The sequence below is a fragment of the Mycetocola sp. Y442 genome (assembly GCF_056898615.1).
Genome location: NZ_JBXHBV010000002.1, coordinates 969,399 through 1,025,006 on the forward strand (window position 1 = coordinate 969,399; position 55,608 = coordinate 1,025,006).

General features: G+C 65.4%; 59 protein-coding genes (2 of these 59 running past the window's edge). 48 read left to right on the forward strand and 11 right to left on the reverse strand.

The features are described 5' to 3' along the window. Window positions 1-946, forward strand: the 3' portion of a protein-coding gene (locus AC1X6S_RS11075) for an ABC-F family ATP-binding cassette domain-containing protein (protein ID WP_483405788.1). The gene continues 701 nt to the left of window position 1, outside the view; only the last 946 of its 1,647 coding nucleotides appear in the window; the start codon falls outside the window, past its left edge; it ends in the stop codon at window positions 944-946. Window positions 947-968: 22 nt separating this feature from the next. Here AC1X6S_RS11075 and AC1X6S_RS11080 read toward each other — a convergent pair whose 3' ends face one another. The 3 genes from AC1X6S_RS11080 to AC1X6S_RS11090 form a co-directional block, all read right to left on the reverse strand. Beyond that, window positions 969-1,349, reverse strand: coding sequence for a hypothetical protein (locus AC1X6S_RS11080; protein WP_483405789.1), 381 nt, complete (start codon window positions 1,347-1,349; stop codon window positions 969-971). 14 nt (window positions 1,350-1,363) lie between these two features. Beyond that, a complete protein-coding gene (locus AC1X6S_RS11085; RefSeq protein WP_483405790.1) occupies window positions 1,364-2,074 on the reverse strand; it encodes a tetratricopeptide repeat protein in 711 nt (236 codons plus the stop codon). 139 nt (window positions 2,075-2,213) lie between these two features. Continuing rightward, entirely contained in the window at window positions 2,214-2,840 is a 627-nt protein-coding gene (locus AC1X6S_RS11090) for an SACE_7040 family transcriptional regulator (protein ID WP_483405791.1), read from the reverse strand. Between the two features lie 131 nt (window positions 2,841-2,971). Here AC1X6S_RS11090 and AC1X6S_RS11095 point away from each other — a divergent pair, with 131 nt between their 5' ends. From AC1X6S_RS11095 to AC1X6S_RS11130, 8 genes are all read left to right on the forward strand, one after another. Then, entirely contained in the window at window positions 2,972-4,585 is a 1,614-nt protein-coding gene (locus tag AC1X6S_RS11095) for a carboxyl transferase domain-containing protein (protein ID WP_483405792.1), read from the forward strand. Between the two features lie 4 nt (window positions 4,586-4,589). Continuing rightward, on the forward strand, window positions 4,590-6,656 hold the full coding sequence (locus tag AC1X6S_RS11100; RefSeq protein WP_483405793.1) for an acetyl/propionyl/methylcrotonyl-CoA carboxylase subunit alpha: 2,067 nt from the start codon (window positions 4,590-4,592) through the stop codon (window positions 6,654-6,656). Further along, window positions 6,653-7,819 carry an acyl-CoA dehydrogenase family protein gene (locus AC1X6S_RS11105; RefSeq protein ID WP_483405794.1) on the forward strand — a complete coding sequence of 389 codons (1,167 nt, stop codon included), beginning with the start codon at window positions 6,653-6,655 and terminating at the stop codon, window positions 7,817-7,819. The genes AC1X6S_RS11100 and AC1X6S_RS11105 overlap by 4 nt, the downstream gene beginning before the upstream one ends. A 9-nt stretch (window positions 7,820-7,828) precedes the next feature. Continuing rightward, complete coding sequence (locus tag AC1X6S_RS11110; RefSeq protein WP_483405795.1) at window positions 7,829-8,335, forward strand: MaoC family dehydratase; 507 nt, start codon at window positions 7,829-7,831, stop codon at window positions 8,333-8,335. Beyond that, on the forward strand, window positions 8,332-9,150 hold the full coding sequence (locus AC1X6S_RS11115) for an HpcH/HpaI aldolase/citrate lyase family protein (protein ID WP_483405796.1): 819 nt from the start codon (window positions 8,332-8,334) through the stop codon (window positions 9,148-9,150). The genes AC1X6S_RS11110 and AC1X6S_RS11115 overlap by 4 nt, the downstream gene beginning before the upstream one ends. Window positions 9,151-9,311: 161 nt before the next feature. After that, the gene (locus AC1X6S_RS11120; protein ID WP_483405797.1) at window positions 9,312-10,439 is read left to right on the forward strand and encodes an aldo/keto reductase; all 1,128 of its coding nucleotides are present in this window, start codon (window positions 9,312-9,314) and stop codon (window positions 10,437-10,439) included. Window positions 10,440-10,496: 57 nt separating this feature from the next. Continuing rightward, a complete protein-coding gene (locus tag AC1X6S_RS11125; RefSeq protein ID WP_483405798.1) occupies window positions 10,497-11,891 on the forward strand; it encodes a M16 family metallopeptidase in 1,395 nt (464 codons plus the stop codon). After that, window positions 11,888-12,490, forward strand: a complete 603-nt coding sequence (locus AC1X6S_RS11130; RefSeq protein ID WP_483405799.1) for a histidine phosphatase family protein — start codon at window positions 11,888-11,890, stop codon at window positions 12,488-12,490. Before AC1X6S_RS11125 ends, AC1X6S_RS11130 begins: the two co-directional genes overlap by 4 nt. 53 nt (window positions 12,491-12,543) lie before the next feature. On the opposite strand, the gene AC1X6S_RS11135 is transcribed toward AC1X6S_RS11130, so the two are convergent. Continuing rightward, on the reverse strand, window positions 12,544-13,002 hold the full coding sequence (locus tag AC1X6S_RS11135; RefSeq protein ID WP_483405800.1) for a GNAT family N-acetyltransferase: 459 nt from the start codon (window positions 13,000-13,002) through the stop codon (window positions 12,544-12,546). 82 nt (window positions 13,003-13,084) lie between these two features. Here AC1X6S_RS11135 and dapB point away from each other — a divergent pair, with 82 nt between their 5' ends. From dapB to AC1X6S_RS11150, 3 genes are all read left to right on the forward strand, one after another. Further along, the gene (gene dapB, locus AC1X6S_RS11140) at window positions 13,085-13,825 is read left to right on the forward strand and encodes a 4-hydroxy-tetrahydrodipicolinate reductase (RefSeq protein WP_483405801.1); all 741 of its coding nucleotides are present in this window, start codon (window positions 13,085-13,087) and stop codon (window positions 13,823-13,825) included. Beyond that, on the forward strand, window positions 13,822-14,259 hold the full coding sequence (locus AC1X6S_RS11145; RefSeq protein ID WP_483405802.1) for a tetratricopeptide repeat protein: 438 nt from the start codon (window positions 13,822-13,824) through the stop codon (window positions 14,257-14,259). Before dapB ends, AC1X6S_RS11145 begins: the two co-directional genes overlap by 4 nt. Before the next feature lie 428 nt (window positions 14,260-14,687). Further along, window positions 14,688-15,152, forward strand: a complete 465-nt coding sequence (locus AC1X6S_RS11150) for a hypothetical protein (RefSeq protein WP_483405803.1) — start codon at window positions 14,688-14,690, stop codon at window positions 15,150-15,152. Window positions 15,153-15,197: 45 nt separating this feature from the next. Here AC1X6S_RS11150 and AC1X6S_RS11155 read toward each other — a convergent pair whose 3' ends face one another. After that, the gene (locus tag AC1X6S_RS11155; RefSeq protein ID WP_483405804.1) at window positions 15,198-16,091 is read right to left on the reverse strand and encodes a TIGR01777 family oxidoreductase; all 894 of its coding nucleotides are present in this window, start codon (window positions 16,089-16,091) and stop codon (window positions 15,198-15,200) included. 10 nt (window positions 16,092-16,101) lie between these two features. Further along, on the reverse strand, window positions 16,102-16,527 hold the full coding sequence (locus AC1X6S_RS11160; protein ID WP_483405805.1) for an OsmC family peroxiredoxin: 426 nt from the start codon (window positions 16,525-16,527) through the stop codon (window positions 16,102-16,104). A 187-nt stretch (window positions 16,528-16,714) separates the two neighbouring features. Between AC1X6S_RS11160 and AC1X6S_RS11165 the strand changes: the two genes are divergently transcribed. The 19 genes from AC1X6S_RS11165 to dapF all read left to right on the forward strand — a co-directional run bounded on the left by AC1X6S_RS11165 (window position 16,715) and on the right by dapF (window position 35,949). Next, on the forward strand, window positions 16,715-17,524 hold the full coding sequence (locus AC1X6S_RS11165) for a thymidylate synthase (protein WP_483405806.1): 810 nt from the start codon (window positions 16,715-16,717) through the stop codon (window positions 17,522-17,524). After that, window positions 17,521-18,105, forward strand: a complete 585-nt coding sequence (locus AC1X6S_RS11170) for a dihydrofolate reductase (protein ID WP_483405807.1) — start codon at window positions 17,521-17,523, stop codon at window positions 18,103-18,105. The genes AC1X6S_RS11165 and AC1X6S_RS11170 overlap by 4 nt, the downstream gene beginning before the upstream one ends. Window positions 18,106-18,221: 116 nt before the next feature. Then, entirely contained in the window at window positions 18,222-19,199 is a 978-nt protein-coding gene (dapA, locus tag AC1X6S_RS11175; RefSeq protein ID WP_483405808.1) for a 4-hydroxy-tetrahydrodipicolinate synthase, read from the forward strand. A gap of 23 nt (window positions 19,200-19,222) precedes the next feature. After that, entirely contained in the window at window positions 19,223-20,899 is a 1,677-nt protein-coding gene (locus tag AC1X6S_RS11180) for a ribonuclease J (protein WP_483405809.1), read from the forward strand. A gap of 108 nt (window positions 20,900-21,007) precedes the next feature. After that, window positions 21,008-21,547, forward strand: coding sequence for a HEAT repeat domain-containing protein (locus tag AC1X6S_RS11185; protein WP_483405810.1), 540 nt, complete (start codon window positions 21,008-21,010; stop codon window positions 21,545-21,547). Window positions 21,548-21,632: 85 nt separating this feature from the next. Continuing rightward, window positions 21,633-22,682 (forward strand): efflux RND transporter periplasmic adaptor subunit, encoded by a 1,050-nt coding sequence (locus AC1X6S_RS11190; RefSeq protein ID WP_483405811.1) that lies wholly within the window; start codon window positions 21,633-21,635, stop codon window positions 22,680-22,682. Continuing rightward, window positions 22,679-23,383 (forward strand): ABC transporter ATP-binding protein, encoded by a 705-nt coding sequence (locus AC1X6S_RS11195; RefSeq protein ID WP_483405812.1) that lies wholly within the window; start codon window positions 22,679-22,681, stop codon window positions 23,381-23,383. The genes AC1X6S_RS11190 and AC1X6S_RS11195 overlap by 4 nt, the downstream gene beginning before the upstream one ends. Next, a complete protein-coding gene (locus tag AC1X6S_RS11200; protein ID WP_483405813.1) occupies window positions 23,383-24,600 on the forward strand; it encodes an ABC transporter permease in 1,218 nt (405 codons plus the stop codon). The genes AC1X6S_RS11195 and AC1X6S_RS11200 overlap by 1 nt, the downstream gene beginning before the upstream one ends. 102 nt (window positions 24,601-24,702) lie before the next feature. Further along, entirely contained in the window at window positions 24,703-25,194 is a 492-nt protein-coding gene (locus tag AC1X6S_RS11205; RefSeq protein ID WP_483405814.1) for a GNAT family N-acetyltransferase, read from the forward strand. A 70-nt stretch (window positions 25,195-25,264) separates the two neighbouring features. Further along, window positions 25,265-28,123: an FtsK/SpoIIIE family DNA translocase gene (locus AC1X6S_RS11210; protein ID WP_483405815.1), complete on the forward strand. Its 2,859-nt coding sequence runs from the start codon at window positions 25,265-25,267 to the stop codon at window positions 28,121-28,123. A gap of 3 nt (window positions 28,124-28,126) precedes the next feature. After that, window positions 28,127-28,732 (forward strand): CDP-diacylglycerol--glycerol-3-phosphate 3-phosphatidyltransferase, encoded by a 606-nt coding sequence (gene pgsA / locus AC1X6S_RS11215; RefSeq protein ID WP_483405816.1) that lies wholly within the window; start codon window positions 28,127-28,129, stop codon window positions 28,730-28,732. Beyond that, the gene (locus AC1X6S_RS11220) at window positions 28,729-29,259 is read left to right on the forward strand and encodes a CinA family protein (protein WP_483405817.1); all 531 of its coding nucleotides are present in this window, start codon (window positions 28,729-28,731) and stop codon (window positions 29,257-29,259) included. The genes pgsA and AC1X6S_RS11220 overlap by 4 nt, the downstream gene beginning before the upstream one ends. 187 nt (window positions 29,260-29,446) lie before the next feature. After that, window positions 29,447-29,755, forward strand: a complete 309-nt coding sequence (locus tag AC1X6S_RS11225) for a helix-turn-helix domain-containing protein (protein WP_108390619.1) — start codon at window positions 29,447-29,449, stop codon at window positions 29,753-29,755. A 105-nt stretch (window positions 29,756-29,860) separates the two neighbouring features. Next, a complete protein-coding gene (locus AC1X6S_RS11230; protein ID WP_483405818.1) occupies window positions 29,861-30,085 on the forward strand; it encodes a DUF3046 domain-containing protein in 225 nt (74 codons plus the stop codon). Between the two features lie 240 nt (window positions 30,086-30,325). Further along, window positions 30,326-31,411 (forward strand): recombinase RecA, encoded by a 1,086-nt coding sequence (recA, locus tag AC1X6S_RS11235; RefSeq protein ID WP_483405819.1) that lies wholly within the window; start codon window positions 30,326-30,328, stop codon window positions 31,409-31,411. 9 nt (window positions 31,412-31,420) lie between these two features. Then, window positions 31,421-32,299 (forward strand): regulatory protein RecX, encoded by an 879-nt coding sequence (locus tag AC1X6S_RS11240; protein ID WP_483405820.1) that lies wholly within the window; start codon window positions 31,421-31,423, stop codon window positions 32,297-32,299. A gap of 152 nt (window positions 32,300-32,451) precedes the next feature. After that, on the forward strand, window positions 32,452-34,101 hold the full coding sequence (gene miaB / locus AC1X6S_RS11245) for a tRNA (N6-isopentenyl adenosine(37)-C2)-methylthiotransferase MiaB (RefSeq protein ID WP_483405821.1): 1,650 nt from the start codon (window positions 32,452-32,454) through the stop codon (window positions 34,099-34,101). After that, entirely contained in the window at window positions 34,098-35,051 is a 954-nt protein-coding gene (gene miaA, locus AC1X6S_RS11250) for a tRNA (adenosine(37)-N6)-dimethylallyltransferase MiaA (protein WP_483405910.1), read from the forward strand. The genes miaB and miaA overlap by 4 nt, the downstream gene beginning before the upstream one ends. A gap of 16 nt (window positions 35,052-35,067) precedes the next feature. Beyond that, window positions 35,068-35,949 carry a diaminopimelate epimerase gene (dapF, locus tag AC1X6S_RS11255; RefSeq protein WP_483405822.1) on the forward strand — a complete coding sequence of 294 codons (882 nt, stop codon included), beginning with the start codon at window positions 35,068-35,070 and terminating at the stop codon, window positions 35,947-35,949. Between the two features lie 22 nt (window positions 35,950-35,971). Here the strand turns inward: dapF and AC1X6S_RS11260 are convergent, their stop codons facing one another. Beyond that, window positions 35,972-36,589: a class I SAM-dependent methyltransferase gene (locus AC1X6S_RS11260; RefSeq protein WP_483405823.1), complete on the reverse strand. Its 618-nt coding sequence runs from the start codon at window positions 36,587-36,589 to the stop codon at window positions 35,972-35,974. A gap of 36 nt (window positions 36,590-36,625) precedes the next feature. Here AC1X6S_RS11260 and hflX point away from each other — a divergent pair, with 36 nt between their 5' ends. After that, window positions 36,626-38,176 (forward strand): GTPase HflX, encoded by a 1,551-nt coding sequence (gene hflX, locus AC1X6S_RS11265; protein ID WP_483405824.1) that lies wholly within the window; start codon window positions 36,626-36,628, stop codon window positions 38,174-38,176. Between the two features lie 109 nt (window positions 38,177-38,285). On the opposite strand, the gene lexA is transcribed toward hflX, so the two are convergent. Further along, the gene (gene lexA, locus AC1X6S_RS11270) at window positions 38,286-39,089 is read right to left on the reverse strand and encodes a transcriptional repressor LexA (protein ID WP_483405825.1); all 804 of its coding nucleotides are present in this window, start codon (window positions 39,087-39,089) and stop codon (window positions 38,286-38,288) included. 234 nt (window positions 39,090-39,323) lie between these two features. Here lexA and AC1X6S_RS11275 point away from each other — a divergent pair, with 234 nt between their 5' ends. From AC1X6S_RS11275 to AC1X6S_RS11300, 6 genes are read left to right on the forward strand one after another with little or no spacing between them, the layout of a single operon-like run. Next, window positions 39,324-39,770 (forward strand): LysM peptidoglycan-binding domain-containing protein, encoded by a 447-nt coding sequence (locus tag AC1X6S_RS11275; RefSeq protein WP_483405826.1) that lies wholly within the window; start codon window positions 39,324-39,326, stop codon window positions 39,768-39,770. Between the two features lie 40 nt (window positions 39,771-39,810). Continuing rightward, window positions 39,811-40,893: a histidinol-phosphate transaminase gene (locus AC1X6S_RS11280; protein WP_483405827.1), complete on the forward strand. Its 1,083-nt coding sequence runs from the start codon at window positions 39,811-39,813 to the stop codon at window positions 40,891-40,893. Next, a complete protein-coding gene (gene hisB, locus AC1X6S_RS11285) occupies window positions 40,890-41,498 on the forward strand; it encodes an imidazoleglycerol-phosphate dehydratase HisB (protein WP_483405828.1) in 609 nt (202 codons plus the stop codon). The genes AC1X6S_RS11280 and hisB overlap by 4 nt, the downstream gene beginning before the upstream one ends. Beyond that, window positions 41,495-42,145, forward strand: a complete 651-nt coding sequence (hisH, locus tag AC1X6S_RS11290) for an imidazole glycerol phosphate synthase subunit HisH (RefSeq protein WP_483405829.1) — start codon at window positions 41,495-41,497, stop codon at window positions 42,143-42,145. Before hisB ends, hisH begins: the two co-directional genes overlap by 4 nt. Before the next feature lie 58 nt (window positions 42,146-42,203). After that, the gene (gene priA / locus AC1X6S_RS11295; protein WP_483405830.1) at window positions 42,204-42,950 is read left to right on the forward strand and encodes a bifunctional 1-(5-phosphoribosyl)-5-((5-phosphoribosylamino)methylideneamino)imidazole-4-carboxamide isomerase/phosphoribosylanthranilate isomerase PriA; all 747 of its coding nucleotides are present in this window, start codon (window positions 42,204-42,206) and stop codon (window positions 42,948-42,950) included. Further along, complete coding sequence (locus AC1X6S_RS11300) at window positions 42,934-43,701, forward strand: SseB family protein (protein ID WP_483405831.1); 768 nt, start codon at window positions 42,934-42,936, stop codon at window positions 43,699-43,701. The genes priA and AC1X6S_RS11300 overlap by 17 nt, the downstream gene beginning before the upstream one ends. Before the next feature lie 156 nt (window positions 43,702-43,857). Here AC1X6S_RS11300 and AC1X6S_RS11305 read toward each other — a convergent pair whose 3' ends face one another. Beyond that, complete coding sequence (locus AC1X6S_RS11305) at window positions 43,858-44,223, reverse strand: DUF1844 domain-containing protein (RefSeq protein WP_198410458.1); 366 nt, start codon at window positions 44,221-44,223, stop codon at window positions 43,858-43,860. Between the two features lie 269 nt (window positions 44,224-44,492). On the opposite strand from AC1X6S_RS11305, the gene infC reads away from it, so the two are divergent. From infC to pheT, 10 genes are all read left to right on the forward strand, one after another. Further along, window positions 44,493-45,077, forward strand: coding sequence for a translation initiation factor IF-3 (gene infC / locus AC1X6S_RS11310; RefSeq protein WP_108390633.1), 585 nt, complete (start codon window positions 44,493-44,495; stop codon window positions 45,075-45,077). After that, complete coding sequence (gene rpmI / locus AC1X6S_RS11315; RefSeq protein ID WP_108390634.1) at window positions 45,070-45,264, forward strand: 50S ribosomal protein L35; 195 nt, start codon at window positions 45,070-45,072, stop codon at window positions 45,262-45,264. The genes infC and rpmI overlap by 8 nt, the downstream gene beginning before the upstream one ends. Window positions 45,265-45,292: 28 nt before the next feature. Continuing rightward, the gene (gene rplT, locus AC1X6S_RS11320) at window positions 45,293-45,685 is read left to right on the forward strand and encodes a 50S ribosomal protein L20 (protein WP_108390635.1); all 393 of its coding nucleotides are present in this window, start codon (window positions 45,293-45,295) and stop codon (window positions 45,683-45,685) included. A gap of 102 nt (window positions 45,686-45,787) precedes the next feature. Then, window positions 45,788-46,597, forward strand: coding sequence for a TrmH family RNA methyltransferase (locus AC1X6S_RS11325; RefSeq protein WP_483405832.1), 810 nt, complete (start codon window positions 45,788-45,790; stop codon window positions 46,595-46,597). A gap of 140 nt (window positions 46,598-46,737) precedes the next feature. Continuing rightward, the gene (locus AC1X6S_RS11330; protein ID WP_483405911.1) at window positions 46,738-47,493 is read left to right on the forward strand and encodes an amino acid ABC transporter ATP-binding protein; all 756 of its coding nucleotides are present in this window, start codon (window positions 46,738-46,740) and stop codon (window positions 47,491-47,493) included. Between the two features lie 89 nt (window positions 47,494-47,582). Beyond that, complete coding sequence (locus AC1X6S_RS11335) at window positions 47,583-48,446, forward strand: glutamate ABC transporter substrate-binding protein (protein ID WP_483405833.1); 864 nt, start codon at window positions 47,583-47,585, stop codon at window positions 48,444-48,446. 78 nt (window positions 48,447-48,524) lie between these two features. Then, a complete protein-coding gene (locus AC1X6S_RS11340) occupies window positions 48,525-49,172 on the forward strand; it encodes an amino acid ABC transporter permease (protein WP_483405834.1) in 648 nt (215 codons plus the stop codon). Further along, complete coding sequence (locus AC1X6S_RS11345) at window positions 49,169-50,098, forward strand: amino acid ABC transporter permease (RefSeq protein WP_483405835.1); 930 nt, start codon at window positions 49,169-49,171, stop codon at window positions 50,096-50,098. Before AC1X6S_RS11340 ends, AC1X6S_RS11345 begins: the two co-directional genes overlap by 4 nt. A gap of 27 nt (window positions 50,099-50,125) precedes the next feature. Beyond that, a complete protein-coding gene (gene pheS, locus AC1X6S_RS11350) occupies window positions 50,126-51,166 on the forward strand; it encodes a phenylalanine--tRNA ligase subunit alpha (protein ID WP_483405836.1) in 1,041 nt (346 codons plus the stop codon). Window position 51,167: 1 nt separating this feature from the next. After that, the gene (gene pheT, locus AC1X6S_RS11355; protein ID WP_483405837.1) at window positions 51,168-53,693 is read left to right on the forward strand and encodes a phenylalanine--tRNA ligase subunit beta; all 2,526 of its coding nucleotides are present in this window, start codon (window positions 51,168-51,170) and stop codon (window positions 53,691-53,693) included. 87 nt (window positions 53,694-53,780) lie between these two features. Here pheT and AC1X6S_RS11360 read toward each other — a convergent pair whose 3' ends face one another. Further along, a complete protein-coding gene (locus AC1X6S_RS11360; RefSeq protein ID WP_483405838.1) occupies window positions 53,781-54,713 on the reverse strand; it encodes a glycoside hydrolase family 43 protein in 933 nt (310 codons plus the stop codon). Continuing rightward, window positions 54,694-55,608, reverse strand: the 3' portion of a protein-coding gene (locus AC1X6S_RS11365) for a multidrug effflux MFS transporter (RefSeq protein ID WP_483405839.1). 300 nt of this gene lie beyond the right edge of the window; only the last 915 of its 1,215 coding nucleotides appear in the window; its start codon lies off the right edge, out of view — the gene reads right to left on this strand; its stop codon occupies window positions 54,694-54,696. The genes AC1X6S_RS11360 and AC1X6S_RS11365 overlap by 20 nt, the downstream gene beginning before the upstream one ends.

Below are 55,608 nucleotides of genomic sequence, written 5' to 3' on the forward strand. Positions count from 1 at the left end.
GCAGGAGCAGTCCGCCGCCGTCCAGGCGGTGCGCTCAGCGGGGCAGGCGGTGAAGGTCGAGAAGAAACAACGCATCGAGGCCGAAACGAAGCTCGCGCGACGCGCGCAGATGGGTCAGAAGGCGTTCGAGAACAAGCGGATGCCGAAGATTGTCATGCACGGCCTGCGGTCACAGGCCCAGGTTTCCGCCGCAAAGCTCCGTGCCGGAATGGACCGCGACATCAGGTCTGCGCAGTCGGTGCTGGATGCCGCTGAGGCGCGTGTCCGCGAAGACGAACCCATCCTGCTCGACCTCCCGGATCCGGACGTGCCGGCGGCCCGGAAGATCGCCGAACTGCGCGCCGCAAACCGCACGGTCATCATCCAGGGTCCCGAGAGAGTAGCGATCACCGGTCCGAACGGCGTGGGGAAGACCACGCTGCTCGACAGTCTGGTTCTCGGCACTGCCCGTGGCCTCGGCAGCGCAGGCGGTTACGCCGGCGTGAATGAACCGGAGGGAGCGGGTGCGATCAGCGCGCGGCGACTCACCGACCGGGTGGGATATCTGCCGCAGCGACTCGACGGGCTCGACGAGAACGCCAGCATGCTCGACAACGTGCAGGCCGCCGCACCGACTGTTGCCCCGGGCATCCTGCGTAACCGGCTCGCCCGGTTCCTGCTCCGGGGCGACAGCGTGCACCGCGAGGTGCGCACGCTCTCGGGCGGTGAGCGGTTCCGGGTCTCGCTCGCGCGACTGTTGTTTGCGGATCCGCCCTCGCAGCTTCTGGTACTCGACGAGCCCACGAACAACCTGGACCTGCAGAGTATCGATCAGCTCGTCGATGCGCTCCGAAGTTACCGCGGTGCGGTACTCGTTGTGAGCCACGATGAGGCGTTCCTCGACAGGCTCGACCTCGACGCGACCTGGGAACTCGGCGCGGATGGATCGCTCACGGCGGCCCGGTGACGTCAGTATTCGGCAGCGTTTTTCAGTGCTCGTGGAGCTCGTCGGCCTCGTCGGCCCCGCCTCGTCCCGCCCGTCGAACCCGCTGTTCATCGCGGCGAATGAGCACGAGGCCGACCACCCCGACCACGAGAGCCGCGACGAATGCCCACACCAGTGCTGTGCCCAGATTCGCAAAGATCAGGTCACCGAAGATCACGAGAACGGTCGCCAGTGCTGCAATTGCAAGCAGCAATCCGAGAGCGATGTTTACGCGTCGTCGACTGATCGTCCCGCGTCGAAAAGTGGCAGAGGAGACCCTGTTCAGGTTGGGCACCAGAACCTCGATGGCCGGATTGACCGGTTCGGGCGATGGTGGGTTCGCCGGAAGCGCCGTGGGTGGGGGCTCATCGTCGTTGCTGGCCATGGGCCCATAGTAAGTCAGGCCGTCGTGAAGGTCAGCACTGCGAGCGTTGCCGCAATAGTCCCGACGATCGTCAGGACGCCGGCACCCAGCCTGCGGTTCTCGACCGCGCACGCCCCGGCCGAGACCCAGGAGGAAACCGCCGCTGGAGCGAGGAAGCATCCGGCGCTGATGCGTGCGACGGTACGGGCATCCGCCAGTTCGAAGAAGGCGACGATGAAGACGGCCACCACCGCGAGTATCCCGCCCACCACGGTCGTGATCCAGCAGAACGCGGCGAGCGGGAAGAGCAGCTCGCCCCAAGGTGACTCGTCGGTCGCGGCGGCCGCTCTGCGTTGCGCCACGTGCGCGGCGAGCGGCCCGTCCACCACTTCCTCGAGATCCGGGTAACTCTCGACAGGCCCAGTGAGCGCCAGGAACTCGACCAGATCGTCGCGCGGGGTGCCGACCGGTGCCAGCAGCCGCGCCAGCCGATCCCGTTCGACCGCGGTCGTCCAGCCCTCGATGGCGATGCCCCAGCGGCCCGCCTGATCCGGGGAGTTCATCTCGCGGTACAACTCGGCGAGGGCGAGTCGAAGCGGGGTGGCCTCCGGGTCTGACCGGACGGCAGCCTTGAGCAGCTCGAGTGCCGCGCGTCGTTTGCCCTCGCCCCACAGCGTGCGCGCCCGGTCCACCTTCTGTGTTACCTCGCCAGGCGCGGGGTTGGAGGCAGGGGGCTGCTGCGGCATGGGCCCATCAAAGCAGAGAGGTGGGCGCCGCGGCGTCACCCCGTTCGGGAGGACCCCGTTGTGTGGGTGTGGGTGTGGGTGTGGGTGTGGGTGTGACGTGTTTGGAGGGCAGCGTCGACTCGGGTCGCAGCGGCACCGCTCAGGAGAGCGCGGCGAACGCCATCCGCTCGAGGATGTCACGGAGATCGTTCTGGGGGAGCTGATCACCGCTATACGGGGTCGAGTTCATGAGCCCGAACGCGGCGTGCGCCCTGATCCTCAGGGCCGCCGCGTCTGTTGTGGGCTGCATTCGCTGCAGGATTGCCACCCACAGCTCGACGTACCGGCGCTGGAGGGTTCTCACCGTGCGGCGGTCCTCCTCCGAGAGGCTGTCGAGATCGCGATCCTGGACCCGGATGACATCGGGATTGGCGAGCGCGAAACGCACGTGGAATTCGACGAGAGCGCGAAGCGCGAGTTCTCCGTCCGGCGCCCTCGCCACGACATCCGTTCCACCCGACAGCAGCTCACGGCTCACATCGATGAGGAGCGCAGCGAGAAGCGCCTGCTTGCTCTCGAAGTGCCGGTAGACCGCCGGACCGCTCATGCCGACAGCGGCTCCCAGGTCTTCGATCGATACCCCGTTGAAGCCGCGTTCGGCGAACCGGGAGGCAGCCGCGGCGAGCAGGGCCTGCCGTCGTTGTGCCTTCGCCGCGCTGCGGCCGAGCCTGATGGATCCAGACTCCGTCGTGACTGGGTGATCATCGATGATGGTGTCGTCGGCCATTGCGCCCTCCGTTGGAAGCGATGCTGGACATTTGAGTTAATCCATACTAACATCGGGGTCAGTTAACGGGGACTAACCGAATGGCGGCGTCCTCTCCGGTACACATTCACTCCGGTACAAGGGAACTGTCAATGCAGACACTGATTTCCGCGGTCTCGCCGTCGAGCGACTCTTTCCTCCGGAACGACGCCGAGCAGCGAACCCTGGTTTCCGACCTGCGGCAGAGGCTCGCCACTGCCGCACTTGGTGGCACCGAAAAGTCCCGCGCACGCCACGTCGGCCGGGGCAAGTTACTGCCGCGCGAACGCATCGACGAGCTCCTTGACGACGGCAGCCCGTTCCTCGAGATCGCACCGCTCGCCGCAACGGGAATGTACGACGACCAGAGCCCGGGGGCCGGTGTCATCGCCGGCATCGGCCTGGTTCAGGGCCGCCACGTGCTCGTCATCTCCAACGACGCCACGGTGAAGGGTGGCACCTACTATCCAATGACCGTGAAGAAGCACCTTCGGGCACAGGAAATCGCGCTCGAGAACCGGCTCCCGTGCGTCTACCTCGTCGACTCGGGCGGCGCCTTCCTTCCGATGCAGGACGAGGTCTTCCCCGACCGCGATCACTTCGGCCGGATCTTCTATAACCAGGCCCGGTTGTCCGGGTCGAAGATTCCGCAGATTTCCGCCGTTCTCGGATCGTGCACCGCCGGTGGCGCGTATGTGCCCGCTATGAGCGATGAGACGGTCATCGTCCGGAACCAGGGCACCATCTTCCTCGGCGGTCCACCACTCGTGAAGGCCGCCATCGGTGAGATCGTCACGGCCGAGGAGCTCGGAGGGGGAGACCTTCATGCGAAAACCTCCGGCGTCGTCGACCACCTCGCCGAGGACGATTCGCACGCCCTCGAGATCGTGCGGGATATCGTCTCAACGCTGCCAACGGCATCCGTGTCGCCCTCGGGGTCTCCGACGAGAGAGAGCCTCGATCCGCTCTACCCGATCGAGGAGCTGTATGGAGTCGTTCCCGCCGACGTCCAGGCGCCCTACGACGTGCGGGAGGTCATCGCTCGGCTGGTCGATGCCAGTGAATTCGCGGAGTTCAAGAAGGAGTTCGGCACGACGCTCGTCACCGGGTTCGCTCGGCTGCACGGGCACTCGGTGGGCATCATCGCCAATAACGGTGTGCTGTTCTCCGAGAGCGCGCAGAAGGGCGCCCACTTCATCGAGCTGTGCGACCAGCGCGGCATCCCGCTGATCTTCCTGCAGAACATTTCAGGGTTCATGGTCGGCCGCGATTACGAGGCCGGTGGCATCGCCAAGCACGGCGCCAAGATGGTGACGGCTGTCGCGACGACGAGGGTGCCCAAACTCACGGTGATCATCGGCGGCTCGTTCGGGGCCGGCAACTACTCGATGTGCGGCCGCGCGTACTCGCCGCGCTTTCTCTGGACCTGGCCGGCGAGCCGGATCTCGGTGATGGGCGGTGCACAGGCCGCCGGTGTGCTCGCCACGGTCAAGCGCGACCAGCATGACGCGGCGGGTACTGAATGGTCTTCCGATGACGAGGAGCGGTTCAAAGCCCCCATTCGTTCCCAGTTCGAGGAGCAGGGCAGCCCCTATTACTCCACCGCCCGCCTGTGGGACGACGGCGTCATCGACCCCGCAGACACCCGCAGGGTTCTTGGCCTCGCCCTCGACGTGTGCGCCCTTGCACCGTTGCCAGACTCCGCCTTCGGGCTGTTCCGGATGTGACGCCGTGACCGCACTGTTCGATACAGTCCTCGTCGCCAACCGGGGCGAAATCGCGTCGAGGGTGATCCGTACCCTCCGGAGCCTCGGCATCCGCTCCGTCGCCATCTACAGCGACGCCGACCGGACGGCGAAGTACGTGACGGATGCCGATACCGCGGTGCGTATCGGCCCGGCCCCGGCGAGGGAGAGCTACCTCGACATCGAAGCGGTGATCGCCGCGGCGACAGCGACGGGTGCGAACGCAATCCACCCGGGCTATGGCTTCCTCTCCGAGAACGCTGACTTCGCGAGGGCGTGTGCCGAGGCCGGCATTGTCTTCATTGGACCGGGTGTCGACGCCCTCGAGGTGATGGGCGACAAGATCCGGTCCAAGAACCATGTGGCCGCGAGCGGAGTGCCCGTGATCCCCGGTGATTCCCGTCCCGGGCTCAGCGACGCGGACCTCAGCGAATCTGCCCAGGGCGTCGGTTATCCACTCCTGATCAAGCCGAGCGCCGGCGGTGGCGGCAAAGGAATGGAGATCGTCACGACGCCGAGCGAGCTTCCGGGCGCGCTCGCCACGGCCCGCCGTATCGCGGCCGCTGCCTTCGGTGACGACACGCTGTTTCTCGAGCGGCTCATCCCCGAGCCGCGACACATCGAGGTGCAGTTGCTCGCTGACACGCACGGCACAACGATCCACCTCGGCGAGCGCGAGTGCTCGCTGCAGCGCCGCCACCAGAAGGTCATCGAGGAGGCGCCGTCTCCTCTGCTCGACGCTGACACCCGACGACGCATTGGGGAGGCCGCCTGCCGGGTCGCGGAGAGCGTCGGCTATGTCGGGGCCGGCACCGTGGAGTTCCTCGTCTCGGCCGAGGCGCCTGACGAGTTCTATTTCATGGAGATGAACACCCGCCTGCAGGTGGAACACCCGGTCACCGAGGAGGTCACCGGAGTTGACCTCGTTGCGGAGCAGATCCGGATCGCGGCGGGTCACCGGCTTTCGCTTCGCCAGGACGCCGTGACGCTCACGGGGCACGCCATCGAAGCACGGGTCTACGCCGAGAATCCCGAGCGCGGATTTCTGCCGGCGACGGGACAGGTCATTGCGCTCGATGAACCGACCGGTGAGGGCGTGCGCGTGGATTCGGGCATCGCCGTCGGCAGCGAGATCGGCTCCTTCTACGACCCCATGCTCGCCAAGGTGATCGCTCGCGGTGCCAACCGCGCCGAAGCCCTCGCCAGACTCGACCGCGCGCTCGCCGAAACGGCGATTCTCGGCGTGCGCACCAACATCGAGTATCTGCGGCTGCTCCTCGCCGAACCGGAGGTGCAACGGGGCGACCTCGACACGTCGCTCATCGACCGCAGGCTGCCCTCGCTGAGCTTCGCTCGTCCCGATGCTGACCTTCCGGTTGCCGCCGCCCTCACCGTTCACGCCGAGCGCTCAGCGCCGTCCGCGGGCGCGGCGTGGGGCGCGCTCGACGGATGGCGGATGACCGAGGCCCGGCCGATCGACTACACCTTCACCATCGAGGAGGGTACGACGGCGACGGTGAGTGTCCTCGCCGCCGGTGACGCGGCATCCGTTCGCATCAACGGGGGCGAACCGCACACCGCCGCGCTGCGACCGCTGGAAGACGGCAGGAGCGCGTTGAGCCTGGACTCAGCAGTGCGGATGCTGTCGCTCGCGCGCACAGCGACCGGCGTGTGGGTGGGACGCGACGGGTTCAGCTGGGAACTGCCTCTTCTCTCGCGTGGGCAGCGGCTTGCGTTGCGACTCGCTGCGATTGCGCGGCCCGACGCGGCGCGCGCTCCCGAGGTGCGTTCGCCGATGCCCGGCACGGTGATCAGCGTTCCCGTCGCGCACGGCTCAACGGTCGACGCCGGGGCCACTGTCGTCGTTGTCGAGGCCATGAAGATGGAGCACAAGCTCACGGCGGCCGTCGCCGGGACCGTCTCGATCGCCGTTCAGCCCGGTGACCTCGTGAAGCTCGACCAGGTTGTCGCAACGCTGACTCCGCTGGTGCCCGACGCCGCGCCATCCGACGCGACACCGAACCATCCGACTGTCGAAGGGGACACCGCATGAACACCGAACTCACCGAGGAGCACCAGCGAATCGTCGACGAGGTGCGCGACTTCGCGACCACCGTCGTCGCTCCCGCCGCGTACGAGTACGACACCGCGCGCCGGCTGCCGATGGAGATCATCGCGCAGATGGGCGAGATGGGGCTGTTCGGGCTGCCGTTTCCCACGGAGCACGGGGGCCAGGGCAAGGATTACCTCTCGCTCTGTCTTGCCGTTGAGCAGCTCGCCCGGGTCGACCAGTCCATCGCCGTCACGCTCGAGGCCGGGGTCGGGCTCGGCGCGATGCCGGTGTACCGCTTCGGCACCGAGGCACAGAAAGACGAGTTCCTGCCGATGCTCGCCCGCGGTGAGGCGCTCGCCGGATTCGGCCTCACGGAAGCGGAGGCGGGGTCGGATGCCGGCGCAACACTCACGAACGCCCACGTCGAGAACGGGGAGTGGGTGATCAACGGCTCGAAACAGTTCATCACCAACTCGGGCACTCCGATCACCCGGCTGGTCACCATCACGGCGGTCACCGGCGAGAGCACCCGGGCTGACGGCAGGATCAAGAAGGAGCTGTCGACCATCCTGGTTCCGACACCGATCGACGGGTTCACGGTTGAGCCCGCATACGACAAGGTCGGCTGGCACACCTCGGACACCCACCCGCTCACCCTCGAGAACGTCCGGGTGCCGGAGGCAAACCTGCTCGGTGAACGCGGTCGCGGGTACGCCAACTTCCTCACCATCCTCGACGAGGGGCGGGTCGCGTTCGCCGCGCTCTGTACCGGTGCTGCACAGGGCTGCGTCGACGAGGCCGTCGCGTACGCAAAGAGCCGCAACGTCTTCGGGCGCAGCATCGGCTCGAACCAGTACATCGCGTTCAAGATCGCGCGGATGGAGGCACGGGCGATGAGCGCACGGATGGCGTACTACGCTGCGGCGTCGAAGCTCCTCGCCGGCAAGCCGTTCAAGAAGGAAGCATCGATCGCGAAGCTCCTCGGCAGTGAGGCGGCCATGGAGAACGCCAGGGACGCCACCCAGATCTGGGGCGGCTACGGGTTCCTCAACCAGAATGCCGTCGCCAGGCACTACCGTGACTCGAAGATCCTCGAGGTGGGTGAGGGCACCAGTGAGGTGCAGCTCATGATCATCGCCCGTGAACTTGGTTTCGGGGCGTAGGGGAACCCGATGAACGAGAACGAGAACGAGAACGAGAACGAGCGAACGCCCGTCGAGCAGCGGGGACTCTTCTTCGAGGAGTTCGACACGTCGGCCAGGTACCTCCACAGGCCCGGCCGCACGGTCACCGAGGCTGACAACGTGTTCTTCACGACGATGACGATGAACACCCAGGCGCTGCACCTCGACAGTGCGTGGTCCGAGAGGCAGGAGTTCGGGCAGCGGCTCGTCAACTCAATGTTTACCCTCGCGACGATGGTCGGCAGCTCGGTCGCGCAGCTGACCCAGGGGACGCTCGTCGCCAACCTCGGGTTCGACTCGGTTGTCTTCCCACACCCGCTCTATCACGGCGAGACCCTGTACTCCGAGACCATCGTCACTCACAAGCGACTGTCGAAGTCGCGGCAGGGCCAGGGCATCGTCACTCTCGAGCACACCGGCCGCAATCAGGACGGCGTGATCGTCGCGACGGCGGTGCGCAACGTGCTCGTGCGCTGCCGGGAGGGCGCCGCATGACCGGGTTCGAGCTCGGACCGGCCCTTCTGTTCTGCCCGGCAGATCGGCCCGACCGGTTCGAGAAGGCGAGAGCACGTGCGGATGCCGTGATCCTCGATCTTGAGGATGCCGTTGCGCCGCGGAACAAGGAGGGGGCGCGCGCGGCGATTGTGCAGCATCCGCTCGACCCCGAACGCTCGATTGTCCGGGTCAACCCGGCATCGTCCGGCGAGCTGGCGGCGGATCTCTCGGCGCTCGCCGACACCGATTACCGCTGGGTGATGTTGCCGAAGGCCGAGAGCATCGCCGACGTTGCCGCGCTCGGCGACCGGTACCGGGTGATCGCGTTGTGCGAGACCGCTGCTGGCGTGCTCGCCGCTCCGGAGATCGCCCGGCACGACTCGGTCGAGGCGCTCATGTGGGGAGCGGAGGACCTCGTTGCGTCCCTCGGTGGAACATCGAGCCGGCGAGTCGACGGTTCCTATCGCGACGTCGCCGTGCACGCTCGGTCGCGCGTGCTGCTCGCCGCCGGAGCTGCGGGGAAGGCTGCGATCGACACGGTGCACCTCGACATTGCCGACCTCGATGGCCTGCTCGATGAGGCGACGGATGCCGCTGCGAGCGGCTTCAGTGCGACCGCCTGTATTCACCCCGGCCAGGTGGACTCGATCCGCGCCGGATACCGGCCGGGAGCAGACGCCCTCGAAGCGGCTGTGGCGCTACTCGAGGCTGCGGAAAACGAGTCGGGAGTGTTTACATTCCGGGGTCGGATGGTGGACGAACCGGCGCTTCGGCACGCCAGAATGACCGTCGGTTTAGCCAACAAAAACAGGTGATTTTGACCGTTGTCAGATCGTTATGAAGTATTCATGCAAATGACCGGCGAATGGTCGGTTGGCGTCGGTGGGCTGACATAGTCTCGGAGGCAGGGATGAGGGCTGGGGAGCTCCGTTTTTTCCCTGTAAGACCGAAGGAATGGGGTGGCGAGATGGCTCGGATGACGCCTCGCCTGTTGACCGCAGAACCGGGTACAGACCCGGTCGACGATGTGACCGCTGACGCGACCCGGATTTTGGGTTCAGCGGGTCGCCCGGTGGCCGCGGCCGCCGAGTCGGCAGCGTCGAGTACGGCGGTCAATGCCCCGCTCGAGGTGCACCCATCCGCGCCGATTCAGATCCTCGGATCGAGCGGCAGTATCGGCGCATCGATCCGCCGTACCCTCGGTGAGACCGACCTCGACGTATTCCCGATCGCCCTCGGAACAAGCGTGTTCGGGTGGACCGCACAGTCCGACGCGAGCACAGGCATCCTCAACCGGTACGCCGACTGCGGTGGCAACTTCATCGACACGGCAGACAGCTACTCGGCTGGCCGGAGCGAGCACATCATCGGCACCTGGATGGCCAGAAGGGGCAATCGCGACGACATGGTCGTCGCAACGAAGGTCGGCAACCACCCCGACAACCCAGGCCTTGGCCCGGTGAGCATGGTGCGCGCCGTCGAAGCGTCCCTCCAGCGCCTGCAGACCGACCACATCGACCTGCTCTACTTCCACCTTGACGACCGCTCGGTTCCCCTCGAAGACAGTCTCGGTACCGCGCAGTGGCTCATCGAGTCCGGCAAGGTGCGCTACCTCGGCGCGTCGAACTTCACCGCGGAGCGCCTCGTCGAGGCGAGAATCCTCAGCGCTGCCGGTTACCCGCGATTCGAAGCGCTCGAGACGCACTACAGCCTCCTGCACCGCGGTCCATTCGAGGGCGACCTGGGGCTCGTCAGCCGTGGCCAGGGACTCGGTGTCATGCCGTACTTCGGCCTCGAGAATGGGTTCCTGACTGGTAAATACCGCAGCCGCGCCGACCTCGACGATTCGGCCCGCAGCGCTCGAGTCTCCCGTCACGTCAACCGGAATGGCCTGCGGGTGCTGCACGCGCTCGATGTCGTCGCAAAGGAGCAGGATGCTCCGATCGCCTCGATCGCGCTGGCCTGGCTGCTCAACCGGCCAGGTGTTGTGGCGCCGGTCGCGAGCGCGTCGCGGCCAGAACAGGTCGATGCGCTCGTCCAGGCAGCGGCCATCAGGCTCACCCGAACACAGGTGGTCGAACTCGAACGGGCAACCCGCGTCTGAGCGCCTGCCCGGCTCGACGCGTTGCTCACAGCGTGTCCTGCCGTAGTGTTGAGGGTAATGAACGGGTCGATTGAACTTCCGCTCGATGTTGCCGAGCTGTCCTTTGCCGCATCCGGTGATTCGCTCGTTCGGCGCACCGTCCTGCCGAGCGGTGTGCGGATCCTCTCGGAGAACGTGCTCGGCTCACGAAGCGTGACCCTGGGTTACTGGGTGGCCGTCGGTTCCCGTGACGAACTTCCCGGCGCCGACGCGGATGGCGACGTCTCCGCTCGCGAGTCCGGGTTCGGGTCGACCCACTTCCTCGAGCACCTCCTGTTCAAGGGAACCGAAAAGCGCACGGCGTTCGACATCGCCATAGCGTTTGATTCGGTCGGCGGAGAGAGCAACGCACTCACCGCCAAGGAGCACACCTGCTATTACGCCAGGGTGCGCGACATCGACCTCGGCATGGCCGTGGAAACGCTCACCGACATGCTCACGTCGTCGTTGCTCGACCCGACAGAGTTTGAAAACGAACGCGGAGTGATTCTCGAAGAACTCGCCATGGCCGAGGACGACCCGGCAGATGTTGCGACCGAGAACCTGTTCGCCGCCGTGTTCGGCGACCACGCCCTCGGCCGGCCAATCGGCGGCACCCCGCAGGCCATCCGCGAGGCGACCCGCGATGCAGTGCTCAGGCACTACCGCGCCAACTACCGGCCGCAGGACCTCGTCGTCACCGCGGCAGGCGCTGTCGACCACGACGAACTGGTCGCGGGTGTCACCCGTGCCCTCCTCGAGGCCGGCTGGGATCTCACCACCCCGGCACGGCCGGTCGAGCGCCGCATGCTTCCCGCCGCTTCCGTCACCCGGCAGTCTGCGCTCGTCGTTGCGTCACGCCCGATCGAACAGGTCCACCTGCTGGTCGGGATGCCTGGACTGATGGCATCCGACGATCGCCGGATGACGATGAGCGTGCTCAACTCGATCCTGGGCGGCGGGATGTCGTCGCGCCTGTTCCAGGAGATCCGCGAGCGCAGGGGCCTTGCCTACTCCGTGTACTCGTTCGCGGCGTCATACTCGGATGCCGGTGTGTTCGGGATGTACGGCGCCTGCTCGCCCGCAAAAGCCAGGCGGGTCGCGGACCTTATGCTCGACGAACTTCGATCCATCGCCGTCAACGGCGTCACCGAAGACGAACTGCGCCGTGCGCACGGCCAGCTCTCTGGAGCGAGCGCCCTCGCCCTCGAGGAGTCCGAAACCCGCATGTCGAGGCTGGGGCGTGCGGAAATCACCCTCGGCGAATTCACCGATCTCGACGAGAGCCTGCGCCGCCTGTATCTTGTGACCGCCGCCGACGTCCAGGATCTCGCACAGGAACTGTTGAACCAACCGCTGTCCCTCTCCGCCGTTGGGGCCGTCGATGATGACGTGTTCGCCGGTTTCGGGGAGTCCGTGAAGGAGCTGTCATGACCCAGTACATTTACCTCGTTCGCCACGGCGAGCAGCAGGATGCCCAGCACGGAATGCCCGACGGGCCGCTGTCTGCGCGCGGACGCAGGCAGGCGGAGCACCTCGCCGAGCGCATCGGCGGACTCCCGATCACGGCGACGCTGCACTCGCCGCTGCAGCGCGCCGCCGAGACGGCCCGCATCATCCACGAGCGCCTCCCGTCCATCGATCCTGAACCGAGCGCGCTGCTCTTTGACTGCGTACCGACCGGCAAGCTGCCCGAGATGCCCAACGCGTACGAGCCGTTCTTCGGCGCGGTGACCGAGGCGGAGATCGAAGCCGGTGCTGCCCAGATGTCGGATGCTGTTGCCGAGTTCCTTGCGCCGCGCAAGGGCGACCGTCATGACGTGCTGATCACCCATAACTTCGTCATCGCGTGGTTTGTGCGCGAGGTACTCGGCGCCCCGGACTGGCGCTGGATGACACTCGACCAGGCGCACTGCGGACTCACGATCATCCAGCGGAAGCCGGGCCGGCCGTGGACCCTGTTGACGCACAACGACCTCGGCCACCTGCCCGTCGAGCTGCGCACCGGCCTTCCGGAGCCGCTCCCGGTCTGACCGGAGCACCGGGTCCCGCCTCGCCGCAATGGCGGAGGCAGTGGAGCCGCTCGCTAGGAGGCGAGCGCCTTGAAGTACCAGTCCGTAGCGTTCGGGTTGTCGTTGTACGGCTCGATCGACGCGTAGCCCGAACGACGGTACAGGCCGCCGGCGGCCTCGAGAGACGCGTTGGTGTCGAGCACGACCTCTGTCGCGCCGAGCGCCGCGGCACGGCTCTCGAGCTCGGCGAGAAGCTGTTTGCCCCAGCCCCGACCGCGCGACTCCGGCCGTAAATAGAGGTGCTTGACCTCGAAACGAGACGGTGTCAGCGAACGGATGCCGCCGCATCCGACCGCTCGTCCGTCATCGAACGCCACAATGAAATCGCCCACGGGTGGCACGAAACGCTCTGGACTCGGAAAGTTGACGACATAGTCGCCGCCGACGAAGCCCATTTCACGGGCCGTGAAGTATTCCGTGAGAAGTTCGGTGGCGAGCGGATCGGTCACTGGGACGCTGTCAAACGTAAGCACAGCACCAGTTTAGGGACGGATTCACCTCGTGAGGCCCGGCTTCTCGTGCCGGTTCCCCGCGGCGACCTTGTAGATTGGCAGCATGGTAACGAGAGTGGCTGTCGTCGGAGCAAGCGGCAAAATGGGGCAGCTTTTCACCCGGCTCATCGATGAATCGGAGGACTTCGCCGTCTACGCGAAGCTCGGTTCGGCCAGTTCTCTCGACGAGATCAACGGTGCCGACCTCGTGGTGGATGTCACGGCCCCCGCCGTCAGTGCGACCGTCGTCACCCACGCCATCCGTGAGGGTATCAACGTTCTCGTTGGCACATCCGGGTGGTCGGCCGACCGCCTCACGGCGCTCAGCACACAGCTGGCCGACACCGAGACGGGTGTCCTCGTCATCCCGAACTTCTCGCTCGGCTCCGTGCTCGGAACGACCCTCGCGACGATCGCCAGCCGGTTCTTCGACTCGATCGAGATCGTCGAGGCGCACCGTGCCACCAAGGTCGACTCACCGAGCGGCACCGCTGTGCGCACCGCTGAGCTCATCGGCGAAGCCCGGATCGGTCTCGGTCCTGTCGTTGCCCCGCACGTCGACCAGCGTGCGCGTGGCCAGCAGGTGTCGAGCATCCCGATCCACAGCCTCCGGCTCAACGGGCTCATCGCCCGCCAGGAAGTCATCTTCGGCGGGGCGGGGGAGACCCTCACGATCTCGCACAGCACCATTGACCCGACCTCGTACGAGCAGGGGATCCTCCTCGCGCTCGGGGCTGCCCGAACGGCTCACGGACTGACCGTCGGACTCGAGAGCATCATGGACCTCGGGATCACGCGCTCGTGACCACCCGAATCGGCGTCGTCGTCATGGCAGCGCTGCTCGCGCTGTACCTCGTGCTCGTTGGCCAGCGCGCCGTGCTCTTTATCGCGACCGGTGAACCCGTCGCTGTCGCTATCGGTGTTGCGCTTCTCGTGCTCCCGGTGGTCGGGGTGTGGGCTTTGACGCGCGAGATTCTGTTCGGCGTGCGTGCGGAGCGACTCGGCCGTCTGCTGGAGTCGAACGGCGAACTCCCCGATGACGAACTGCCCGTGCGGCCGAGCGGGCGGATCGAGCGTGACGCCGCCGACGAGGTGTTCCCCCGGTACCAGGCTGCGGTCGAGGCCGCCCCGACCGACTGGAAGGCGTGGTACCGGCTGGGTCTGGCGTACGACGGCGCTGGCGACCGGCGTCGGGCGCGATCGGCGATCCGCGAGGCCATCCACCTTTACTCGAGCTGAGCGGTCGCCCGCTCGGACGAAAAGGGTTACTCACCCGTGCTCCAACCCTTGCTCGGTCGAAAAGGGTTGCTGAAACCTCCGGGGCGCAGCCGTTTCTGGCCGAGCAGTGCGCGAACGACCGTTTGTGGCCGAGCACGGCGCGAGTGGGACGGATGCGTGTGCGCGTGGCGCGTCCCTGCGGGGACAGGTCGATCGCGAGGACGAAAAGGGTCGCGCACAACCCTGCTTGGTCGAGAAGGGTCGCTCCCCTGCACGGACGAAAAGGGTTGCTCACACTCGTGCTCGGACGAAAAGGGTCGCTGAATCTCGAGCCGCGCAGCCGTTTCTGGCCGGGCAAAGCGTGAACGACCGTTTGTGGCCGAGCGGAGGGCGGGACGGTGATTCAGCCGACGAGCTTCGGAAGCATCACTTTCTGACAGACTGCTGCGATGAGCGACCGCGTGCTTCCGTCGGCTGACCCCGAGATCGAATCGACGATTGAAGAGTTTGAGCAATTCTTCTCGGCATTCATCGGTGACGTCGCCGATATCGGGCGAAGTGCGCCCAACGACATCGTCAGGACCCTCACTGTCGCTCCTCACAACACCCTGGCGTGTCGAGTGGGAGTCACCGCGGAGCAGTTCCTCCATATTTCAGTGGACGACAACGGCTGGGAACTCGACGGTTACGCAGCAGACGATGTAGCACTGGCCAAACGGATTCTCACAGCCGCCATCGACGGGAGGATCACCAAACGGAGATCGCCCGCTCGCTCCCAGATGACAGTCCGCTTCGCCGATGGAACCACCATGTCAACGTCGAGTGTCGACGGGTGTGTCGCGCTACTTATCCCTCAGCCGGGCTGGCGCCGATGGGGGAAGCTCACGACGTACGAGCCGTACCGAAGGCCGTAACCGAGAAAAGCCGGGGCAGCGGGATGCGGGGGAGCACCGTGCAACTCAGCGGCCGCGCTCCAGCGCCGCATCCACGGCCTGCTCCATAATGCCGTGCCGGAAGACGAACCCGTCGTTGAACAGGCGCTCCGGCTTCGTCCTCTGGTCGACCAGCAGCAGATCTTTGGCCGCATCCCCGAGCAGCATTCGAAGTGCGAAAGCGGGCGCGGGCAGCCAGAACGGTCGTCGCATCCGCTTGGCCAGATACTCCATGAGGGCCGTCGCCGTCGCGGGGGTCGGGCCCGTGATGTTCACGGGACCAGCGAGGTCCGAGTCGAGCAGGTGCACGATAGCCGCGACCTCGTCGTCGAGGCTCACCCACGGCCAGTACTGCGTGCCGCCGCCGAGGGGCCCGGACACACCGAGCCGGGTGAGGCGCAACAGCGGCTTGAGCACACCGTCGACGGCGAGAACGATGCCACTGCGCAACGTCACCACGCGGGTGATGTCACTCACGCGCAGGGCAGCGGTCTCCCATTGCTCCGCAACGTCACTGAGGAACCCCGTTCCGCGCGGGCTGTCCTCGGTGAGAACTTCGCCCGGCCGCGACCCGTAGTAGCCCGCAGCCGAGGCGCTGAGGAACGCCTTTGGCGTCACCTCAGCGCCGCGGATCGCGGTGACGAGCGTGGATGTCGCGTCGATTCGCGACGACAGGATCGTGCGCTTGTATTGCCGGGTCCAGGGCAACCGACCGATGGATGCGCCGGACAGATTGATCACGGCATCCGCCCCGCTGATCGCCCGGGGGTCAAGACGCCGTGATGCGGGATCCCAGGTGAGTTCGTCGGGTGACCGAGCCGGACGGCGGACGAGACGGACGACCCGGTGGCCGCGCTTGCTCAGTTCGGCCGTCAGGGCCTGCCCGACGAGGCCAGAGGCCCCCGCGATAACGATGCGCATGTCGCCAGGATCAGGCGAGGCTTGCTTCGATGGTCAGCGGGATGCCCGCGAGCGCCTGGGAGACCGGGCACGTTGCCTTCGCCTCGTTGGCGATGCGCTCGAAGTCGTCCTCCGAGATGCCGGGCACGGTCGCGCTGACGAGAAGGTGGCTGCCCGTGATGCCCGTTCCCGGCTGGAACGTGACGGCGGCCGTTGTCTGGATGCTCTCTGGCGGTGACCCTGCCTCCGTGAGCATGTTGGAGAACTGCATGGTGAAACAGGATGCGTGCGCTGCACCGAGGAGCTCTTCCGGTGTCGTCACGGTGTCGGATCCCTCCGAGCGCGCCTTCCAGTTGACGGGCAGGCTTGCCGCGGTCGAGGTGTCGAGCGACACGGTTCCCGAGCCCTCGAAAAGCGTTCCGTTCCACACAGTCGTTGCTTCGCTGGTCACAGTCATGGTGTCCTCCAGGAGATCGGTGCGACGCACGTCGCCGCTGCCCCGAGCCTAACTGTTTGCCTAATTCGGGTCACCCCCGTTGCGTCACCCGCTGCCTCGATGTACCGCGCCCGTCCGGCGGGAATCTGTGCACGCCCCGCGGCTGGGCCAAGGCGTTTCAGCGCCCAGCGTGCATTACCGTTGAGTCATGGCAGCGACTCTCCCCACCCCGTACGAGGACCTCCTCCGCGACACTCTCGAGAACGGCACACGCAAGGGCGATCGAACGGGCACGGGCACCAGGAGTGTGTTCGGACGCCAGTTGCGCTTCGACCTCTCCGAGGGCTTCCCGCTCATCACGACCAAGCGCGTGCACTTCAAATCGATCGCGTACGAACTGCTCTGGTTCCTTCGCGGCGAGAGCAACGTCAGCTGGCTGCGTGAGAACGGCGTCAGCATCTGGGACGAGTGGGCTGACGAAAACGGCGAACTTGGTCCTGTCTACGGAGTGCAGTGGCGATCGTGGCCCACTCCCGGTGGCGAAACCATTGACCAAATCTCCGAGGTCATCGAGGCGATCCGCACCAACCCCGATTCTCGGCGGCTGATCGTGTCCGCGTGGAATCCCGCCGACATCCCGAACATGGCGCTCGCCCCGTGCCACGCCCTGTTCCAGTTCTACGTTGCAGACGGCAAGCTGTCGTGCCAGCTCTACCAGCGAAGCGCCGACCTGTTCCTCGGCGTGCCGTTCAATATCGCGAGCTATGCGCTCCTGACACACCTCGTCGCTGCACAGACCGGTCTCGAGGTCGGCGACTTCGTCTGGACCGGCGGGGACTGCCACATCTACGAGAACCACATCGACCAGGTCACCGAGCAGCTCAGCCGCGACCCGTTCCCCCTGCCGACGCTCAGGATCACCGCGGATCGCGACAGCATTTTCGACTACGAGTACGAGGACCTCGTCGTCGAGAACTACGTGCACCACCCGGCGATCCGGGGAGCTGTCGCCGTATGACCCCCGCACGCATCGGACTGATCTGGGCCCAGGCGCAGAACGGTGTCATCGGCCGTGACGGCGTCATGCCCTGGCACATCCCCGAAGACCTCGCGCACTTCAAGGCGACAACGCTCGGCAGCGCGGTGATCATGGGCAGGAAGACCTGGGACTCTCTCCCCGAGCAGTTCCGCCCGCTCGAGGGGCGTCGCAACATCGTCGTGACCCGCCAGGCCGATTGGCACGCCGACGGCGTGGAGGTCGCCCACTCACTCGAGGAGGCGCTGGAACTCGCCGACGCGTCCTCACAGTCCGACGACGAGGCAGCGGAGGCGGCAGAGGCAGTGGACGCGGCAGAGGCAGCCGACGGTGCCGAACCGCGCTGGGTCTGGGTGATCGGCGGCGCAGAAATCTACAACGCTGCCCTCACGATGGCCGAGCGGATCGAGGTGACCGAGATTCGCACAGAGATTCCCGGGGATGCTTTCGCCCCGGCCATTCCGGAATCCTGGCGGGTTGCCGACCGCGATCCGCTCGAAGGCTGGCGTACGTCACGCACGGGCGTCGTCTACCGGTTCATTCGGTACACGCCCGCGTCGTAGCATCCGTGCCCCGTCCCGGTACGCCGCGCCGGCATCCGCATGACCACAGAGCCCAAGGCATCACGCGCCGGGATCGGTGGGACCGCTCCGGGCTTTGACCCGGTAGCCTTGAACCTGTGTCTAACGTCGTGAATCCTTTCGGTCAGGTCCTCGTAGCGCTCGTCACCCCATTCACCGCCGACGGCGAGGTGGACTGGCCCGGTGTCGAGAAGCACATCGACGACGTCATCACCGCTGGGGCAGACGGCATCGTCGTTACCGGAACAACGGGGGAGACTTCGACCCTCACCGACCCGGAGAAGCTCCGGCTCGTCGAGGTCGGCAAGAATGTCTCCGCCGGTCGCGCGAAGATCATCACCGGCGGCGGCTCCAACGAGACCGCGCACGCCATCGACCTCTATCGCAAGAGCGAGAAGGCCGGCGCCGACGGCGTCATGATCGTCACGCCCTACTACAACAAGCCAACGCAGGCGGGCATCCTCACCCACTTCCGGATGATTGCGGATGCCACTGACCTCCCGGTCATCCTGTACGACATCCCCGGCCGCACGGGTGTCCCGATCAAGTACGAGACGATCCTCCGGGCAGCGAAGCACCCGAACATCCTCGCCGTCAAAGACGCCAAGGGTGACTTCTCCGAGGTCAGCCGCGTGCTCAACCAGACCGACCTGCTCTACTTCTCCGGCGACGACGCCAACGCTCTGCCGCACCTGTCCATCGGTGCGGCCGGTCTCATCGGCGTTACGGCGAACATCGCCGCGACGCCGTACCGCCAGATGATCGACGCCGTCAACGCCGGCGACCTGGCGACAGCGACCGCAGCTCACATGCAACTCGAGCCGCTGGTCCGCGCCGTCATGACCCACGTTCCCGGCACCGTCGCCGCGAAATACATCCTCCACGGCCTCGGCCGTATCGGAAGCCCCCGCGTCCGCCTGCCCCTCGTCGGGCCGGAAGAGTGGGAAGCAGCACAGATCGAGGACGAAATCGACCTCGTCACCAACATTCCGGGAGTGGACTTCTCCAACTTCCGACCAGACCGCAACGCGGCAGCCGGTGGCGCACTGCCACAGGTGCACGGCACCACGCGCTGACGCAAATATCCCAAGGAGGGCATATGCCCACAACTATTTACGATCCCCCTGCCCTCGATAAGGGAACTCTCCGGATTATCCCCATCGGAGGACTCGGCGAAATCGGTCGCAACATGACCTATTTCGAGATCAACGGCAAGATCCTCATCGTCGACTGCGGCGTCCTCTTCCCTGAAGAGCACCAGCCAGGCGTCGACCTGATCCTGCCCGACTTCGGCCCGATCAGGGACCGTCTCGATGACGTCGTCGGCGTCATGCTCACGCACGGTCACGAGGACCACATCGGCGGAGTGCCGTACCTCCTCCGCCTGCGCAACGACATCCCGCTGATCGGTTCAGGGCTGACGCTCGCGCTCGTCGAGGCGAAGCTCAAGGAACACCGCATCAAGCCGTACAGCCTCACGGTCTCGGAGGGTCAGAAAGAGCAGCTCGGTCCATTCGACCTCGAGTTCGTCGCCGTCAACCACTCGATTCCCGACGCGCTTGCCGTCGCGATCAAGACCGAGGCAGGAACCGTCCTCGCCACCGGTGACTTCAAGATGGACCAGCTCCCTCTCGACGGCCGCCTCACTGACCTCCGCGAGTTCGCCCGGCTCGGCGAAGAGGGCGTCGACCTCTTCCTCGTCGACTCCACCAACGCCGACGTCCCCGGATTCACGCCGCTCGAGCGCTCGATCGGCCCTGTGCTCGACCAGGTCATCGGCCGTGCATCGCGCCGTGTGATCGTCGCGAGCTTCTCCAGCCACGTTCACCGCGTCCAGCAGGTGCTCGACGCTGCTCACGCCAATGGGCGTCGCGTGGCGTTCCTCGGCCGCTCGATGGTGCGCAACATGACCATCGCCGCCGACCTCGGCTACCTGAAGGTGCCAGAGGGCGTACTCGTCGAGTACAAGAAGGCCAAGGACATCCCCGACAACAAGATCGTCTACATGTCGACGGGATCGCAGGGCGAGCCGATGGCTGTCCTCAGCCGCATGGCCAACATGGACCACGCGATCGAGGTCGGCGAGGGTGACACCGTCATCCTGGCGTCGAGCCAGATCCCCGGCAACGAGAACGCGATCTACCGCGTCATCGACGGCCTCACCAAGCTCGGTGCCAACGTCGTGCACAAGGGCAACGCCAAGGTGCACGTCTCCGGCCACGCCGCAGCGGGTGAGCTGCTCTACTGCTACAACATCATCCAGCCGAAGAACGTCCTCCCCGTGCACGGCGAATACCGTCACCTCGTTGCCAACGCGAAGCTGGCCATCGACACGGGCGTGCCGGAGGAGAACACCTTCCTGGCCGAAGACGGCACCGTCATGGACATGCGTGACGGCAACGTCGAGGTCGTCGGTCAGCTCGACCTCGGCTTTGTCTACGTCGACGGTTCGAGTGTCGGCGAGATCACGGATGCCGACCTCAAGGACCGCAGGATCCTCGGTGAGGAAGGCTTCATTTCGATCATCGTCGTCGTCGAGGCCCAGACCGGAAAGGTCATCGTCGGCCCGGAGATCCACGCCAAGGGCTTCGCCGAAGACGACAGGGTGTTCGACGGCGTCAAGCCGAAGATCGAGCAGGCACTCGCGGATGCCGCACGCAACGGTGTGCGCGACTCCCACGCGCTCTCGCAGATCGTTCGTCGCACCGTCGGCCGCTGGGTGAACACCTCGTACCGTCGCCGTCCGATGATCGTCCCGCTGGTCATCGAGGCGTAAGCGCCCTCGCGCAAGCCCGGTTCGGACCGGTTCTGGAACTCCAGGGCCGGGTCGGACCGGGCTTTTCGCATGTTCGGACGGTAGACGTGGGATACCGTTGATCAGGATATGACGAATACTGACATCCCCATCGACTCACCCCTCGGCGAACGCATCGACCTTGCGGTCGCCCGCTACGGCGAAGAAGCCTTCGTGACCAAGGTCCTCGGCCTGCTCGACGGGCGTAACGAAGGCGATGACGTTCTGCTCTACGTCGGTGGTCGCCACGCCCAGGGAGTACTCGACGGAGCTCCAGCGCTCTACTGGCCCGAACTCTGGGGCGCCCGTGCGCTTCTGCACGTCTGGAACGACGCGGCAACGCCCGCCGTGCTCCGTGGAACCACCAACCGGGCATGGCGCGTGCGCGAGATGTGCCTCAAAGTCTGCGCCGAGCGCAGCATCGGCACCGAGTCTGAACTCGCGAAGCTCACAACCGATGAGAACCCGCGGGTCCGCGCAGCAGCTTCACGGGCTCTCGCGAAGGTCGGCGGTCCCGACAGCGAAGAGATCATCGGCCGGCTCCTCAGGGATCCCCAGAAGGATGTTCGTCGTGCAGCAGGCGACTCGCTCGCGGTCCTCAAAGACCGGGTTTCTCCCCGCAACGCCTGAGGTCGCGCCACGTCATCCGGGAGGATGACGCGCCCGAGACATCCGCATCCCTAGACTCGAGCCATTCGAGACGATCGGGGTTCACATGGGTGTCTGGCGCAAGTGGATCTTTCCGATCCTCCGAATAACGATCTTCGCGGTGATCGCCATTGCGCTCGTGAAGGTGGCGTTCTATCCCGATGCCTCGGCCGAAGCCGACCCGGCGATGGCCACCGGTTCGATCACCGAGCCCGTCATCCAGGTGGCACTTGGTTCGATCGTGACGACCGTTGTGGTCGACGGTTCGGTGAGCGCAGACCCGGCATCGCCGGGCAAGGCGACGCTCGCCGGCGAGGTGAGTGCCATTCCGGTGAGTCAGGGCCAGGCCGTCGCCGCCGGCGATTCGCTCGCCACGGTCCGGCAGGAGATCCTGCAGGACCCCGTAGCCACGACGGATGCCGACGGCAACGTCACGATGACCCAGCCGAAACCCCGGTACAAGACGGCGACGGTGACGGCACCCGTCGCCGGGGTCGTGTCCAATATCCCGGTGCTCGTCGGCCAGATCGTCGCGGTCGGTGACGTCCTGGCCAGTGTGGCTCCGCCCACCTTCAGCGTGACCGGGCCCATGCTGCCCGAGGACCAGTTCAAGCTCGTGACCCAGCCGGCAGACGCGCAGGTGGAAGTGATCGGAGGACCCGGTGCATTCACCTGCACCGGACTGACTATCACCAGCCCACTCGCCGGAGCGGAAGCATCCGTCCCTGACCAGACAGGGGCAGGGCCAGCACCGTCGACGGGAGCGACGGTGCGTTGCGCCGTGCCGCCTGACGTTCGGGTCTTCGCCGGCCTCACGGCGAAGCTGACGATCGCGGGCGGGAGCGTCGATAACGCAATGACGCTTCCGGTGACGGCGGTCAAGGGCAATGCGGCGAGCGGAACAGTCTGGGTCGTCGGCGAGGATGGCGCTCACGAGGAGCGCGCCGTGACCCTCGGCCTTAATGACGGAACCGTCGTCCAGATTGTGGACGGCGTTGCCGAAGGCGATGAGGTTCTCGAGTTCGTTCCTGTGGTTGACGCGACCGATCCTGCCGTTGACGGCTGCATCGAGCAGCCGGACGGATCGGTGTATTGCGAGGAAGGTGTCGTCAGTTGAGCCTCATCGAGCTGACGGACGTCACGCGCACGGTCCTGATCCCCGACTCCGATCCGCTCACGATCCTCGATGGAGTGAACCTCAGGGTTGAGCCGGGGGAGCGGGTCAGCATTGTTGGACGATCCGGATCCGGAAAATCGACACTGCTCAACCTGCTGGGGATGCTCGACCTCCCGACCACGGGGGAGCTCACTTTCGAGGGCGAATCGGTGGCCGCGATGAAATCCGGCCGCCGTGACCGGGTGCGCGGCGCCAACGTTGGCTTCATTTTCCAGCAGTTCAATCTGCTCGACGGACGGACCGCGCTCGAAAATGTCACGATGCCCCTGCTCTATGCGCGGGGTCCGCGGTTTTGGGCGAGGGAGCGACTGGCCGCGGACATGCTCGACCGGGTCGGGCTCGGACACCGGCTCTCAGCGTTGCCCGCAAGCCTCTCCGGAGGGGAGCAGCAGCGCGTGGCAATCGCGCGGGCCCTCGTCCGCCAGCCGAAGCTCATCCTCGCCGATGAGCCGACGGGCGCCCTCGACGTTGAAACCGGCCAGAGCGTGATGACGCTCATCGACGACATCGTGCGCGAGGAGAACGCCGCACTCGTCACCATCACCCACGACCCTGCGATCGCCGCCAGAAGCGATACCCACTTCCGGCTTGACCGGGGCGTACTCACCACCGATTCCTATCCCGCCGCAGTGGTTCTCTGATGGGCGGCTTTCTCTCCGGCATCGTCGGCGCGTGTGCCGAGGCCTGGCAGGAGGTCCGAATCCACAAGGGACGCGTGCTGCTCTCGCTCGTCGGGGTCGCCGTGGCTGTCTGTGCGCTCAGCGGTGCAATGGCCCTGTCCGCCATCGCCCAGCAGGCGACCATCGAGCAGGCAGACAGCGCGGGGGGTCGTCCGGCGACCCTGACGATGTCGATGCAGTCGTCGTCGGGAACAGCGGCAGGGACGGAGGCCGCTGAACAGGCGTGGTTCGACGTGATGGATCGGTACGAGATCTCCTACGCGACGCGCGTGCTGTGGGAATCGGGCCGTGTGCAGTTCCCTGACAGCGTTCAGGAGGTCAGTATGCAGGTCGTTGACCAGCCGTACGCCGAGATGCACCGGACCCGCATGGCCGAGGGCAACTGGTTCCAGGTCGGCGACAGCTCGAGGCTTGCCCCGGCGATCGTCGTAAACACGGCGTTCTGGGAGCAACTGGGTTCTCCGAACCTGGCGACGCATCCGGTTGTCTCGATCGAGAGTCTCGGCGGAACCAAAGCGACAGTGATCGGCGTCTACGCGACGAGTGTCTGGGACACCTGGCCGTCGATGTACATGCTCACGAGCCACTTCCACGCCGCCGCGGACGCTCCGGGAAGCGGCCTGCTGCCGTCGTACGAGATGTGGGTTCCCACCGAGTTGGCGGCGGAGCTCGCGACCCGGATCCAATCCGAACTCGGTGGCGCCCTCGGCAACGGGGCATCCGTCACGGTCGATCGCACCGACTGGGGCACCCAGATGGACGATCCAACCGCGATCCTCCGGCTCATCACGATGGGAATCGGCGGCATCATCCTGCTGCTCGGAGCGCTCAGCCTGCTCAACATCGCCCTCGTCACTGTCCGGCAGCGGATTCGCGAGATCGGTATCAGGCGCAGTTTCGGAGCGACGAGTGGCAGGGTCTTCTTCGCCGTGATGATGGAGAGCGTTGTCGCGACGTTCGTCGCTGGAATTGTGGGCGTGATCATGGCGATCCTGCTCGTGCAGAGTCCGATCATGTCAGACCTGGTGAGCTTCGGCGGGGTCAGCGACGTCCCGCCGTTCCCGGCGTCAGCCGCGATCTTCGGACTCGTCGTTGCGACGGTGGTCGGTGCTCTCGCCGGTCTGATCCCCGCGATCATCGCGGTGCGGGTCAGGGTGATCGATGCCATTCGCTACTGACCTGTGCGGGGCACGGCAGGAGTTGCGCCCGATCCGAGCTCACGCCGCGACTGATTGAGGAACCGTCATCTTCTCGAAACACTGATGCCTTAGCATCCGTATATGGCCAATTACCGGCTCCGCAAAGCGACGCGAAGTGACGCGCGGTTCCTCGGCGACATGCTCGTGGAGGCACGCAACTGGACGCCGTCGCGTTCGGTGGTCCGGGTGGACGCGATAGCGGATCCTCTGGTTGCCCGTTACATCGAGGGGTGGAAACGGCCGGGGGATGCCGGCACGATCGCTGTCGACGACGCGGGGAGTCCGATAGGCGCGTGCTGGTATCGGCTCTTTCCCGAGCACAGCCCCGGCTCTGGATTTGTGGAGCGCGGTGTACCGGAGCTGACGCTCGGCGTCGTGAGCGTCTGGCGAGCGCAGGGCGTCGGCCGCCAGTTGCTCCACGCGGTGGTCGTTCAGGCACGGCAGCAGGGTCACAACCGGCTGAGCCTGCACGTCGACAAAGCCAACTTCGCGTCGAGGTTGTACCTGGCTGAGGGCTTTGTTCCCGTGATCCGGGACGAAACCTCGTTCGTCATGGTCCGCACGCTCCGCTGACCGGGCGCGATAGCGGGAACTCCCGCGTCAATACCGGGCAACGTCGGTGCGGCCAAGTACCGTTGAGGCCATGGCTACGACGAGTAAATCCTCCAGCGGCGGCCGGAGTACGTCGGCGCGCTCAGGAACAACAGGCACTTCCAAGACTCCAGCGAAGACACCGGCGAAAGCGCCCGCGAAGAATTCGCGCACCAGGGCGGTACCGACAACGACCGCCAAAACCGTTGCATATCCCGCCGCAGCGACCGGCGGCGACAACGCACTCGTCAAGATGTGGATGGGACTTGCTCACCTCGTCGGAGGGGCCGCGAGGGCCTTCGGGGCCGAACGGTTCGATAAAGACCAGCGCAGGGACGGTGTCCCGTTTCTCATCTTCCTCCTCGCCATCATCGGCATGGTGGTCGAGTGGTTCGGCGTCAACGACGCCGTGGCCCAGAACCTCACGGCATTCACCTTCGGTGGGATCTTCGGACGCCTCGCCTTCGCGCTGCCCGTCATCATGGTGCTGCTCGCGATCTGGCTCTTCCGGCATCCGTCGAGCGTCGACGATAACGGACGCATCGGGATCGGTCTCATCATCGCCCTCGTCGCGGTCTCCGGGCTCTGCCATGCCTTCGGAGGACAGCCGAACCCGAGCGAGGGAATGCCGGCACTCGCCCAGGCCGGAGGACTCGTCGGCTGGATCGTCGGCGCGCCCCTCGTCGCACTGATCACGCCGATCGGGGCGGGCATCGTGCTTGGCCTGCTCGCTCTGCTCAGCATTTTCATCATCACGAAGACCCCACCGAACAAGATCGGTGAGCGCTTCAGGCAGCTGTACGCCTGGACGTTCGGCACCGAGGTTGTGACCCCCGAAGAACGCGAACTGGCCAAGACCGAGAAGACCAGACAGGTCGAACTCGACGGCATCGATGGCGTCGAAGACGGCACAGATGACGACTCCCTCCCGTGGTGGCGCCGCAACAAGAGCCAGCGTGAGGTCGATCCGGCCTTCGACTCTGAGTCGGCGGACGTCACCGAGCTGCTCGGGCTCAAGCCGAAGCGGGGCAGGGGCGAGTTCGATTCGGCCATCGAAAGCCCGCCGCCCGTTGTCGAGAACGTCGACATGTTCGGTAACCCGCTCGACGCCGACGATTCCATGACCGAGGTCATCGGCGACCTGTCCCGGGCAGAGGCGGCTCTCGCCGGAGCGGGTCCGGCGAAACCATCGTTGTCAGGTCTCCACGACGACGGCCCCGACAACCAGACCGAGGCGCTCCCCGGCATGGAAGGCCTCGGGCTTCTCGACGGCACTACAGATGCCTCGCAGATGGCGCGGCCGATCCAGCCGACCGCTCCGTACCGGCTCCCGGCAGCATCGACCCTCGGCGCCGGCGATCCCGCGAAGACGCGGTCGGCCGCGAACGACGAGGTCGTCGCTGCCGTGACGAGTGTTCTCGACCAGTTCAAGGTCGACGCGAAGGTCACCGGGTTCTCCCGTGGTCCGACAGTGACCCAGTACGAAATCGAGGTCGGCCCTGGCGTCAAGGTCGAGCGCATCACAGCCCTGACCAACAACATCGCGTACGCCGTCGCATCCAACGAGGTCCGCATCCTCGCCCCGATCCCGGGCAAGAGCGCCATCGGCGTCGAGATCCCCAACACCGACCGCGAGATCGTCACCCTCGGTGATGTCCTCCGCTCAGCCAACGCAACGAAAAGCGTTCACCCGATGACGATCGGCGTTGGCAAGGATGTCGGCGGCGGATTCGTTGTGGCGAACCTCGCCAAGATGCCCCACCTCCTCGTCGCGGGTTCGACCGGTTCGGGTAAGTCGAGCTTCATCAACTCGATGATCACGAGCCTCCTGATGCGCGCAAAGCCGAGTGACGTGCGCATGGTGCTCATCGACCCGAAGCGGGTCGAGCTCACCTCGTATGCCGGAGTGCCCCACCTCATCACGCCCATCATCACCAACCCCAAGAAAGCAGCCGAGGCGCTGCAGTGGGTGGTGAAGGAGATGGACATGCGGTACGACGACCTCGCCAGCTTCGGCTTCAGGCACATCGACGACTTCAACAAGGCCGTCGTGAACGAGGAGATCGTTCTCCCCGTCGGAAGCGAACGGGTGCTCAAGCCCTACCCGTACCTGCTGGTCGTCGTCGACGAACTCGCCGACCTCATGATGGTCGCGCCGCGCGACGTCGAAGACTCGATCGTCCGGATCACGCAGCTGGCACGAGCATCCGGAATTCACCTCGTTCTCGCGACCCAGCGCCCGTCCGTCGACGTCGTCACCGGCCTCATCAAGGCCAACGTCCCGTCCAGGCTCGCGTTCGCCGTGACGAGCGTTACCGACTCTCGGGTCATTCTCGACCAGCCGGGTGCAGACAAGCTCATCGGGCAGGGAGACGGGCTGTTCCTGCCGATGGGCACGAACAAGGCGATCCGTGTGCAGGGCGCATGGGTGTCGGAAGACGAGATCGAGAAGGTCGTCAAACACGTCACCCAGCAGGCACGACCCGAGTACCGCAAGGATGTCGCTGCCGTCGTCGAAAAGAAGGAAGTCGACGCCGATATCGGCGACGACCTCGATCTGCTCCTCGCTGCGGCCGAGCTGGTCGTCGGTACCCAGTTCGGGTCGACGTCGATGCTGCAGCGCAAACTCCGTGTCGGCTTCGCCAAGGCCGGCCGCCTGATGGACCTGATGGAATCGCGTGAGATCGTCGGGCCCTCCGAGGGCTCCAAGGCACGCGACGTCCTCGTGACGGCCGAGCAACTGCCCGGTCTGCTCGCCAAACTCCGTGGGGAGGACGCCCCAATGCCGGCGGCGTCGCTGGCCGACAGCGACCAGTACCAGGGCGACCCGGTCGAGAAGCAGTTCGATGGGTACGATGTGGTTGACGGCGATTCCGACGAAGACGCCTGGGGACTCACAGGCAAGGAGTAGTACATGGCCATTCCGGCCACACCACCGAACGGATCAGCGAGGCCCGCCCGATCGGCGAATCTCAACGTTCCGAACGCAATCACCATCGTCCGGATCCTGGCCGCTCCGGTTTTCATCTGGATGCTGCTTGCCGACGACGGGCAGGACGGCGGCCTCCGCTGGGCCGCAGCGATCCTGTTCATCGTCGCGATCGCCACCGACTGGGTCGACGGCGCCATCGCACGAAAGCACGGTCTGATCACCGACCTCGGTAAGCTCCTCGACCCCATCGCCGACAAGGTCCTCACCGGAGGTGCCCTCGTCGCTCTCTCGATCCTCGGCGAACTGCCCTGGTGGGTCACCATCCTCGTGCTCGTCCGTGAGGTCGGCATCACGGTTCACCGGATGATCGTGGCGACAGACCACGTCGTCGCAGCGGCGTGGATGGGAAAGCTCAAGACCGTCGCGCAGTCGATCGCGATTTCGTTTGCTCTGGTTCCCCTCAACACGGTCGTCGGTGACTGGATCTTCTGGGTGAACGGCGTGCTCATGACCATCGCCGTCCTGCTCACTGTCGCGAGCGGTATCGACTACGTGATCACCGAGTTCAAGGCTCGGCGGGCGCGATGACATCCGAGGCTCCGGCTCCGGCTGACGCGACCGCGGCGCTCATCGCGCGGCTCGCTGAGCGCGGCCTCACGGTGGCCGTTGCCGAGTCGCTGACCGGTGGACTCCTCGTCGCCGAACTCATCAGGCCACCCGGCGCGTCTGCCGTCGTGTTCGGCGGTGTCGTCGCATACGCCACTGAGCTGAAGCGCACCGTCCTCGGAGTGGACGGGGATCTGCTCGCCCAGTTCGGGCCGGTGGATCCGGAGGTTGCCCGTCAGATGGCATCCGGTGTGCGAACCGCGTTGGCGGTCGACGGACGCGTCGCCGACATCGGAATCTCCACCACGGGTGTGGCCGGTCCTGACCCCCAGGGCGGCAAGGCACCCGGAACGGTATACGTAGGGCTGTCGACGAGCGACGGTGCGCGGGCGCTCGAACTGCAGCTCGACGGCGACAGGACAACGATCCGAAGTGCGACGGTTGCTGCCGCGATCGCACTGATCGCGGATTCAGAGAAGAGTACAACGTCACCTGTCGCCGACCTTTGAGAAACTCGCGCGTCGTCGCCCGGGTTTCCGCGGGAATACGTGGTGTTACAACCCAGTTACACACTAGGTATTCACAAGAAAAAATCAGTGAGCGACAGTAAGGTTTTTCAGACGGATGGGTGTAGTAATGTTATCCAACCACGGGCTTACCAGTGGTCAGGCTGATCGGCAGAGAAGGAGGGGTCCCATGATTCTCGTACGTCAGGAAATCGGTGACGTGTTACGCGACTTCCGGCTGCAAAAGGGGCGGACTCTTCGCCAGGTTGCAAGCAAGGCAAGTGTTGCACTCGGTTATCTCAGTGAGGTTGAGCGCGGCCAGAAGGAAGCATCGAGCGAGATCCTCGCCTCGGTCGCAGACGCACTGGACACCCCGATCTCAGTCATCATGCGCGAAGTCGGTGACCGGCTCGCCGTCATCGAGGGGATCGCGCCCATTCCAGACACGGTTCCCGACGAGTTCGTTGCAGAACTCGACGCGGACCTGGTTGCCCGCTGACGCTGGCACACATAATTTCCGAATGCCCCGGCCCGCGACAGCGAGCCGGGGCATTCCTCGTCCGCTCGCGACCGCGAGCCCTCTATCTACAGTGAGCCGAGACAAGTGAAACTCAGCGAGTTCAGACTGGCCGTCACCACCGAGTTCGGTGGCGCATACGGGCGTGTCCTCACCAGCGACCTGGTGCTGCGCGAACTCGGTGGGCGCACGGCGGATGAAGCGCTGGCAGCGGGGGAGTCTCCGCGTAACGTCTGGATGGCGCTCTGCAAGGAATCGGACGTTCCCCGCGACCGCTGGCACGGCGTCGGGGTTCGGCCGCCTGTCCAGTAGCACCCGGATCTTCCTTCGACACGCCGAAGAATATTTCTCGAACACTCGTTCGGTCTGCGATAGGCTCCTACACAAGGGCCCATCTGGGGCAGTACGTCCACTGTTTTCCTCCCTCTGACTCAATGTCAGAGGTGCCTCATACAGTCGACACTGTTCACGAAAACGCTCCCAGCCTTGTTGAAGCCGAGTTCCGGCCCGACAGCCTATAGGCGCACCGCTATCGCACAGGAAGAGGCAGACATGCCATCAGTAGCAGACCGCGAGAAGTCCCTTGAAACGGCACTCGCCCAGATCGACCGTCAATTCGGCAAGGGTTCAGTCATGCGCCTCGGCAGCGATGAGCGGGCTCCAGTAGCAGTCATCCCTACCGGCTCAATCGCGCTTGACGTCGCGCTCGGCGTTGGCGGCCTTCCGCGTGGCCGCATCGTTGAGATCTACGGTCCTGAGTCATCGGGTAAGACCACACTCACGCTCCACGCGATTGCGAATGCGCAAAAGGCGGGCGGCATCGCGGCATTCATCGACGCGGAGCACGCACTCGACCCCGAGTACGCCAAGAAGCTCGGTGTCGACATCGACGCCTTGCTCGTCTCCCAGCCAGACACCGGTGAGCAGGCGCTCGAGATCGCCGACATGCTCGTGCGCTCGGGCTCCATCGACCTGATCGTGATCGACTCCGTTGCGGCACTGGTGCCGCGCGCCGAGATCGAGGGCGAGATGGGTGACTCCCACGTGGGTCTCCAGGCCCGACTGATGTCACAGGCGCTCCGCAAGCTCACCGGTGGACTCAGCCAGACCAACACCACAATGATCTTCATCAACCAGCTGCGCGAGAAGATCGGTGTCTTCTTCGGAAGCCCCGAGACCACCGCCGGCGGTAAGGCGCTCAAGTTCTACGCGTCGGTTCGACTCGACATCCGCCGGATTGAGACCCTCAAAGACGGAACGGATGCCGTCGGAAACCGTACGCGTGTGAAGGTCGTCAAGAACAAGATGGCGCCGCCGTTCAAGCAGGCCGAGTTCGACATTCTCTACGGCACAGGGATCTCCCGAGAGGGCAGCCTGATCGACTTCGGTGTCGAGCACCTGATCGTCAAAAAGTCGGGTTCCTGGTACACCTACGACGGTGAGCAGCTGGGTCAGGGTAAGGAAAACTCGCGTAACTTCCTGCTGACGAACCCCGACATCGCCAACGAGATCGAGTCGAAAATCAAGGCCAAGCTCGGAGTCGGTGTTGCCAAGGTCGAGGCGGAGGCACCAGCCGCTGCCACAGGTGCCAAGGTCAAGACCACGGCCGACCAGCTCGCTGCCAAGCGCGGCGCCTAGGCCTCCGTTATGGTTTCGTTTCGCGACCCGGGTCGGCCGGACACCCCGGCCGACCCGGCAGGCGGGAACCCCGCCGACAAGCCCGGCGAGAAGATCGCGCCGGTGACCTACCTGCGCGGTGCCGGGCACACGCCCGAGCCTGCACGCACGGGTACCAGGTCCGACGCCGATTCCTGGTTCGGGTCTGATCCCGAGCCGGCTGCGGAACGAACGACGTCCGGGGCGGGTTCGGAGTCCGAACGCGCTCCCGGAACGCGCTCCTCACCGCGCAAGCGGTCCGGCGGTTCAGCGGCCGGGCACCTTCGGGCGGTCGGTCGCGACGGTGCTGTCAGGGGCGGTGCTGCCATGGACAGTGGCGCCGAGCACGACGAGGACGAACCCGTCGAGCAGGTTGCCGACCCCGAAGCCGTCGAGTCGCTTCTCGTACGGAAGCTCGCCCGGAGGTCGCTCAGTGAGGCTGAGGTCCTCGCGTTTGCCGTTCAGGAGGGGCTGACCGCCGCACAGGCGAACACGATCCTCGACCGGCTTCGTGACCTGGGCTATGTCGATGACCGCGCCCTCGCCGAGCAGCTCAAGCACTCGCTGTCCGAACGCAAAGGACAGAGCAAGGCCGTCGTCGCTCGCGCCATGTCCGGTCGCTCGATCGACCGCGACATCATCACCGAGGTGCTCGATGACATCGAGCAGGATGATGAGCTCGGCGTCGCGACCGAACTCGCCCGCAAGCGCGCCTCGCAGATGTCAGGACTCGACAAGCAGACGCTGGAACGCAGGCTGACCGGTTTCCTCGCGCGACGCGGTTACCCCGGCAACATTGTGCGAGAGGCTATCGCGCCAGTGCTGACCGGCCGCTCGTCGTCACCGAGCTCGACGGTACGGTTCCGGTAGTTCGTTCGCCGTCGGTTGGCGCCCGTCCAGCTCGGGTGTGCGCCGACTGGCGCTCCTGCTGGCAACAACCTGCTCGCCGCTGGCACCGTGGGCATCAGGCAGCCAACGCGCCGCCACCACGCAGCCGCGTGCGAACGTAGACTGGGACAACCATGAGTAGCCTGCTTGAAACGCCCACAGTCATCACGCCGTCGACAGCGGCAACCGACGCGACCGGGCGTGCTCGCACGTATGAAGTGCGCACCTACGGCTGCCAGATGAACGTGCACGACTCCGAGCGGTTGAGCGGCTCGCTCGACGCCGCCGGCTACGTTCCCGCCGAGAGCGGGGCCGAGGCGGATGTTGTGGTCATCAACACCTGCGCCGTTCGCGAGAACGCCGACAACAAGCTCTATGGCAACCTCGGTTACCTCGCGAGCGTCAAGCGCCGCCATGAGGGCATGCAGATCGCCGTTGGCGGCTGTCTCGCGCAAAAAGACAAGAACGTCATCCTCGAGAAGGCGCCGTGGGTGGACGTTGTCTTCGGAACGCACAACATGGGCGCACTGCCGAACCTCCTCGAGCGCGCCCGCCACAATGAAGAGGCGCAGATCGAGATCCTCGAAGCGCTCGAGACCTTCCCATCCACGCTGCCGACCAAGCGCGAATCCAGCTACAGCGGCTGGGTGTCCATCTCCGTCGGATGCAACAACACCTGCACCTTCTGCATCGTCCCGTCCCTGCGCGGGAAAGAGAAAGACCGGCGGCCGGGTGAGATCCTCGCGGAGATCCAGGCGCTCGTCGATGACGGTGCTATCGAGGTGACGCTGCTCGGCCAGAACGTGAACTCCTACGGCGTCGAGTTCGGCGACCGCCAGGCGTTCAGCAAGCTGCTGCGTGCCGCCGGAGCCATTGACGGGCTCGAGAGGATTCGTTTCACGAGCCCCCACCCCGCGGCGTTCACCGACGACGTCATCGACGCGATGGCCGAGACGCCGAGCGTCATGCCTCAGCTGCACATGCCGCTGCAGTCCGGTTCCGACCGGATCCTCAAGGCGATGCGCCGGTCGTATCGCAGCGAGAAGTTCCTCGGCATCCTCGACAGGGTCCGGGCCCGCATGCCGCACGCGGCGATTTCGACAGACATCATCGTTGGCTTCCCCGGCGAAACCGAGGAGGACTTCCTCGAAACTCTCCGCGTGGTCGAAGCGGCGAGGTTCGCTACGGCATTCACCTTCCAGTACTCGATCCGTGAGGGGACCCCGGCTGCGACAATGCCGGACCAGGTGCCGAAGGAGGTCGTCCAGGAGCGCTTTGAGCGGTTGACCGCCCTTCAGGACCGCATCTGCCTCGAGGAGAACCAGAAGGTCGTCGGCCGCGAGATCGAGATCCTCGTCGCGGTCGGCGAAGGTCGCAAGGATTCCGCCAGCCACCGGTTGTCCGGCAGGGCTGAGGACTCCCGCCTCGTGCACTTCGAGGTGCCCGAAGGCTCGGCGGTCCCGCGCCCGGGAGACATCGTCACCGCCACAGTGACCCAGGCCGCGCCCTTTTACCTCATCGCTGATGCTCCCGCCGGAAGCGAACTCGTGGTGCGAAGGACCTCCGCCGGCGACGCATGGGACCGCGCGCAGGCAGAGTCGTGCGGCGTTCCCGCGCCCGGCGCCTCACCGAGCAGCCCTGGCCGCGTTTCACTGGGACTGCCAACCCTGCGCGTCGGTCCGCCCACGCCCGTCCACGGCGCACCGGTTCGGGCCCACGACGCGCCAGCTCAGGTCCAGGGCGGAATGACACCGATTTACGACGCACTGGACGGCGAACGCTGAACCCGCACAGCGACCCGCAGCTCATCGCGGTAGTTGGTCCGACCGGTACCGGAAAGAGCGAACTCTCGCTCAATATCGCCGAGGCCCTCGCGCGCACGGGCAGTGGCGCTGAGATCGTCAACGCGGATGCCATGCAGCTGTACCGCGGGATGGACATCGGCACGGCCAAGCTGCCTGAAAACGAGCGCAGGGGCATCCCGCACCACATGCTCGACATCCTCGATGTCGACGAAGAAGCCACTGTCGCCAGGTACCAGCCTCTCGCCAGGGCTGCGGTCACCGACATCCTCTCGCGGGGGAAATCCGCGATCCTCGTCGGTGGGTCCGGCCTGTATGTCTCGAGCGTCCTCTACGACTTCCAGTTCCCCGGCTCTGACCCCGCGATTCGGGCTCGACTCGAGCAGGAAGCAGCCACGCTTGGTCCCGGCATCCTGTACCAGCGGCTGGCCGCGCTCGACGTGGACGTTGCGTCGCGGATCGGGCCGCACAACACGCGGCGAATCGTGCGCGCCCTCGAGGTGGCCGAGATCACCGGTTCTCCCGTGGCGGGGATGCTGCCGGACGAGCCGGTGTACTGGCGCGAGTCGCGCATTATCGGGCTGTCGGCGCCGAGGCCGGAACTGACCGCACGCCTCGACCAGCGGGTGCACGGGATGTGGGTTGCCGGGCTGCTGGACGAGGTGGCGGCGCTGCGGGCGGCGGGGCTCGAGGGCGGTGTTACCGCGTCGCGGGCGATCGGATACGCGCAGGCGCTGAAGCAACTCGCGGGCGCGGCCACCGAGACGGAAGCGATTGAAGAAACGCAGCAGCTGACCCGGCGGTACGCCAGGCGGCAGATGAGCTGGTTCAAGCGCTATGCAGACATCGTCTGGCTGGATTACGACGCGCCTGACCTGGTCGAGAAGGCCATGGCATCCGTCACCGGCGCGACGCCCCAGGTTCCGCGCTGACCCTAGACTTGGGCGCATGGGATTCACTCTGCAGTTCACCAAGGGCCACGGCACTGGCAACGATTTCGTGCTCTACACGGACCCTGAGGGCGACCACCCACTGACCACCGCGCAGATTATCGCGGTGTGCGACCGGCACTTCGGTGTCGGCGCCGACGGCGTCATCCGCGCGGTCAGGTCGCGCAACATCGACGAGGGCGCGGCAGCCCTGGCCGAAGACGACGGCGCAGAGTGGTTCATGGACTACCACAATGCCGACGGGTCCATCGCGGAAATGTGCGGCAACGGCATCCGTGTCTACGCGCGGTACCTTATCGAGCAGGGTCTTGTTGAGCTGGAGTCGGGTGACACCCTCGCAATCGGAACCCGCGCCGGCGTCCGTGACGTCCAGCGCGCCACGAACGGGTTCCAGGTCGACCTCGGGCGCTGGAAGCTCGAGGGCGGAGAGCCGCTCGTGCGGGCCAAGGAGCTCAAGGTGGCGCGGCCGGGGCTCGGCATCAACGTTGGAAACCCGCACGTCGTCGTCGCTCTCGCAGACGAGGCAGAGCTTGAGTCGGCTGACCTTCACTACATTCCGCTGATCGAACCGGAACCCATCGATGGGGCCAACGTGGAATTCGTTGTGCCCTATGACCCGCTCATCAAGGACGGCGTTGCCCGCATCTCGATGAGGGTTCACGAACGGGGGAGCGGTGAGACTCTGTCGTGCGGCACCGGCGTCGCAGCTGCGGCTCTCGCGACGCGGCACTGGGCCGGGTCGGCGGCACCGAACGCGTGGCGCGTCGACGTTCCAGGAGGAACGCTCGGTGTGCGGATGTTCGCGACGCAGGACGGCGAGCACGTCGGCCTGTCCGGCCCGGCCGACCTCGTCTACACCGGCACTCTTGAGCTCGGCTAGCGTCGGTCCGTCAGTTCATCCGTCAGTTCGCTTCAGCGCGGAGTGCCCGCAGCACGCGGTACCCCTTGCTGATCGTCTCTTTGGTGAACTCGAAATCGTCGCCCATGCTCTCCTGCAGCCAGCGGTGCAGGCTGTCTGAGCCGAGGTTGCGCTGCACGACGAGCCAGGCGTCTGAACCCGGTTCCAGGCGAGGGAGCCAGCGCTCGAGCATGGCGTGAAGCTCGTTCTTGCCGACGCGGATGGGCGGGTTCGACCAGATGGTCTGGAACAGGACGTCGTCGGGAACCTGATCGGGCTGCACTGCAGTGATATTGGTGAGCCCGAGCTTCTCAGCGTTCATCCGCAGCAGATCGAGCGCGCGCTCGTTGACATCCACCGCCCAAACGTGAGCGCCTGGCGCCTCTAGGGCGAGTGTCAGGGAGATCGGTCCCCAGCCGCAGCCCAGGTCGAGAAGGTTGCCGCTCTGGGGCGGAGTCGGGGCGTTCGCTAAGAGCACCTGCGTCCCCGGGTCGATCCGGTCCGGGCTGAAAATCCCGTTCGAGGTGGTGAGTTCGTAGTCCTGGCCTGAGAGCCGAACGGAAACCGTGCGGAGCTTGAGTTCGGTTCCGGGTACGCCCGTAAAATAATGATCGCTGGCCATAGGGGAACGTTACCGCAAAGCAACTAGGCTTAACTGATGAGCAAGTCCACCGAATCAACCCCAGAGAACACCGAAACACCCATCGACGACGATGCAGTATCGCGGGTGTTGCGCAACGCTGAGTCCCGCGCGGGCGGCTATTCGCTCTTCGGTTCGAGTCAGGCCGATGCCCTGCAGGACAGGTCCACGACCGGTGAGTCCGGGCACGATGGATTCGACGGCGAGCAGCAGGACCGGGAAGACCGCCAGGCGCTCCGCCGCGTTGCCAACCTGTCTACCGAGCTCGAGGACGTCACCGAGGTCGAGTACCGGCAGCTGCGCATCGAGAACGTCGTTCTCATCGGCGTGTACCCGCAGGGCGCGCAGGAGGATGCAGAGAACTCGATCCGCGAGCTCGCTGCCCTCGCTGAAACCGCAGGCGCCGTCGTCCTCGACGGCATGCTGCAGCGCCGCCCGAATCCCGACCCCAGCACCTACCTCGGCAAGGGAAAGGCCGAGGAACTGCGCGGCATCGTCGCAGCGCTCGGCGCAGACACCGTGATCGCCGACACCGAACTCGCGCCAAGCCAGCGGCGTGCGCTAGAGGACGTCGTGAAGGTCAAGGTCATCGACCGTACCGCCGTCATCCTCGACATCTTCAGCCAGCACGCCAAGAGCCGCGAGGGCAAGGCCCAGGTCGAGCTCGCCCAGCTTGAGTACCTCCTGCCGCGACTCCGCGGTTGGGGTGACTCGATGTCCCGCCAGGCCGGTGGCCAGGTGGGCGGCGCCGGCGCCGGAATGGGTTCACGTGGTCCTGGTGAAACCAAGATCGAACTCGACCGACGCCGCATCCACACCCGGATGGCGAAGCTGCGCAAGCAGATCAAGGGCTTCGGGCCGGCCCGCGAGGCCAAGCGGGCCAACCGCAACCGCTTCGAGGTGCCGAGCGTCGCTATTGCCGGGTACACCAACGCCGGCAAGTCGAGTCTGCTCAACCGGATCACGAAGGCCGGCGTGCTGGTCGAGAACGCACTCTTTGCAACGCTCGACGCGACGGTTCGGAAGACCCAGACCGAGGACGGCCGGCTCTACACGCTCTCCGACACCGTCGGATTCGTCCGAAACCTGCCGCACCAGCTCGTCGAGGCGTTCCGCTCCACCCTGGAAGAGGTGGCGGAGTCGGATGTCATCGTGCACGTGGTCGACGCATCGCATCCGGACCCTGCATCCCAGATCAGCACTGTCCGCGACGTGATCGGTGATGTCGGCGCCCGCGATATTCCAGAGATCGTGGTCTTCAACAAGAGCGATCTCGTCAGCGAGGACGACCGGCTCGTGCTCCGCGGACTGGAACCCAAGGCGATCTTCGCTTCGGCGCGCACCGGTGAGGGGATCGACGAGATCCTGGCCCGTATCGCGGAGCTGCTGCCGAGTCCGACAGTCCCGCTTCACCTGCTCGTCCCGTACGACCGGGGAGACATCATTTCGATGCTCCACCGCCGCGGAAAGGTCGAGAAGCTGGACTACGAGGAAGACGGCACCGAGGTGCGCGCACTCGCGTCGGAGGAACTCGCCGCACAGGTGTCCGAGTTCGCGATCGCCGAGTAAACGCGAAGCGGCGACGTCACACGTCTGGTCTGTTAACGAACGGATGCCCCGGGTCTGTACCCGGGGCATCCGATCGTTAAGCGGGCGTCAGGCGCCCCACCGTGAGTGGCTACACCGCGCGGAGGACCGCAACGATCTTGCCGAGCACGTCGGCTTCGTCGCCGAGGATCGGTTCGAAGTTCGTATTGCGGGGGAGCAGCCAGGTGTGGCCATCGCGCTGGCGGAACACCTTGACCGTGGCTTCACCATCGAGCATGGCAGCGACGATGTCGCCGTTCTCGGCCGTCGGCTGCTGACGGACGACGACCCAGTCGCCGTCGCAGATCGCTGCGTCGATCATCGACTCACCCGAGACCTTGAGCATGAACAGCTCGCCCTTGCCCACGAGCTGACGGGGCAGGGGGAAGACCTCTTCGACCTGCTGGTCAGCGGTAATCGGCACCCCGGCAGCGATGCGTCCGACCAGGGGCACCATCGCGGCGTCGCCGACCGGTGTTGAGCTTTCGAAGTCGGCAACGTTCGAGGGGGAGGGCAGGTCGATCAGGATCTCGAGTGCACGGGGCCGATTGGGGTCCCTGCGCAGGTAACCGCTCAACTCGAGCTGGTTGAGCTGGTGCGTCACGCTTGAGAGTGACGCGAGTCCGACCGCGTCGCCGATTTCGCGCATGCTCGGCGGGTAGCCGCGGCTCTGCACGGAGCGCTGGATCACGTCGAGGATCGCCAGCTGCTTCTCGCTCAGGCTCTTGCGGCGGCGCGTGGTCGGCTTCTCTGCCGGCACGCGCTTGGCCTTCCGTGCCTTTGGAGCGGCAGATGAAACAGCGGCATCCGGCTCGTTCTCAGCCGTGATATTCGCGTTGTCGAGCGTCATGTCACTCCCGTCTGGCGGGCAGCCCCGGCCAATGTCAGTGGTCACTGGTTGAGTCTCAACCATCAATCGAAACTCTATCCGTCCCGAGGGGCCCCAGCAAAGATTTGTTCGAGTGTGTCGGGCAAATTCTGCAAAAAAGTCCGAAGAAGGACTTGAATGTTCGAACAATCGAATATAGATTCGGAATACAGGTTCGTATTCGGCCCTCCCGGCCGAGGGCCGGATACGAATTCTTCGAATCGCCACACAACAGTTCACAGCACGAACCGGAGGCGCACCATGAGCACCGCAGTCATCACCCCCATTCACTCTCTCTCACGTCCAGCCGCACGGCGCCCCGAGGCGCCGCGCCCGTCGAACCCGCGTACACAGGCCGCCGGAGGCGACTCCTCAGCGATGATCGCACGCCCCACCGGGCGCATCCGACTCACCCGGCGCGGTCGCATTGTCCTGACTTCGCTCGCCGCTGCTCCGTTCATCGCTCTCGCGGCCTGGCTCGGACTCAACGCCGGCGCCGCAGCGGCGTCGTCGTCCCCGAGCTCGGCCTCGTTCGAGTACGTCACTGTCGAACACGGTGACTCCCTGTGGTCCCTCGCGGGCACGCTGGCTCCCGATGCCGACCCTCGTGATGTGATCGCCGACGTGATGGCCCTCAACCAGCTCGAAACGTCCACGGTCGTTCCCGGGCAGAACATCGCCATTCCCGAGCGATACACGGCTCCGTAACGCACACCGAAGCGCAAGGCGCGGCGGGTAAACTTCCGGGGTGAGTTCCCTCGATGCCCTGCCCATCCGCGATGATCTTCGTGGCAAGTCCCCGTACGGCGCACCCCAGAAGGTCGTGCCCGTCGCCCTGAACGTCAACGAGAACACGCATCCGATTCCCGAAGACGTGGCCCACGATATCGTGACCGCCCTCGCCCGCGCTGTGCTCGGCGTGAACCGATACCCCGACCGCGAGTTCACCGAACTACGGATCAGCCTCGCCGGTTACCTCGGGCACGGTCTCAGTGCCGATCACATCTGGGCCGCGAACGGCTCGAACGAGGTTCTGCAGCAGGTTCTCCAGGCTTTCGGCGGACCTGGCCGCTCGGTGCTCGGGTTCAGCCCGACCTATTCCATGTACCCGCTGCTGGCCGCAGGCACCGGAACCCAGTGGATTGCCGCCGAGCGTGACGCCGACTACGAGATCTCGCCCGAGACCGCCAGCGCCGCCGTTCGCCGCGAACGCCCCGACGTCGTGATTCTCTGTTCTCCGAACAACCCCACCGGGACCCCGCTTGGGCTCGACACCATCGAGGCCGTCTATGACGCGACCGATGGCATCGTGGTCGTGGACGAGGCGTACTTCGAGTTCGCCCCAGAGGGGACTCCAAGCGCGCTGTCCCTTCTCGACGGGCGCGACCGGTTGCTCGTGTCACGAACCATGAGCAAAGCCTTCGCATTTGCCGGCGCACGGGTGGGCTACCTCGCTGCGGCGCCGGCGGTAACGGACGCGCTTCGCCTGGTGCGCCTTCCGTACCACCTCTCCGCACTCACGCAAGCCGCGGCGATTGCTGCCCTTGCACACAGCGGCGAAATGCTCGCCATGGTCGATGACATCAAGAACCAGCGCGACCGCATCAGCGCTGGCCTCGCCGACCTGGGCTACCGCCCGTACCGGAGCCACAGCAACTTCGTGCTGTTCGGAGGCGTTGACGATCCGGCAGCACTGTTCGAGTCACTGCTCGAGCGCGGAGTGCTCATCCGGGATATCGGCCTCGCCAATCAGATGCGGGTTTCGGCGGGTACCGAGGCAGAGACGACCGCGTTCCTCGAAGCCATTGCGGCGGTAAGCTCGAAGTCATGAGCCAGCCGCAGCGCACCGCCCGGATCCAGCGCGAGACGAGCGAATCGAGCATCGACCTCACGCTCAACCTCGATGGGACCGGTGTCAGTGATATTCACACCACCGTGCCCTTTTACGATCACCTCCTGACGGCGTTCGCCAAGCACGCACTGGTCGACCTCACGGTGAGGGCCACCGGCGACATCGAGATCGATGTGCACCACACGGTGGAAGACATTGGCATCGCACTCGGGCAGGCCATCAAGCAGGCGCTCGGCACCAAGGAGGGCATTTCGCGCTTTGGCGACGCTCTCGTTCCCCTCGACGAGGCACTCGTCCAGGCCGTCGTCGACATTTCCGGTCGGCCGTACCTCGTGCACTCCGGCGAGCCCGCGGGGTTCGAGTTCCACCTCATCGGTGGTCACTTCACCGGGTCGATGGTGAGGCACGTGTTCGAAGCCATTGCGTTCAACGCCGCACTCACCGTTCACGTCACCGTGCTCGGCGGGCGCGACCCACACCACATCGCCGAGGCCGAGTTCAAGGCATTCGCGCGGGCGTTCCGGCAGGCGAAGGCTCTCGATCCTCTCGTGACCGGCATCCCATCGACGAAGGGCGCACTGTGACGGGATCGTCACGGCCAAGCGTTGTTGTTCTCGACTACGGGAGCGGCAACGTCCACTCCGCGGTCAAGGCACTTGAAGCGGCGGGCGCCGACGTCGAGCTGACCGGTGACCGACGCAAGGCACTCGAGGCCGACGGTCTTCTCGTGCCCGGTGTTGGAGCGTTCAGCGCGGTCATGGAACAGCTCTCCACCTCGCGCGGGGGTGAAGTGATCGATCGCCGGCTGGCCGGTGGTCGCAAGGTCATGGGCATCTGTGTCGGGATGCAGATTCTGTTCGAGCGCGGTGTTGAACGCGGCGTCGACACAGAGGGCCTCGGAGAGTGGCCGGGCGTCGTGACGGAACTCGACGCGCCCGTTCTCCCGCACATCGGCTGGAACACGGTCGACGCGCCCGAAGACTCCGTCCTCTTCCGCGGCATCCGCGACGAACGCTTCTATTTCGTGCACTCGTACGCCGCGCAGGACTGGAAGCTCGAGGTGATGCCGCCGTTCCACGAGCCGGCACTGACGTGGGCCGAACACGGAACCCGGTTCCTCGCCGCCGTCGAAAACGGACCGCTGAGCGCGACGCAGTTCCACCCGGAGAAGTCCGGCGATGCCGGCATCCGCTTGCTGGCCAACTGGGTCGGCTCTCTCACATCGGACTGACCCTCCGCATTCTTTCGAATGGCACGCTCGTGCCGCACCACACAACCAAGGACAATTCATGAGTGAGTTCAACACGACCCCGAAGCTTGTGCTGCTTCCGGCTGTCGACGTCGCCGGCGGCAAAGCCGTCCGTCTGACCCAGGGCGAGGCGGGCACGGAGACCAGCTACGGCGATCCGGTCGACGCCGCCGCTGACTGGGCGCGCCAGGGCGCCGAGTGGATCCACCTGGTGGACCTCGATGCCGCATTCGGCCGCGGGAACAACGCGGGTGTGATCCGCAAGGTGATCAAGCAGGTCCGCGGTGTGAACGTCGAACTCTCCGGTGGCATCCGCGACGACGCGTCACTCAAGGCAGCTCTCGCGACCGGCGCCAAGCGAATCAACCTCGGTACAGCGGCGCTGGAGAACCCGGAGTGGGCCGCGAACGTCATCGGCCAGTACGGCGAAGCCGTCGCGGTCGGCCTCGATGTCCGCGGAACCACACTCGCGGCACGCGGCTGGACCCGTGAGGGCGGCGACCTGTGGACGGTCATCGACCGGCTCGAGCGGGCCGGCTGCGCCCGCTATGTCGTCACCGACGTGACGAAGGATGGCACCCTTCAGGGGCCCAACGTCGACCTGCTTCGCCAGGTGATGGAGCGGACCAACCGACCGGTCATCGCGTCCGGTGGAGTGTCGAGCCTCGACGACCTCGTCGCCCTGCGCGAACTCGTGCCGCTCGGGCTCGAGGGTGCGATCGTCGGCAAGGCGCTCTACGCGGGTGCATTCACCCTGGCTGAGGCGCTGGATGTCGCATCCGACTAATCCCGCAGACTCGGCCGGGCAGCCCTGGGAGGGCCGCCAGTTCGGCGAGAACGCTTTTGCCGGCGACGATGGGTCTGCGCCACCTCAGCTGATCGACGCGCTCACGCGATTCGCGGATGGGCGAGCGGGGGAGGATGCCGTCGTCGACGCGTTCCGCTCGTCGCGGCTGCTCATCCCACTCGTGACCCACGCCGGCGACGTCGGAGTGAACGCGCATGGCCAGAAAGTCGATAAGACCCAGGAGTTGTCCATCGTGACCGTCGCCGGTCCCGACGGCCGTAACGTGCTGCCGGTCTTCTCGTCGGTGGCCGCCATGCAGTCCTGGAACACGATCGCGCGACCGGTGCCGGCCGACGGCATCCGCGTTGCTCTCGCAGCGGCGAGTGAGAACACAGACCTCGTCGTGCTCGACCCGACGAACGACACCGAGTTCGCCATTCGGCGGCCGGCGTTGTGGGCCATCGCCCAGTCGCTCCCGTGGCAGCCCGCGTACGCGAACCCGGATGTGCTCGACGCGTTTCTTACGAGCGCGCGCTCCGAGCTGGCGGTGCTCGACGTCAGGCTGGAGTCGGGTGACGCGCGGGCGCGGCTGGCCGGCCCTGAACTCATCGCCCACCTCGAACTGATCGACGGCCTCACGCGCAGTGAGCTCGACGCCGTGCTCTCGAGGCTCGCCCAGCGGTGGGCGGCGAGCGACGTGATCGCGACGATGGTCGACTCGCTCGCGGTGCGGCTCGAAGCGTCCCGCTGATCCGGGCGGAACGCGCGCGCGGAAGGCGCGCGTTGGTGCGCGTTCGACCGTCGCTGATGCATGGTTCCGGCGCGTTTGCCGTGCATCTGTGACAGATGAACGGCGCGGGCGCGACGCGGAGCGCCTTCGCCCGCGCCTGTGGGTGGAGCGGGGGACCTAGTTGACCGGGCCGGTCCACTTCTCGCCGGGGCCCTTGCCCACGGGGTCAGGGATGACGGATGCCTCACGGAACGCCAGCTGCAGCGACCGAAGCCCATCACGAAGGCTGCGCGCGTGCATGTCGCTGATCTCGGGGGCTCCCGCGGTGATCAGGCCGGCAAGGGCGTTGATCAGCTTGCGTGCCTCGTCGAGGTCCTGCTGCGACTCGGGGTCGTCGGCGAGGCCACATTTGACCGCCGCCGCGCTCATGAGGTGGACGGCCGTCGTCGTGATGACTTCGACGGCGCCGACGTCTGCGATGTCGCGGGTTGCGTCGGACGCAGCGTCCTCGACGTTGTCGTATGGGGATTCGTTAGTGCTCAATGCCAACCTCTGCTAGACTCTAAGACGGCTCCGGGACTAAAGTTCCGGTACGAAAGAGGAAAATTCCCACCCGCGCTTGACCGCTTCACTAAGGTTACCGGGTTGTTGTACTCCGCCAGACGCATGGTTTCCATGCTGAGGTAGACAGGGTACGAGCCACTGTGATGGATTTATTTCCGTCATGGTTGTGGTGTGTGACTTCTCCTCTCTCGCTTGATCCAGGCATCCGTCTGAATTAAAAGTCAGAGATTGAGTTAGAGGAGTAACGCATTAGCGATCCCCGTACAAACGACCGTATCCGAGTCCCCGAGGTCCGCCTCGTGGGTCCCGCCGGAGAACAGGTCGGCGTTGTCAAGATTGAGGTAGCACTGCGCCTGGCGCAGGAAGCTGAGCTCGATCTCGTCGAGGTCGCCCCGAACTCCAAGCCTCCGGTCGCGAAGATCATGGATTACGGCAAGTTCAAGTACGAGGCTGCGCAGAAGGCCAAGGAGGCCAGGCGTAACCAGGCGAACACCATCCTCAAAGAGGTTCGGTTCCGTCTCAAGATCGACAAGCACGACTACGAAACAAAGCGCAAGCGCGCCGAGGGCTTCCTCAAGGCTGGTGACAAGGTCAAAGCAATGATCCTGTTCCGCGGTCGTGAGCAGTCACGGCCCGACCAGGGTGTTCGCTTGCTCCAAAAATTTGCCGAAGATGTTTCGGAACTGGGCACTGTTGAGTCCACTCCGACCATCGATGGTCGAAACATGGTCATGGTGATCGGCCCTCTGAAAAACAAGTCAGAGGCCAAGGCCGAAGCCAACGCACAACGTGCTGCCAATAAAGCAGCGAAGCAGGAGGAAGACAATGCCTAAGCAGAAGACCCATTCCGGTGCCAAGAAGCGATTCAAGCTCACCGGTTCCGGCAAGATCAAGAAGCAGCAGTCGGGCATGCGCCACAACCTCGAGGTGAAGTCCGGACAGCGTAAGCGTCGCTTGAACACCGACCAGCTCGTCTCGAAGGCTGACACCAAGAACATCAAGAAGCTTCTCGGTCACTAAGACCTGAACCCGTTAGGAATATAGACAAATGGCAAGAGTAAAAAGGGCGGTAAACGCTCACAAGAAGCGTCGGAAGATCCTCGAGCGGGCTGAGGGTTACCGCGGTCAGCGTTCGCGCCTGTACCGGAAGGCCAAGGAGCAGGTCACCCACTCCATGGTTTACGCGTACCGTGACCGCCGCCAGAAGAAGGGTGACTTCCGTCGCCTCTGGATCCAGCGGATCAACGCGGCATCGCGTGCCAACGGCCTCACGTACAACCGCCTCATCCAGGGCCTCGGCCTTGCTGGTATCGAGGTTGACCGTCGTATCCTCGCCGAGCTCGCTGTCAACGAGCCCGCCACGTTTGCGGCCCTCGTCGAGAGCGCGAAGAAGGCCCTCCCGGCCGACACCTCGGCTCCGAAGGTTGACGCAGCAGCGTAAGCAGCTTTCTCCTTTCAACGGGCATCCCGCTTCGGCGGGGTGCCCGTTGTTTCGTTGTGCGCGCCTCCCCACCGCCGACGTGCCTGTCCCTAGACTGGGGGAGTGCTTGATAACCCACGTTCCCCGCGCGTCAGAGCGGTAGCAAAACTTGCCAAACGACCGGCCCGTCTCGAAACCGGCCTCTTTCTTCTCGAGGGGCCGCAGGCGGTCTCAGAGGCGCTGACCTTCCGCCCCGGGCTGATCGTCGAACTCTACGCAACACCCACAGCTCTTGAGCGGTACCCCGACATCGCAGCCATGGCTGACGAGCAGACCGACTTCGACGTCGAGTTCGTCTCCGAGGAAGTCCTCGGTGTGATGAGCGACACAGTGACTCCGCAGGGCTTCATCGCCGTCGCGCACCAGTTCCCGACCTCGATGAAGGACATCTTCAACGGCGAGCCCAAGCTCATTGCCATCCTCGAAGAGGTTCGCGACCCCGGAAACCTGGGAACCATCATCCGTGCCGCCGACTCTGCAGGTGCGGATGCCGTCATCCTCACCGGGCGCAGCGTCGACCTGTACAACCCCAAGGTCGTCCGCTCAACGACGGGGTCTCTGTTCCACCTGCCGATCGCGGTCGGCGCTGAACTCCCGAACGTCATCGAGCGGGCGCACAAGGCCGGACTCCGTGTACTCGCCGCCGACGTGAAGGGCACGAGCCTGCTCGACGCCCGCGTCTCGGGCGAACTCGTCCAGCCGACCGCCTGGCTGTTCGGAAACGAGGCGCACGGCCTGACCGATGAGCAGCTTCCACTCGCGGATGCCGCGATCACGGTTCCGATTTACGGCCACGCCGAGTCGATGAACCTCGCGACCGCGGCGTCGGTGTGTCTCTACGAGTCCGCGTTCGCGCAGCGCAGCGCCGTCTGACCCACCCCGCCCAGAGGCATCCGATTCTGTTCGTAATCTTGGTTACGAATCAGTAACGGATGCCTCTCGTCATACGGGCGAAACACCGTGTCCTTTAGTTTGGACGCATGGAACCAACGCTGATACCGAACACGACGAGCATGCCCATCGCGAAACTTGGTGAGCCCCTGGTGATCGTCGACTCGGTCAACAAACACTACGGCGATCTCCATGTACTCAAGGACATCAACACCACGGTGACCCGCGGTGAGGTCGTCGTCGTGATCGGTCCAAGCGGTTCGGGCAAATCCACCCTGTGCCGGGCGATCAACCGGCTCGAGACCATCGACTCCGGCACGATCACCATCGATGGAAAGAAGCTCCCGGAAGAGGGCGCGGACCTCGCCCGTCTCCGTGCCGATGTCGGCATGGTTTTCCAGTCCTTCAACCTGTTCGCGCACAAGACGGTGCTCGAGAACATCACGCTCGCACCGATCAAGGTGAAGAAGATGTCGAAGAAGGATGCCACTGAGCGCGCGATGACGCTGCTCGAGCGCGTCGGGGTGGCAAACCAGGCGCACAAGATGCCGGCACAGCTCTCCGGCGGTCAGCAGCAGCGTGTTGCGATCGCCCGCTCGCTCGCGATGAGCCCCAAACTGATCCTGATGGACGAGCCGACGAGCGCCCTCGACCCCGAAATGATCAACGAGGTTCTCGACGTCATGGTCGGCCTCGCCAAGGAAGGCATGACCATGATCGTGGTCACCCACGAGATGGGCTTCGCCCGCAAGGCGGCCGACCGGGTGCTGTTCATGGCAGAGGGCGAGATCGTTGAGGAAGCCACTCCCGAGACCTTCTTCAGCCACCCGAAGTCTGAACGCGCACAGGACTTCCTGTCCAAGATCCTCGACCACTGACCGCCGCGCGCCCCTGAGCGCGCGGCTCATCACCCTTGGCCGCTTCGGCAGCCGGGAAAACACAGCACATCACAAGGAATGAGAACGAGATGAAGCGCAAAAAGCTATCACTGATCGCCCTCGGCGGAGCCGCGTTGCTCACGCTTTCCGCCTGTGCGGGAGGCGGCGGAGACACCGCAGCCCCCGAACCGGAAGCAGCCCCCACCTTTGAAGCCGGCACAACGATGGCCGAGCTGGCAGAAGATGGCAAGATCACCATCGGCACGAAGTTCGACCAGCCGCTGTTCGGCCTCGTCGGCCCGAGCGGAGAGCCCGTCGGTTTCGACGTCGAGGTCGGCAAGATCATCGCCGCGAAGCTCGGCATCGCCGAAGAGGACATCGAATGGAAGGAAACGGTCTCCGCGAACCGCGAGCCGTACATCCAGAACGGTGAGGTCGACCTCGTCATCGCCACCTACACGATCAACGACAAGCGCAAGGAAGTCATCGACTTCGCCGGGCCGTACTACATGGCCGGGCAGTCGATCCTGACGCTCGCCGACGACAAGTCCATCAAGAGCGAGAAAGACCTCGTCGGGCAGCCCGTCTGCTCGGTGACCGGTTCGACACCCGCGGCGAAGCTGGCTGAAATCGGCGCAACCCCGGTTCTCACCGACACCTACTCCAACTGCCTCGAGCCGCTGCGCTCGGGCCAGGTCGTCGCCGTGTCGACTGACAACGTGATCCTCGCCGGTCTCGCTGCTCAGAACGAGGGCGAGTTCAAGGTGGTCGGAAAGCCGTTCACCGAGGAGCCTTACGGCATCGGACTTGCCAAGGACGACATCGAGTTCCGCGACTGGATCAACGATGTCCTCGAGGAATCCTACGAAGACGGTTCGTACGAGGAGGCCTGGGACAGCACCGCTGGAACGGTCCTCGAGTACGTCGAGCCTCCTGCGGTAGACCGCTACTAGAAGTTCCACACACGAACGGGGCGGGGCGTGTCCCCGCCCCGTTCGTGAGCGCCACACAACAGAAACGGAAGAGGCCACATGGACGTCATCATCGACAACCTGCCTCGGTACCTCTCAGGCTTCGGCATGACGCTGCAACTCCTCGTTGTCGCTGCGATTGCCGCCCTGATCCTCGGAACCATCATCGCGACCATGCGGATCTCACCGGTCCCCTCACTGCGCGGCTTCGGCGCCGTGTACACCGAGTTGATCAGGAACACTCCGCTCACACTCGTCCTCTTCTTCTGCGCGTTCATCCTGCCGTACCTCGGTGTCCGGTTCGATTACGCGACGTTCGCGATGATCGGCCTCAGCGTGTACACCTCGCCGTTCGTGGCCGAAGCCCTGCGCTCCGGAATCAACGGCGTTCCGATCGGCCAGGCCGAGGCCGCACGCAGCCTTGGGCTCGGCTTCAGCCAGACGGTCGGATACGTCGTGTTCCCCCAGGCGTTCCGGATGGTCATCCCGCCGCTGATCAACGTCATCATCGCCCTGACCAAGAACACCTCGGTCGCCGGTGGTTTCTTCGTGGCCGAGCTCTTCACCATCGGTAAAGAACTCGCGAACGACAACGGAAACGCCGTCATCGCGGTGCTCCTGGGCGTCGCGACCTTCTACCTGCTCATAACTATTCCGCTGGGGCTCTTTGCCGGGCGGCTCGAGAAGAAGTGGGTGGTGGCGCGATGAGCGGTTCCGTTCTGTTCGACGCTCCCGGTCCGAAGGCCAGGCGGCTCTCGCTGATTCTCTCCATCGTCGTCGGCATCCTCATCCTCGGCGGCCTGTACTGGATTTACTCGGTTCTGGCAGCCCCACGGCCCAGTTCGGGCGGGATTACCCTTCCCGGCATGTTTGATCCAAGCCGGTGGAATATCTTCGCCGACCCTGAGGTCTGGACGTTCATTGGCAAGGGCGTGCTCAACACGCTGCGCGCCGCCGGAGCAGCAGCGGTCCTCGCGCTCGTTCTCGGTGTGATCTTTGCTCTGCTCCGCACAGCGAAGACGGCCTGGATCCGGGTTCCCATCACCGTTGTCCTCGAGTTCGTTCGAGGCATGCCCGTTCTCCTGATGATGCTCTTCATCCTGCTCGGCTTCTCCAGCGGGGCGTACCTCGCTGTTGTGCTTGCTCTCGGCCTGTACAACGGCGCCATCATCGGTGAAGCGCTCAGGGCAGGACTTGCCTCCCTGCCGCGCGGACAGCGCGAGGCCGGGTTGAGTCTCGGAATGCGTGAACTCCAGACCCGGATGCTCATCGAATTCCCGCAGGCATTCCGCCAGATGCTGCCGGTGATCGTCGCCCAGCTGGTCGTGCTGCTCAAGGACACGTCGCTCGGATTCATCGTCGGTTACCCGGAACTTCTCCGCTCGACGATGAACAACCTGGCGAGCTTCTACGGCAACCGCTACCTGTTCTCGCTCTTCGCCGTGACGTTCGTGATCTACCTGATCATGAACCTCGCACTCTCGTGGGTCGCCCGCTGGCTCTCGAAGCGCACTGACTCAGCGCGCCGTGGAGGCCGGGTACGCAGGGGCAGAAAGCCCGTCGACGTGGACCCCGCCATCGCGATCGCTCAGGCATCGGCAGCGGCTCGGCAGTCAGGCGAGGGCGCTGTGTAGTTCCGCCACTCGGTAGACTTGTGGACCGTGTCCGACTCGCAAGTAATAACCGAATCCGCCGTGAACGCGGCAGTCGAATCAGCCCTCGCCGCAATTGCCGCCGCAGCCGATTCCGCAGCCCTCAAGCACGTACGTACCGAGCACACCGGAGAGGCCTCGCCGCTGGCGAAGCTCAACGGTGAGCTGCGCAACGTCGCTCCCGACCAGAAGGCCCCGCTCGGCAAACTCGTCGGCCAGGCACGAGGTCGCGTGAACGCGGCGTTTGCCGCTCGCGAGCAGGAAATCGTCGAAGCCGAGAACGCGGCTCAGCTCGCCGCAGAGGCCGTTGACGTGACCGCGCTGGCCAGCCGCTACACCGCAGGTGCACGGCATCCGCTCACCCTCCTCCAGGACCGCGTGAGCGAGATCTTCACCGGAATGGGCTGGGAGATCGCCGAAGGCCCAGAGGTCGAGAGCGAGTGGTTCAACTTCGACGCGCTCAACTTCGACGCCGACCACCCGGCGCGCGCGATGCAGGACACGTTCTTCATCGACCCGCCCGAGTCACACCTCGTGCTGCGCACCCACACCTCGCCGGTGCAGGTGCGGTCACTGCTCACTCGTGAGCTTCCCGTCTACGTGCTCGCGCCCGGTCGCGTCTACCGCACCGACGAGTTCGACGCGACTCACCTGCCCGTGTTCATGCAGTTCGAGGGACTCGCCGTCGACAAGGGTCTGACCATGGCGCACCTCAAGGGCACGCTCGACCACTTCGTGAAGTCGATCTTCGGCGATGAGGCGAAGATCCGCCTGCGCCCGAGCTACTTCCCGTTCACCGAGCCGAGCGCCGAGCTCGACTTCTGGCACCCGACGTTCAAGCACGGCCCTCGCTGGATCGAGTGGGGTGGCTGCGGCATGATCAACCCGAACGTGCTCCGCGCGGCCGGGATCGACCCGGACGAATATTCAGGTTTCGCCTTCGGCATGGGAGTCGAGCGTGGCCTGATGTTGCGCAACGACGTCCAGGACATGCGGGAGATGGTTGAGGGCGATATTCGCTTCTCACAGCAGTTTGGAATGGTGGTTTAGCATGCGGGTGCCCCTCAGTTGGCTCGCTGAATACGTCGATCTCGCACCGGGATCGACCACGGAAGACGTGCACGCTGCACTCGTGAAGGTCGGCCTCGAAGAGGAAGACGTTCACACCTTCGAGGTGACGGGACCCGTTGTCGTCGGCGAGGTGCTCGAGTTCGTCGAGGAGCCGCAGAAGAACGGCAAGGTCATCCGCTGGTGCCAGGTGCGCGTTGCGCCCGAGGGCGAGCTCGCCGCCGACGGCGGACCCGACGTGCACGGCATCGTCTGTGGCGCGGGCAACTTCTTCGTCGGTGACAAGGTCGTCGTGACCCTGCCCGGCGCGGTTCTCCCCGGCCCGTTCCCGATCACCCCGCGCAAGACTTACGGCCACGTGTCCGACGGCATGATCGCCTCGACACGAGAGCTCGGCCTCGGTGAGGAGCACGACGGAATCCTGCGCCTGTCGACGCTCGGCGTCGACGCTGAGCCAGGTACGGATGCCATCGCGCTGCTCGGTCTGGACGACGCGGCAGTCGAGATCAACGTCACACCCGACCGCGGGTACGCGTTCTCCCTTCGCGGCGTTGCCCGCGAGTACGCCCACGCCACCGGTGCCGCGTTCCGCGACCCCGCGCAGCGCGAGGACTTCCAGCCGACCGGCACCGACGGCTTCCCGGTCACGATCGCCGACGACGCACCGATTCACGGCAAGCCCGGTGTGCGCGTGTTCGCCACGCGCATCGTTCGGAACGTGGATGCTTCACGCCCGACGCCGCCGTGGATGGTGTCGCGACTGCGGCTTGCGGGCATCCGTTCGATTTCGCTCCTCGTAGACATCACCAACTACGTGATGCTCGAACTCGGCGCGCCGATTCACGGCTACGACCTCGACGCGCTCACCGACGGCATCACCGTGCGGCGCGCGCAGCCGGGGGAGAAGCTTGTGACCCTCGACGGCCAGGAGCGCACGCTCAGCCCCGAGGACCTGCTCATCACCGACGGTTCGGGGCCGATCGGCCTCGCCGGCGTCATGGGTGGCGCGACCACAGAGATGGGTGAGACCACCCGCAACGTGCTCATCGAGGCCGCGAACTTCGACCCGGTGTCGATCGCGCGCACGGCCCGTCGGCACAAGTTGCCGAGCGAAGCGTCCAAGCGCTTCGAGCGTGGGGTTGATCCCGCGATCGCCGTCGCTGCGGCGTCGCGCGTTGCTGAACTCATGGTCGAACTGGCCGGGGGAGAGGCCGACGCAACCGGTTCGATCGTCGGTGAAGCGGCATCCGCAACACCGATCCTGCTGCCTGACGGCTACATCTCGGGCCTCATCGGCATCGAGTACACCGCCGATGAGATCCGCGACTCGCTGGTCGAGATCGGAGCGACCGTCGAGGACACCGACGGCGGCCTCCGAGTGACGGCTCCGACCTGGCGCCCCGACATCACCGACAAGAGCGACCTCGCCGAAGAAGTGGCGCGTATCGTCGGCTACGACCGGATTCCGTCGGTGCTGCCGGTCGCTCCTCCGGGACGCGGTCTGACCCGTTCGCAGCGGGTGCGACGTAACGTTGCAGACGTTCTCGCGGCCGCCGGTTCGACGGAGATCCTCGCGTTCCCGTTCCTTTCCGCCGCTGACAACGACAAGTTTGGTTCGCCCGTTGAGGGCAGCGTGCCGGCCATCAAGGTCGCGAACGCACTCGACGCCAGTGCGCCGTACCTGCGCACGAGCCTGCTGCCCGGCCTGATTTCGGCGGCGAAGCGCAACCTGTCGCGCGGGCTGACCGACGTGTCGATCTTCGAGCTCGGACTGGTCTTCACCCCTGAGCCCGGTGTGCAGTACGGCCAGGCCGAACTGCCGTCTGGAGCCGCGCGTCCGACCGACGAGCAGCTTGCCGAGCTCAATGCCGGAATCCCGCCGCAGCCGCGTCACGTTGCTGTGCTCATCGTCGGTAATGCCGTCGTCAAGCAGCCGGGACTCGCCGCTGTTCCGTCCGGAATCGCCGATGCTCTCGCCGCTGTCGCGCAGATCGGTCTCGCGACCGGTGCCACCATCGACGTCGTCCAGGGCAGCCACAAGTCGCTTCACCCGGGCCGCACCGCCGAACTTCGTGTTGGTGATCGGGTCGTCGGGTACGCGGGGGAGTTGCTTCCGCAGCTCGCCCTCGACTCCGACCTGCCGCGGGTTGTCGCCGTCGCCGAACTCAACCTCGACGCGATCCTCGAATCGACGGATGCCGGGATCACTGCTGGCGTGATCGGCACGCTTCCCGCAGCCACCCAGGACCTCTCTCTCGTCGTGCCGCGCTCGGTACCCGCTGGCGACGTGCTCGCCGCGGTTCGTGAGGGCGCAGGGGAACTGCTGGAAGACATCCGCCTTGTTGACGACTACCGCGGAAAGGGTGTCGCGGATGACGCGAAGAGCCTCACCTTCGCGCTGCGGTTCCGTGCCCCGGACCGCACGCTGACCGCTGCTGAGGCGTCGGAGGCCAAGCTCGCCGGTTCGGCGCTGGCCACCGAGCGCTTCGGCGCTGTGCTGCGGGAGTAAGTAGTCCGAGCTTCACCGAGAACACCCGTCCCGGTCGAGATCACCCGGCACGCCGGATGTTCTCGACCGGAACGGGTGTTTTCGCGTTCACGGGGAGTGCGGGTAGAACGTGGTGGGTGGCGTCACAGTTGCGCTGCCGTCCGGCCCGAAGATGACTTCGCTGAGCCACACCGTCCGCCCCGGTTCCTGGGTGTCGACGAGTCCCGGCAGCCAGGCGTGAAAGACCATCCAGGTTCTCCCGCCCCTGCGGAAGAGTGCGCAGTGGCCGGGGCCGCGCGCCACCGCGTTGCTGGCCAGCACGGGGCCCGCGGATTTTCTGAAGGGGCCCAGCGGGCTGGACGCGACCGCATGGCCGACGGCATAGCGATCCGTGTCATAGGCGTTTGCGGAGTAGAAGAGATGAAACCACGGGGATTGCTCCCAGAGGAAGGGTGCTTCGATGAGCGCCCCTTCCCACGCCTGATCGGCGCGGAGGATGCGACGTGGTGTGCCAACAAGCTCGGTGCTCGAGGCATCCATTCGCTGCACGTAGAGGTAGGTGTCGTACCCAACGGCATTGCCGTCGTTCTTCCAATAGAGAAACCGTTCACCGGTGGCGCTCACGAAGGGGTGGCTGTCGATCGAGCCGCCCTCGTTTTGCTGCCAGATCAGCGGCGCGGTCGAGGTGTCCCGGTAGGGGCCTTCTGGCGCGTCTGCGACGGCCACGCTGATCGACTGGAGCCGTCGGTCGGGAGATCGCGTCGTGTAGTACAGGCGATATCGGCCGGCGGCATCCCCTGTCACTTCCGGTGCCCAGACCGCGCCGGGCGTTGACCACGACGGAAGTGACGGGAGCGCGTCTGGCCCGCGAACCCAGTTCGTCAGGTTCGCACTGCGGAGAGTTTGAATGTTGTGGCCGTTGCCGTTCGTGCCTACGGCGATGTACCCACCTGCGGGTGGCGCCAGGATCATCGGGTCGGGGAAGTCGTGCGGGAACACGGGGTTGAGGAATCCCATGGGGTTACGCCGTCCGCTGCTCACGGCTGACAGCATCCGTTTCTCGGAGGGCAGGCCGTATGACGATTTGTGTGCCGAGGACGGCGAGGCTCGACGTCGCGACGAGAACTCCGCCGAGGGGAATCGCGCTGGTAATTCCGACGAGGCCGGCGACCGGGGTAACCAGAGCGGCGACGGTGAAGTTGACCGCACCGAAAAGGGATGCAGCGGTGCCGGCCTGGGCACCCTGGCCATCGAGGGCAAGTGACGTCACGCAGGGAAAGCACGCGCCGCAGGCTGTGACATACGTGAACAGGACGGCCACGACGCCAGGAAGGCCGATCGGCGTGAGCTCAACGATGACGAGAGCGGATGCTGCTGCGAGCGTGATCCACGTAAAGACCGCGAGGATGCCGCTCACCGAGAATTTCCTGCTCAGCTTCGCGCTGAGCTGCACACCGATCACCAGGCCGATGGAGTTGGCGAGGAAGACGATGCTGTATGCACGGGGTGACAGACCCTCGACGTCTTGAAACAGCAGCGATGACGCGGCCACATAGGCATGGATCCCGGCGTAAGTCATGCTCGCGACGAGGGTGGCGCCGAGAAACGAGCGGTCCCGGAGAACCGCGCCAACGCGGGCGGCGAAGCGCCGAGGAGCCTCGGTAGTTTCCAACGTCTCGGGGATGAAGAGGATACTGGCGGCAAGGATCAGAGCGGACAGGGCCGCCAGCACCAGGAAGATTCCTCTCCAGTCGGTGACACTCAGGAGCTCCGCACCGAGAACAGGAGCGAACAGGGGCGCGACGGTGGTCACCAGAGTGACGCGCGCGATCATAAGCACGAGGGGGCGTCCGTCGAACAGGTCGCGAACGATCGCGAGCACGATCACCGCGCTTCCTGCAGCACCGATGCCTTGTGCCACGCGCATGACGGCGAG

Coding starts and splice junctions, on each gene's coding strand:
- AC1X6S_RS11080 (WP_483405789.1), bottom strand. CDS start 1,349: ATGGCCAGCAACGACGATGAGCCCCCACCCACGGCGCTTCCGGCGAAC.
- AC1X6S_RS11085 (WP_483405790.1), bottom strand. CDS start 2,074: ATGCCGCAGCAGCCCCCTGCCTCCAACCCCGCGCCTGGCGAGGTAACA.
- AC1X6S_RS11090 (WP_483405791.1), bottom strand. CDS start 2,840: ATGGCCGACGACACCATCATCGATGATCACCCAGTCACGACGGAGTCT.
- AC1X6S_RS11095 (WP_483405792.1), top strand. CDS start 2,972: ATGCAGACACTGATTTCCGCGGTCTCGCCGTCGAGCGACTCTTTCCTC.
- AC1X6S_RS11105 (WP_483405794.1), top strand. CDS start 6,653: ATGAACACCGAACTCACCGAGGAGCACCAGCGAATCGTCGACGAGGTG.
- AC1X6S_RS11110 (WP_483405795.1), top strand. CDS start 7,829: ATGAACGAGAACGAGAACGAGAACGAGAACGAGCGAACGCCCGTCGAG.
- AC1X6S_RS11115 (WP_483405796.1), top strand. CDS start 8,332: ATGACCGGGTTCGAGCTCGGACCGGCCCTTCTGTTCTGCCCGGCAGAT.
- AC1X6S_RS11120 (WP_483405797.1), top strand. CDS start 9,312: ATGACGCCTCGCCTGTTGACCGCAGAACCGGGTACAGACCCGGTCGAC.
- AC1X6S_RS11125 (WP_483405798.1), top strand. CDS start 10,497: ATGAACGGGTCGATTGAACTTCCGCTCGATGTTGCCGAGCTGTCCTTT.
- AC1X6S_RS11130 (WP_483405799.1), top strand. CDS start 11,888: ATGACCCAGTACATTTACCTCGTTCGCCACGGCGAGCAGCAGGATGCC.
- dapB (WP_483405801.1), top strand. CDS start 13,085: ATGGTAACGAGAGTGGCTGTCGTCGGAGCAAGCGGCAAAATGGGGCAG.
- AC1X6S_RS11150 (WP_483405803.1), top strand. CDS start 14,688: ATGAGCGACCGCGTGCTTCCGTCGGCTGACCCCGAGATCGAATCGACG.
- AC1X6S_RS11155 (WP_483405804.1), bottom strand. CDS start 16,091: ATGCGCATCGTTATCGCGGGGGCCTCTGGCCTCGTCGGGCAGGCCCTG.
- AC1X6S_RS11160 (WP_483405805.1), bottom strand. CDS start 16,527: ATGACTGTGACCAGCGAAGCAACGACTGTGTGGAACGGAACGCTTTTC.
- AC1X6S_RS11165 (WP_483405806.1), top strand. CDS start 16,715: ATGGCAGCGACTCTCCCCACCCCGTACGAGGACCTCCTCCGCGACACT.
- AC1X6S_RS11170 (WP_483405807.1), top strand. CDS start 17,521: ATGACCCCCGCACGCATCGGACTGATCTGGGCCCAGGCGCAGAACGGT.
- AC1X6S_RS11180 (WP_483405809.1), top strand. CDS start 19,223: ATGCCCACAACTATTTACGATCCCCCTGCCCTCGATAAGGGAACTCTC.
- AC1X6S_RS11185 (WP_483405810.1), top strand. CDS start 21,008: ATGACGAATACTGACATCCCCATCGACTCACCCCTCGGCGAACGCATC.
- AC1X6S_RS11190 (WP_483405811.1), top strand. CDS start 21,633: ATGGGTGTCTGGCGCAAGTGGATCTTTCCGATCCTCCGAATAACGATC.
- AC1X6S_RS11200 (WP_483405813.1), top strand. CDS start 23,383: ATGGGCGGCTTTCTCTCCGGCATCGTCGGCGCGTGTGCCGAGGCCTGG.
- AC1X6S_RS11205 (WP_483405814.1), top strand. CDS start 24,703: ATGGCCAATTACCGGCTCCGCAAAGCGACGCGAAGTGACGCGCGGTTC.
- AC1X6S_RS11210 (WP_483405815.1), top strand. CDS start 25,265: ATGGCTACGACGAGTAAATCCTCCAGCGGCGGCCGGAGTACGTCGGCG.
- pgsA (WP_483405816.1), top strand. CDS start 28,127: ATGGCCATTCCGGCCACACCACCGAACGGATCAGCGAGGCCCGCCCGA.
- AC1X6S_RS11220 (WP_483405817.1), top strand. CDS start 28,729: ATGACATCCGAGGCTCCGGCTCCGGCTGACGCGACCGCGGCGCTCATC.
- AC1X6S_RS11225 (WP_108390619.1), top strand. CDS start 29,447: ATGATTCTCGTACGTCAGGAAATCGGTGACGTGTTACGCGACTTCCGG.
- recA (WP_483405819.1), top strand. CDS start 30,326: ATGCCATCAGTAGCAGACCGCGAGAAGTCCCTTGAAACGGCACTCGCC.
- AC1X6S_RS11240 (WP_483405820.1), top strand. CDS start 31,421: ATGGTTTCGTTTCGCGACCCGGGTCGGCCGGACACCCCGGCCGACCCG.
- miaB (WP_483405821.1), top strand. CDS start 32,452: ATGAGTAGCCTGCTTGAAACGCCCACAGTCATCACGCCGTCGACAGCG.
- dapF (WP_483405822.1), top strand. CDS start 35,068: ATGGGATTCACTCTGCAGTTCACCAAGGGCCACGGCACTGGCAACGAT.
- AC1X6S_RS11260 (WP_483405823.1), bottom strand. CDS start 36,589: ATGGCCAGCGATCATTATTTTACGGGCGTACCCGGAACCGAACTCAAG.
- hflX (WP_483405824.1), top strand. CDS start 36,626: ATGAGCAAGTCCACCGAATCAACCCCAGAGAACACCGAAACACCCATC.
- AC1X6S_RS11275 (WP_483405826.1), top strand. CDS start 39,324: ATGAGCACCGCAGTCATCACCCCCATTCACTCTCTCTCACGTCCAGCC.
- hisB (WP_483405828.1), top strand. CDS start 40,890: ATGAGCCAGCCGCAGCGCACCGCCCGGATCCAGCGCGAGACGAGCGAA.
- priA (WP_483405830.1), top strand. CDS start 42,204: ATGAGTGAGTTCAACACGACCCCGAAGCTTGTGCTGCTTCCGGCTGTC.
- AC1X6S_RS11300 (WP_483405831.1), top strand. CDS start 42,934: ATGTCGCATCCGACTAATCCCGCAGACTCGGCCGGGCAGCCCTGGGAG.
- rpmI (WP_108390634.1), top strand. CDS start 45,070: ATGCCTAAGCAGAAGACCCATTCCGGTGCCAAGAAGCGATTCAAGCTC.
- rplT (WP_108390635.1), top strand. CDS start 45,293: ATGGCAAGAGTAAAAAGGGCGGTAAACGCTCACAAGAAGCGTCGGAAG.
- AC1X6S_RS11330 (WP_483405911.1), top strand. CDS start 46,738: ATGCCCATCGCGAAACTTGGTGAGCCCCTGGTGATCGTCGACTCGGTC.
- AC1X6S_RS11335 (WP_483405833.1), top strand. CDS start 47,583: ATGAAGCGCAAAAAGCTATCACTGATCGCCCTCGGCGGAGCCGCGTTG.
- AC1X6S_RS11340 (WP_483405834.1), top strand. CDS start 48,525: ATGGACGTCATCATCGACAACCTGCCTCGGTACCTCTCAGGCTTCGGC.
- AC1X6S_RS11345 (WP_483405835.1), top strand. CDS start 49,169: ATGAGCGGTTCCGTTCTGTTCGACGCTCCCGGTCCGAAGGCCAGGCGG.
- pheT (WP_483405837.1), top strand. CDS start 51,168: ATGCGGGTGCCCCTCAGTTGGCTCGCTGAATACGTCGATCTCGCACCG.